The sequence below is a fragment of the Streptomyces sp. NPDC050610 genome (genome assembly GCF_040654875.1).
Classification (GTDB): domain Bacteria; phylum Actinomycetota; class Actinomycetes; order Streptomycetales; family Streptomycetaceae; genus Streptomyces.
In genome coordinates this window covers 173,014-219,995 of sequence record NZ_JBFAIV010000013.1, presented here as the reverse complement: position 1 = coordinate 219,995, position 46,982 = coordinate 173,014, and the positions used below count along the sequence as shown (strand labels likewise).

37 protein-coding genes and 1 tRNA gene (1 of these 38 running past the window's edge) are annotated in these 46,982 nt (G+C 72.5%); 14 read left to right on the top strand and 24 right to left on the bottom strand.

What is annotated here, in order from left to right:
* Positions 1–350: hypothetical protein (locus AB0I22_RS18635; RefSeq protein ID WP_363131870.1), on the bottom strand; the 350-nt coding region annotated here is incomplete at its 3' end.
* A gap of 102 nt (positions 351–452) precedes the next feature.
* Positions 453–525 (bottom strand) — tRNA-Arg (locus AB0I22_RS18630).
* A 301-nt stretch (positions 526–826) separates the two neighbouring features.
* Here AB0I22_RS18630 and AB0I22_RS18625 point away from each other — a divergent pair.
* The 7 genes from AB0I22_RS18625 (at position 827) to AB0I22_RS18595 (ending at position 10,507) form a co-directional block, all read left to right on the top strand.
* A complete protein-coding gene (locus AB0I22_RS18625; protein WP_363131884.1) occupies positions 827–2,482 on the top strand; it encodes a dynamin family protein in 1,656 nt (551 codons plus the stop codon).
* Positions 2,483–2,488: 6 nt separating this feature from the next.
* On the top strand, positions 2,489–4,846 hold the full coding sequence (locus AB0I22_RS18620) for a YfjP family GTPase (protein WP_363131869.1): 2,358 nt from the start codon (positions 2,489–2,491) through the stop codon (positions 4,844–4,846).
* A 286-nt stretch (positions 4,847–5,132) separates the two neighbouring features.
* Positions 5,133–5,672 carry a single-stranded DNA-binding protein gene (locus tag AB0I22_RS18615; RefSeq protein ID WP_363131868.1) on the top strand — a complete coding sequence of 180 codons (540 nt, stop codon included), beginning with the start codon at positions 5,133–5,135 and terminating at the stop codon, positions 5,670–5,672.
* A 265-nt stretch (positions 5,673–5,937) separates the two neighbouring features.
* On the top strand, positions 5,938–7,395 hold the full coding sequence (locus AB0I22_RS18610) for a Cys-Gln thioester bond-forming surface protein (protein ID WP_363131867.1): 1,458 nt from the start codon (positions 5,938–5,940) through the stop codon (positions 7,393–7,395).
* A gap of 156 nt (positions 7,396–7,551) precedes the next feature.
* A complete protein-coding gene (ettA, locus tag AB0I22_RS18605; protein WP_363131866.1) occupies positions 7,552–9,216 on the top strand; it encodes an energy-dependent translational throttle protein EttA in 1,665 nt (554 codons plus the stop codon).
* Between the two features lie 2 nt (positions 9,217–9,218).
* Positions 9,219–9,659 carry a thioesterase family protein gene (locus AB0I22_RS18600; RefSeq protein WP_363131865.1) on the top strand — a complete coding sequence of 147 codons (441 nt, stop codon included), beginning with the start codon at positions 9,219–9,221 and terminating at the stop codon, positions 9,657–9,659.
* Positions 9,656–10,507, top strand: coding sequence for a hypothetical protein (locus AB0I22_RS18595; RefSeq protein ID WP_363131864.1), 852 nt, complete (start codon positions 9,656–9,658; stop codon positions 10,505–10,507). The genes AB0I22_RS18600 and AB0I22_RS18595 overlap by 4 nt, the downstream gene beginning before the upstream one ends.
* A gap of 54 nt (positions 10,508–10,561) precedes the next feature.
* Here AB0I22_RS18595 and AB0I22_RS18590 read toward each other — a convergent pair whose 3' ends face one another.
* Positions 10,562–10,966, bottom strand: coding sequence for a globin (locus AB0I22_RS18590; RefSeq protein ID WP_363131863.1), 405 nt, complete (start codon positions 10,964–10,966; stop codon positions 10,562–10,564).
* 143 nt (positions 10,967–11,109) lie between these two features.
* Here AB0I22_RS18590 and AB0I22_RS18585 point away from each other — a divergent pair, with 143 nt between their 5' ends.
* Positions 11,110–12,069: a methyltransferase domain-containing protein gene (locus AB0I22_RS18585; protein WP_363131862.1), complete on the top strand. Its 960-nt coding sequence runs from the start codon at positions 11,110–11,112 to the stop codon at positions 12,067–12,069.
* 42 nt (positions 12,070–12,111) lie between these two features.
* On the opposite strand, the gene AB0I22_RS18580 is transcribed toward AB0I22_RS18585, so the two are convergent.
* From AB0I22_RS18580 to AB0I22_RS18510, 15 genes are all read right to left on the bottom strand, one after another.
* Complete coding sequence (locus AB0I22_RS18580; RefSeq protein WP_363131861.1) at positions 12,112–13,626, bottom strand: FHA domain-containing protein; 1,515 nt, start codon at positions 13,624–13,626, stop codon at positions 12,112–12,114.
* Positions 13,627–13,711: 85 nt separating this feature from the next.
* Positions 13,712–15,097, bottom strand: a complete 1,386-nt coding sequence (locus tag AB0I22_RS18575) for a VWA domain-containing protein (RefSeq protein WP_363131860.1) — start codon at positions 15,095–15,097, stop codon at positions 13,712–13,714.
* A gap of 122 nt (positions 15,098–15,219) precedes the next feature.
* The gene (locus AB0I22_RS18570) at positions 15,220–16,617 is read right to left on the bottom strand and encodes a PP2C family serine/threonine-protein phosphatase (RefSeq protein WP_363131859.1); all 1,398 of its coding nucleotides are present in this window, start codon (positions 16,615–16,617) and stop codon (positions 15,220–15,222) included.
* A 3-nt stretch (positions 16,618–16,620) separates the two neighbouring features.
* On the bottom strand, positions 16,621–19,266 hold the full coding sequence (locus AB0I22_RS18565) for a tetratricopeptide repeat protein (RefSeq protein WP_363131858.1): 2,646 nt from the start codon (positions 19,264–19,266) through the stop codon (positions 16,621–16,623).
* 55 nt (positions 19,267–19,321) lie between these two features.
* Entirely contained in the window at positions 19,322–20,617 is a 1,296-nt protein-coding gene (locus AB0I22_RS18560; RefSeq protein WP_363131857.1) for a hypothetical protein, read from the bottom strand.
* Between the two features lie 191 nt (positions 20,618–20,808).
* Positions 20,809–21,765, bottom strand: a complete 957-nt coding sequence (locus tag AB0I22_RS18555; protein ID WP_363131856.1) for a glutamate ABC transporter substrate-binding protein — start codon at positions 21,763–21,765, stop codon at positions 20,809–20,811.
* 140 nt (positions 21,766–21,905) lie between these two features.
* Entirely contained in the window at positions 21,906–23,384 is a 1,479-nt protein-coding gene (locus AB0I22_RS18550) for a hypothetical protein (protein ID WP_363131855.1), read from the bottom strand.
* 398 nt (positions 23,385–23,782) lie between these two features.
* Positions 23,783–24,805 (bottom strand): BadF/BadG/BcrA/BcrD ATPase family protein, encoded by a 1,023-nt coding sequence (locus AB0I22_RS18545; protein WP_363131854.1) that lies wholly within the window; start codon positions 24,803–24,805, stop codon positions 23,783–23,785.
* On the bottom strand, positions 24,796–26,049 hold the full coding sequence (locus tag AB0I22_RS18540) for a 6-phospho-beta-glucosidase (protein ID WP_363131853.1): 1,254 nt from the start codon (positions 26,047–26,049) through the stop codon (positions 24,796–24,798). Before AB0I22_RS18540 ends, AB0I22_RS18545 begins: the two co-directional genes overlap by 10 nt.
* 6 nt (positions 26,050–26,055) lie before the next feature.
* The gene (locus AB0I22_RS18535; RefSeq protein WP_363131852.1) at positions 26,056–26,964 is read right to left on the bottom strand and encodes a carbohydrate ABC transporter permease; all 909 of its coding nucleotides are present in this window, start codon (positions 26,962–26,964) and stop codon (positions 26,056–26,058) included.
* A gap of 4 nt (positions 26,965–26,968) precedes the next feature.
* A complete protein-coding gene (locus AB0I22_RS18530; RefSeq protein ID WP_363131883.1) occupies positions 26,969–27,913 on the bottom strand; it encodes a sugar ABC transporter permease in 945 nt (314 codons plus the stop codon).
* Positions 27,914–27,979: 66 nt separating this feature from the next.
* Complete coding sequence (locus AB0I22_RS18525; protein ID WP_363131851.1) at positions 27,980–29,329, bottom strand: ABC transporter substrate-binding protein; 1,350 nt, start codon at positions 29,327–29,329, stop codon at positions 27,980–27,982.
* Between the two features lie 132 nt (positions 29,330–29,461).
* Positions 29,462–30,658: an ROK family transcriptional regulator gene (locus AB0I22_RS18520; RefSeq protein ID WP_363131850.1), complete on the bottom strand. Its 1,197-nt coding sequence runs from the start codon at positions 30,656–30,658 to the stop codon at positions 29,462–29,464.
* 189 nt (positions 30,659–30,847) lie between these two features.
* Positions 30,848–31,369, bottom strand: a complete 522-nt coding sequence (locus AB0I22_RS18515) for a DinB family protein (protein ID WP_363131849.1) — start codon at positions 31,367–31,369, stop codon at positions 30,848–30,850.
* Positions 31,370–31,422: 53 nt separating this feature from the next.
* Complete coding sequence (locus AB0I22_RS18510) at positions 31,423–32,499, bottom strand: mechanosensitive ion channel family protein (RefSeq protein WP_363131848.1); 1,077 nt, start codon at positions 32,497–32,499, stop codon at positions 31,423–31,425.
* 266 nt (positions 32,500–32,765) lie between these two features.
* On the opposite strand from AB0I22_RS18510, the gene AB0I22_RS18505 reads away from it, so the two are divergent.
* The 5 genes from AB0I22_RS18505 (at position 32,766) to AB0I22_RS18485 (ending at position 38,057) form a co-directional block, all read left to right on the top strand.
* A complete protein-coding gene (locus AB0I22_RS18505; RefSeq protein ID WP_030889939.1) occupies positions 32,766–33,302 on the top strand; it encodes an HNH endonuclease in 537 nt (178 codons plus the stop codon).
* A 391-nt stretch (positions 33,303–33,693) separates the two neighbouring features.
* The gene (locus tag AB0I22_RS18500; protein WP_363131847.1) at positions 33,694–33,981 is read left to right on the top strand and encodes a hypothetical protein; all 288 of its coding nucleotides are present in this window, start codon (positions 33,694–33,696) and stop codon (positions 33,979–33,981) included.
* Entirely contained in the window at positions 33,982–36,252 is a 2,271-nt protein-coding gene (gene malQ / locus AB0I22_RS18495; protein ID WP_363131846.1) for a 4-alpha-glucanotransferase, read from the top strand.
* A 278-nt stretch (positions 36,253–36,530) separates the two neighbouring features.
* Entirely contained in the window at positions 36,531–36,779 is a 249-nt protein-coding gene (locus AB0I22_RS18490) for a hypothetical protein (RefSeq protein ID WP_363131845.1), read from the top strand.
* Positions 36,780–37,082: 303 nt separating this feature from the next.
* Positions 37,083–38,057: an acyl-ACP desaturase gene (locus tag AB0I22_RS18485; protein ID WP_363131844.1), complete on the top strand. Its 975-nt coding sequence runs from the start codon at positions 37,083–37,085 to the stop codon at positions 38,055–38,057.
* A 220-nt stretch (positions 38,058–38,277) separates the two neighbouring features.
* On the opposite strand, the gene pepN is transcribed toward AB0I22_RS18485, so the two are convergent.
* The 6 genes from pepN to AB0I22_RS18455 form a co-directional block, all read right to left on the bottom strand.
* Positions 38,278–40,842, bottom strand: coding sequence for an aminopeptidase N (gene pepN / locus AB0I22_RS18480; RefSeq protein WP_363131843.1), 2,565 nt, complete (start codon positions 40,840–40,842; stop codon positions 38,278–38,280).
* A gap of 205 nt (positions 40,843–41,047) precedes the next feature.
* Positions 41,048–41,218, bottom strand: coding sequence for a hypothetical protein (locus AB0I22_RS18475; RefSeq protein WP_363131842.1), 171 nt, complete (start codon positions 41,216–41,218; stop codon positions 41,048–41,050).
* Positions 41,219–41,331: 113 nt separating this feature from the next.
* Positions 41,332–42,360 (bottom strand): aspartate-semialdehyde dehydrogenase, encoded by a 1,029-nt coding sequence (locus AB0I22_RS18470; protein ID WP_363131841.1) that lies wholly within the window; start codon positions 42,358–42,360, stop codon positions 41,332–41,334.
* 140 nt (positions 42,361–42,500) lie between these two features.
* On the bottom strand, positions 42,501–42,776 hold the full coding sequence (locus tag AB0I22_RS18465) for a hypothetical protein (RefSeq protein ID WP_363131840.1): 276 nt from the start codon (positions 42,774–42,776) through the stop codon (positions 42,501–42,503).
* Positions 42,773–43,084, bottom strand: a complete 312-nt coding sequence (locus tag AB0I22_RS18460; RefSeq protein ID WP_363131839.1) for a hypothetical protein — start codon at positions 43,082–43,084, stop codon at positions 42,773–42,775. Before AB0I22_RS18460 ends, AB0I22_RS18465 begins: the two co-directional genes overlap by 4 nt.
* Positions 43,085–43,255: 171 nt before the next feature.
* Entirely contained in the window at positions 43,256–46,573 is a 3,318-nt protein-coding gene (locus AB0I22_RS18455) for a S8 family serine peptidase (protein ID WP_363131838.1), read from the bottom strand.
* Positions 46,574–46,851: 278 nt separating this feature from the next.
* Between AB0I22_RS18455 and AB0I22_RS18450 the strand changes: the two genes are divergently transcribed.
* On the top strand, positions 46,852–46,982 hold the 5' portion of the coding sequence (locus AB0I22_RS18450) for a VOC family protein (protein ID WP_363131837.1). It continues 331 nt past the right edge of the window; only the first 131 of its 462 coding nucleotides appear in the window; it begins with the start codon at positions 46,852–46,854; the stop codon falls past the right edge of the window.

Genomic DNA, 46,982 nt, shown 5'->3' with positions numbered 1-46,982 from the left:
TGGCTGCCAGCACAGCCCGCTGACTTTCCAACCCGCTCACGCCAGACCAACGAACCACCGAGCGGAAAGCCACGAGTTAAAGATCTGCACGCCCTAAGACGTTCCGGCGCGGCATCCGCGACCGCTACGACCGGCTCGACCGGGAACGCCGCGCACTCGACGCGGAACTGCACGAGTGCCAGCAGAGGGCCGCCGCCGGTACATCGGACCGGAATGCGGCGCTGATCACCCTGCTGCCCCAGCTCGGCACCCGGCTGAGCGCCCTCCCCGAAGAAGCCCAGCGACAGCTCTACGACGCCTACCGGCTGGAAGTCCGCTACACACGCCCCCGGCGCGAGATCCAGATCCAAGTGACCATCCCGGCCGCGACCGCCACCGATCTGGCGGAGCTGACGACACGTACGGTCGCCCCGCTGGCCGCCCGTACGGGCATTGACCAGCCATGTTTGGAGCGCCCCCGGCAGGACTCGAACCTGCGGCCAAGCGCTTAGAAGGCGCCTGCTCTATCCACTGAGCTACGGGGGCCGGTGTGACGGTCTCGTACAGCTGAAGCCCCGGGCTCGGTGGTGCCGTGACCTTGCCGGGGACAAGGATAGGGCTTCGTGCACCTCGTCCCGGTTGCTTCACCTCCGTGACACGTTGTGGAGGTTCGGTGAAGCGGTCCCGATAATCGCAGGCAGGTACGAATTCTGCATCGTTTTTCACGCCTCAGGCGGCGGGTGTTGTGTACTCGTTATGCCTGAGCCCCACTCGCCACGCCTCGCGCACCGATGGCCATACGCTTCAAAAACCCAACGAAATTGGGCATTCTGCACATGTGGCGACCTTGGACGTACGGCCCCGACTGCTCGACGCGCTGTCCGCACTGCGTGACCGTGTAGACGCCGCACGCTTCCCGCTCCCCCTTCCCGGCGCCGCCCGCGCGCGCCTCAGCCGTGTCGAGCTGTTGGCGCAGCTCGACGACTACCTGGTGCCCCGGCTGCGGGCCCCCGAAGCGCCGCTGCTCGCCGTCGTCGGGGGCTCCACGGGGGCCGGGAAGTCCACTCTCGTCAACTCGCTCGTCGGGCGGCGGGTCACGGCGGCGGGAGTGTTGCGGCCGACCACGCGTACGCCCGTACTGGTGTGCCACCCCGACGACCACCACTGGTTCGCGGGGCTGCGGGTCCTGCCGCAGCTGAGCCGGGTCTGGATGCCCGCACAGGACACGGCGGCCTCCTACGCGCGCGGGGAGGGGCGGAGGCGGGAGCCGGGGCCGGAAGAGGGCGGCGAGGGTGCGTACGAGGAGGACGGCGCGCCGCCTGCCCTGCGCATCGAGGCCGATGACGCCCTGCCCCGCGGCCTCGCCCTCCTCGACGCCCCCGACATCGACTCCCTCGTCACCCGCAACCGCGAGCTCGCCGCCGAGCTGATCTGCGCCGCCGACGTCTGGGTGCTCGTCACCACCGCCTCCCGGTACGCCGACGCCGTGCCCTGGCACCTGCTGCGCACCGCCAAGGAGTACGACGTGACGCTCGTCACCGTCCTGGATCGGGTGCCCCACCAGGTCGCGGCCGACGTGTCGCGGCAGTACGCCTCGATGCTGTCCGCCGCCGGGCTCGGCTCCGTCCCCCGCTTCACCATCCCCGAACTCCCCGAGTCCGCGGGCGGCGGCAGCGGGCTCCTGCCCGCCACCGCCGTCGCCGCGCTGCGCGCCTGGCTCACCCACCGCGCCCAGGACCCCGAGGCCCGTACGGCAGCCGCGGCCCGTACCGCCGCCGGAGTCGTCGCCTCGTTGCGGTCCCGGATGCCCGCCCTCGCCGGAGCCTCAGCCGCCCAGCACGCGGCCGCCGTGCGGCTGATGCAACGCGTCGAGGGGGCGTACGAGGCGGCCGGCGAACGCGTGCGGCGGGAGATCGCGGCCGGCGAGACGCTCGCGGGCGACGCGCTGACCCACTGGCACAGCCACCCCCGGGACAGCACCCCTGGAGAGCTCCTCGCCGCTCTCACCGAGTCCCTGGCCGCGCTCCTGTGCTGTTCCACCGCCGCCGCCGACGAGCACGTGGAGGAGGCCGGAGCGCTCCCCAAGGGGGCAGCCGCGGCCTCCTCCGCGCTCGCGCCCCGCGACCCGCGCGGCGCCGCGGACCGCGTCGGCGTCGCCGTCCGGCGCTGGCGGCGGTGCGTGGAGGAGGCCGCGGAGGAAGAGGTACGAGCCGCCGAGCGGCCGGTCGCCGCCGACCCTGAACAGGTCGCCGCCCTGCTCGCCGCCGCGCTCCTGGGGGGCCGTCGTGCCCGTACGGCCGGCGAGACGCTCGCCGAGACGCTGGGCGCGCAGGGCGCCCTGCGGCTGCGCGACCGCGGCGGCGAACTGCTCGCCGACTGCCTCGCACGCGTCCTCGACACGGAACGGGACCTGCGGCTCGCGCCCCTCGACGCGCTCGCCGTCGCGCCGGAGCACCAGTCCGAGCTGATCGCCGCCCTGTCCGTACTGCAGAAGGAGAGGTGACCCCCGGTGACCGCGAACCCGCCCCGGCCCGCCGCCGATGACGACAACGGCGGCGACGGCTTCGGCCTCGCCCCTGAAGGCGACGGTTTCAGCCTTGCCCCTGGCGGCGACGGTTTCGGCCTCGCCCCTGAATCCGGCACAGCCTCCCCAGTCCCCCTCGTGCCGCCGCTCGTGATGCGTCGGGCCTCTTGGGACGACGGGCTGATCGCGCGCCGCGCACAGGGACCCGGCGCGCAGGCCCCCAGCGCTACGGGCGATGGCGCGCGGCAGCGAGCCGGGCGCGGCGCGGGGGCGGATTCCGCACCGCCGGGCGTCCAGGGCTGGGAGCACAAGGAGTACACGGCGGACTACGGGGGCCACGAGGGCTACGGGGATTACGCGGTTTATGGGGACGGGGCAGACGCGCGCGGCATCGCGCCGCACGCCTCCGGCGCACCCCGGCCGACTGCCCCCGCGTTCCCCGTCGCCAGGACCGATTTCGGTGCCCTACGGCCCCGCCTCGACGCACTGCGCGAACTCGTCGGGCTGTCCCGGACGCGACTGGACCGGCGGACCCTGGCCGAGGCCGGCCGGGTCCTGGAGGAGGCCGCCGCGCGGCAGCGGCACTCCCTGGACCACACGGTGGTGGCCCTGGCCGGAGCCACCGGCAGCGGAAAGTCGACGCTCTTCAACTGCCTCGCCGGCGCCCGGCTCTCCGAGGCGGGGGTGCGCCGGCCCACCACCTGCGCGCCCCTGGCGTGCGCCTGGACCGACCACGCGGGCGGGCTCCTGGACCGGCTCCGCATCCCGGCCGAGGCGCGGTTGCGGCCGCCGCGGCCGTACGACCCGGAGATGCGCGGGCTCGTGCTCGTCGACCTGCCCGACCACGATTCGGCCGCCTCGGACCACCGCGAACAGGTGGACCGGCTGCTGGGGCTGGTGGACGCGGTGATCTGGGTGGTCGACCCGGAGAAGTACGCGGACGCGGTGCTGCACGAGCGCTATCTGCGGCCGCTGGCCGGCTACGCCGAGGTGACGTTCGTCGTCCTCAACCAGGTGGACCGGCTGCCCGGGGACGCCGCCGACCACGTGCTGGACGACCTGCGGCGGCTGCTGGACGAGGACGGGCTGGCGCTCGGCGAGCACGGCGACCCGGGCGCGGCCGTACTGGCGCTGTCCGCGCTCACGGGGGAAGGCGTCGGCGAGCTGCGCGAGCTGCTGGGGCAGTTCGCCGCCGTGCGCGGCGCCGCCGAGCGGCGGCTGGCCGCGGACGTGGACGGCGCGGCGGAGCGCCTGCGGTCCGCGTACGTCGCGCAGGGGCGTGCGGGGCTCACGGAGGCGGCGCGCGCGGAGTTCGAGGAGCGGCTGGCCGAGGCGGTGGGCGCGGCGGCGGCCGGGCAGGCCGCGGAACGGGCCTGGCTGCGCGCCGCCGGGCGGGCCTGCGGGACACCGTGGGCGCGGGCCCGCCGCCGGTACGGGCGTCGGCAGGCGGCGGCCCAGGCGGGCGCCGGGGGCTGTACGGCCGGTGGCGTCGGCGGAGTCGGCAGCGCCAGCGATGTCGGCGGTTCCGCCGAGGGCCACCGGACCGGCGGCATCGGCGGGCGCCGGCGGAATCGGTCGGGCGGCGAGCCGCGGGGCGGCCGAGTCGGCGCCGGAGGCGCGTCCCGGCCCACGGCGGGGCCGAGGACGCATGTGCCGCGCCCCGCCGGACAGCCGTCGCGCACGGCGTCGCGGCCCATGGTCGAGCAGGCCGTACGGACCTTGGTGCACGGGGCGGCCGAGGGGCTGCCCGCTCCCTGGGCACAGGCCGTGCGCGAGGCGGCCGGGCGCGGCGCCGAAGGGCTGGCGGAGGCGCTGGACGAGGTGGGAGCGGCAGGCCGTGCCAGAGGCGCTGCGGAGGCCAAGAGAGCTGAAAGCGCCAGAGGTGAGGGGAACGCCGAAGACGCTGGTGGGGTCAAGGGCGGTGCCGCCGTTCGTACGGGCCGGGGCCCGGCCGACGGCGGGGCGAGGCCGTCCGTGCGGCCGGGGTGGTGGGCTGTGGCCGCCGCTGGGCAATGGGTGCTGTTCGGCCTTCACGTGGTCGGTGCGCTCTGGCTGCTCGGGGCGGTCGTGGGCTGGATCGGCGGCGAATGGTGGGTGCCCGCAGCGGTTCTGACGGGTGGTGGACTCGGCGGGCCCGTACTGGCGGCCGGCTGCCGGGTCGCGGCGCGGGGCCCGGCACGGGGGTACGGGCTGGACGCCGAACGGCGCCTGCGGAACGCGGCCGCCGGGTGCGGACGGGCGCGGGTGCTGGAGCCGGTCGCCGCCGAGCTGCTGCGCTATCGGGAGGTGCGGGAGCAGTACGTCATCGCGGCGGGTCCGGGGACGGCTGTGGGCGGCGTGTGAGGGCTGTTCCCTCGTGTGGTCTGTGCGCCCGTTCCGCCTGCCCCACCCGTATCGCCCGTCCCGTCCGCCCTGTCCATCCCGCTCGTCTCGCCCATCCTGCCCGTCCCGTCCGTATCCCCGTGCACTAGGCACCTCTGCTGTTTTTGCGGCCCGTGACGCCTCTGTGGCCCCTGTGAGTGAGCGAGTTGTTCACAATCGGCCTCTTCGTCCACAGGCCTCAGCGGGATTTCGCGAGTGCGGGCAGCATGAATGCACGAGATACGAGGAGCCAACGGGGGCGGTCGGGATGAATGAAGCACTGGTGACGGTCGTGGGAAATGTGGCCACGGCGCCGGACTTCAAGCAGGCGGCGACGGGGGCGGCGGTGTCGCGGTTCCGGCTGGCCTCCACGGTGCGGCGCTTCGACCGGGGGCGCGGCGAGTGGGTCGACGGTTCCACGAGTTTCTACACGGTGTGGGCGTGGCGGTCGCTCGCGTCGAATGTGGTGGCATCGGTTTCGGTGGGGGAACCGGTCGTGGTCCAGGGGAAGTTGCGTATCCAGCAGGGGGATCGCGACGGCAAGCGATGGCTTTCGGCGGACATCGAGGCCGTGGCCATCGGACACGACCTCGCGCGCGGCACCTCGGCGTTCCGGCGCGTAGCACCCGCGAAACCATTGCGAGTTGAACGAAATGGTCCGCCGGGCGATACGGAACCAGCAGTTCCGAGCGCGGCCTCGGTTGCGGTCGCGGGCGGGGTCGCTGACGCCCGATCAGCGGAAATGACGGGAGCGATTCCGGGTGAGATGCCGGAAATGGCCATGCATGCGAATGGCCTCAATTGGTAGGTGGGGTCCATCGCGACGGGCGCTGAGGGTAGGTCAACATCCGTCTGAAATGGGGGATTTGCCCCGTGGATTTGTCGATAATCCCAGGTCGCAGGGGTCTTCGCTGATAACGATTCCGATTCGGATCGGTTATACGAAGGTATGAGTGGGGACCAAGGTGCGCTCTATCCCTAGGATTCCGTTTCGTACCAACGGGGGCTCCTGAGTTTTGAGTTCGCTGGCGAGGCGCAACCAATTGATCTGCGCTCGCCCGGAGGGGAAATCCATGATTTCTGTAAAAAGGCGGGTTCCCGCCCGTCTTGCTGCCGCGACCCTGGCGTCCGGCCTGGTCGCGGCGGGTGCGATGGCCGCGGCCGGTCCGGCCGTCGCGGACGAGGTGCCCCAGAACCAGGGTGGCGGTGCCACCGCCACACTCGGCGGGCTGACGACCTCCGGCAAGGCGGTCGTGCATGACAAGGGTGAGAGCTGGGGCATTGAGGCCGGCCTCTTCCGCATGAAGGTGAGCGAAGGCGGCGACTTTCAGTCGTACTGCATCGACATCCACAACCCGACACAGAGCGGAGCGCAGTACAAGGAGACCGACTGGGAGCAGTCCTCGCTCCACAACAACCAGGATGCGGGCAAGATCCTCTGGATTCTGGAGCACTCCTACCCGCACGTGAACGACCTCACCAAGCTCGCCAAGAGCTCCGGCGTGGACTCGCTCACCGAGGACCAGGCCGCCGCCGGCACCCAGGTGGCGATCTGGCGCTACTCGGACCACGTGAAGGTCGACGCGAAGGACAAGAGCGCCGAGAAGCTGGCGGACTACCTCACCAAGAACGCCGAGAAGGTCGAGGAGCCCAAGCCGTCCCTCACCCTCACGCCGAACGCGGTCTCCGGCAAGTCGGGCCAGAAGCTCGGCCCGATCACGGTGCACACCAACGCGAAGAACGTGACCGTGGCCGCGGCGGGTGACGCCGCCACCAAGGGCGTCAAGGTCGTCGACAAGACCGGCAAGCCCATCACCGGCGCCGTCAACGGCAGCCAGCTGTTCTTCGACGTGCCGGCCGGCACCGCCGACGGCTCCACGTCGCTGACCGCCACGGCCACCACCCAGGTGCCGATCGGGCGCGCCTTCACCGGCATCGGCAAGTACGCCAAGAGCCAGACCCAGATCCTGGCCGGTTCCACCGCGAGCAACGTCTCCGCCCCGGCCACCGCGAACTGGGCGAAGAAGGGCGCCATACCGGCGGTCACCGCCAAGAAGGACTGCGTCAAGGGCGGCGTGAACGTCACGGCGACCAACCAGGGCGACGAGGCGTTCACCTTCACCCTGGGCGGCAAGAAGTACACCGTGCAGCCCGGCAAGTCCGAGACCGCCTTCGTGAAGGTGGCCGAGGACCAGGCGTACAAGTTCACGATCAACGGCCCGAACGGCTTCTCCAAGACGTTCTCCGGCGTCCTGGACTGCCAGACCTCGGGCACCGGGTCGACCGGCGGCGGCAGCCACACCCCTGCCCCGTCCTCGCACCCGAGCCCGGCGTCGGCCGGCGGTTCCACCGGTTCCGGTTCCACCTCCTCCACCGGCGGCTCCAGCACCACGAGCGGCGGTGACCTCGCCGAGACCGGCAGCAGCAGTGCCACCCCGGTGATCGCGAGCGTCGCGGCCGGCCTGGTCGTGGTCGGCGGCGGAGCGGTGTTCCTGCTCCGCAAGAAGAAGGCGGGCGCGGCCGGCCAGTAAGCCGATCGTCACCCTCTGAACACGGCTGAACACCGCGGCCCCGGAGCGTCAAGGCGCTCCGGGGCCGCGGCGCCGTTACTGGTTTCCGCCCGAGGGCGGCCGTACGGCAAGATGGTGTGTATCTCTGCCCGCTCATCGATTGCCGGACGGTTTCTCTTGGCTGAGTACATCTACACGATGCGCAAGACGCGCAAGGCGCACGGCGACAAGGTCATCCTCGATGACGTGACGCTGAGCTTCCTGCCCGGTGCGAAGATCGGTGTGGTCGGCCCCAACGGCGCCGGTAAGTCCACCGTCCTCAAGATCATGGCGGGGTTGGAGCAGCCCTCCAACGGCGACGCGTTCCTCTCGCCCGGCTACACCGTGGGCATGCTCCTCCAGGAGCCGCCGCTGGACGAGTCCAAGACCGTGCTGGAGAACGTCCAGGACGGCGCGGCCGACACCATGGCCAAGCTCAGGCGGTTCAACGAGGTCGCCGAGCTGATGGCGACCGACTACTCCGACGATCTGCTCGACGAGATGGGCAAGCTCCAGGAGCAGCTCGACCACGCCAACGCCTGGGACCTCGACACCCAGCTCGAACAGGCCATGGACGCCCTCGGCTGCCCGCCCGGCGACTGGCCCGTCACCAACCTCTCCGGCGGTGAGAAGCGCCGCGTCGCGCTCTGCAAGCTGCTCCTTGAGGCGCCCGATCTGCTGCTCCTCGACGAGCCCACCAACCACCTGGACGCCGAGTCCGTGCAGTGGCTGGAGCAGCACCTCGCGAAGTACCCCGGCACCGTCGTCGCCGTCACCCACGACCGGTACTTTCTCGACCACGTCGCCGGCTGGATCCTGGAGCTCGACCGCGGCCGCGCGATCGGCTACGAGGGCAACTACTCCACGTACCTGGAGACCAAGCAGACCCGTCTGAAGGTCGAGGGCCAGAAGGACGCCAAGCGCGCCAAGCGGCTCAAGGAAGAGCTGGAGTGGGTCCGCTCCAACGCCAAGGGGCGGCAGGCCAAGTCCAAGGCGCGCCTGGCCCGCTACGAGGAGATGGCGGCCGAGGCCGACAAGATGCGGAAGCTGGACTTCGAGGAGATCCAGATTCCGCCGGGCCCGCGCCTGGGCTCCGTCGTCGTCGAGGTCAGCAACCTCTCGAAGGCGTTCGGCGACAAGGTCCTCATCGACGACCTGTCCTTCACGCTGCCGCGCAACGGCATCGTGGGCATCATCGGCCCGAACGGCGCCGGCAAGACCACGCTGTTCAAGATGCTCCAGGGCCTGGAGACCCCGGACTCCGGCACGATCAAGATCGGCGACACCGTCAAGGTCAGCTACGTCGACCAGAGCCGCGCCAACATCGACCCCAAGAAGACGCTGTGGGCCGTCGTCTCCGACGAGCTCGACTACATCAACGTCGGCCAGGTCGAGATGCCCTCCCGCGCGTACGTCAGCGCCTTCGGCTTCAAGGGTCCGGACCAGCAGAAGCCCGCGGGCGTCCTCTCCGGCGGCGAGCGCAACCGCCTCAACCTGGCGCTCACCCTCAAGGAGGGCGGCAACCTGCTGCTCCTCGACGAGCCGACGAACGACCTCGACGTCGAGACCCTCTCCTCGCTGGAGAACGCGCTGCTGGAGTTCCCCGGCGCCGCGGTGGTCATCTCCCACGACCGCTGGTTCCTCGACCGGGTCGCCACCCACATCCTCGCCTACGAGGGCGAGTCCAAGTGGTACTGGTTCGAGGGCAACTTCGAGTCGTACGAGAAGAACAAGATCGACCGGCTCGGCGCCGACGCGGCTCGCCCGCACCGCGCCACCTACAAGAAGCTGACCCGGGGCTGACCGTGGCGCGCCATCTCTACTCCTGCCCCATGCGCTGGTCCGACATGGACGCCTTCGGCCATGTGAACAACGCCGTCTTCGTCCGCTATCTGGAAGAGGCGCGGATCGACTTCATGTGGCGGCTCGCGCCGGGGGAGGGGAGCGCCTCGTTCACAGGCGGTTCCGTCGTGGCCCGGCACGAGATCAACTACCTGCGCCCGCTGGTGCACCGGCATGCCCCGGTGACCGTCGAGACGTGGGTGACGAAGATAACCGCGGCTTCCATGACCGTCGCGTACGAGGTCAAGGACGACGACGAGGTGTACGTACGGGCCTCGACCGTCGTCGTCCCCTACGACCTGGAAGCGGGCAGGCCGCGGCGGATCACCGCGGAGGAGAAGGCGTTCCTGGAGGCGTACCAGGACCAGCCGGGCGAGGCACCGGGGGAGGCCGTCGCGGCATGACGGCGCCCGAGCAGCGGCTGCGGTTCGCCGACGCCGGGGAGGCGGCCGACCTGGCCGCCTTCCTGGCCAGGCTGATCCACTACGACCGGGCGGCCGCTGTGCGCCTCCAGGCGGGCGGCGGACCGGACGGCGGGGCCCTCGCGGTCTTCGGCCGCCCGCCGTCCTTCGAGGTGCTCGCCATTCGCACGGCCCGGCTCGCGCCCGCCCCCGCGCCGGGGCCCGCGGGCGGGCCGCTGGACCGCACCGTCTCGGCGGGGCAGCTCGCGGACGCGCTGGACGCCGCCACGGCGGCGGACGGCGACGTACCCGAGGCCGCGGACGTCGACGTGCCCGAGGCCGTCACCGGCCCGCCGTGGGCCGGGGTGCTGCCGCCGCGCGGCGGCTGGCGGCGCGTCGAGGGGCTGCCGGGCACGGACGAGGTGCGGGCGGCCGTCGCCGCCGCCGTCGCCGAGTTCCGCGCGCGCGACGAGGCGCTCCCGCAGGAGCTGCGCACGCGCGCCGAGCGCGACCGCATCGGCCGCGAGATCTGGTCGCGGACCCTCGGCGGGACGGGGCTGCCGCTGCGCGCCGTGCACGCCGCGCAGTCGCTGGGCTTCCTGCGGCCCGCGGAGCCCGCGGGCGAGCCCGTACGGCCGGGGGAGCCCGAACGGCCCGCACCAGCGGGCCTGCCCACGCCCCGTACGTCCGTCAGCAGGGCCCGTAGCGGGGCGACAGCCGTCGTGGACGAGCCTCTGACGCTGTTCGCCGCGGGCGGCTGGCTGCGGCTGCGGACCCCTTACGGCTCGGTGGCGCTCCGCACGGGCGGCGCCGCGAGCGGGCTCGCGGGCCTCACCGTCACCCCCGCCTGAGACCCGGCGGGGACGGCAGGCCCGGGCAGGGACCGGAGGCCGCGTCGGCCCTTGTCAGCCCTCAGAGTTGATCATGGATGCGGCGGCGTACGTGAGGTAGTCCCACAGCTGCGTCTCATGCTCCTCGGCGAGGCCGAGCCGGTCGACGGCCGCGCGCATGTGGCCCAGCCACGCGTCATGCGCGGCGCGGTCCACGGTGAACGGCGCGTGCCGCATACGCAGCCGCGGATGGCCTCGGTTGTCGCTGTACGTGCGAGGGCCGCCCCAGTACTGCATGAGGAACAGCGCGAAGCGCTCCTCGGCCGGTCCGAGATCCTCCTCCGGGTACATCGGCCGGAGCAGCGGGTCCTCGGCGACCCCCTGGTAGAAGTAGTGCACCAGGCGCCGGAAGGTCTCCTCGCCGCCGACCTGCTCGTAGAAGGTCTGCTCCTGAAGCGTGCCGCGCGGAATCTTGTTCACCTCTTCATGGTCTCAGACGCCGCGGCCGAGGACCGGCGATCTAGGACTCCTGTGCGAAACGACGCGAGGCCGAGAGAAGCCGTGGGACGAGCGGTTCGCGTCCAGTGGTCGCGTGAGCGCGAGCCGCGTCGCACAGTGGACACATGGGCGGTACGGACCGGAGTACGGACCTGCGCGCCGGCCTCGTGCGCGAGCTGCTGGCGGGCGGCGCGCTGGCCGATCCCCGGTGGCGGGCCGCGTTCGAGGAGGTCCCGCGCCACCTGTTCGTGCCGTACTTCTACCTGGGCGTCGTCGGCGGGTACGAACGGCTGTGGGGCGAGGACCCCGATCCGTCGCGGCGGGAGCGCTGGCTCACCGAGGCCTATACGGACGCGCCGCTCGCCACCCGGCTTCGCGACGGCGAACTGGTCTCCTCCAGCAGCCAGCCCTCGCTGATGGCCCGGATGCTGGAGTACCTGGACGTACGCGACGGGCACACCGTCCTGGAGATCGGGGCGGGCACCGGCTACAACGCGGCCCTGCTCGCCCACCGGCTCGGGGACCGCAACGTCACGACCGTCGACCTCGACCCGGAGATCACCGAGACCGCCCGGAACCACCTGGCGGCGGCGGGCTGCCGCCCGGCCGTCGTCACCGGGGACGGCGCGCGCGGCTGCCCCGCGCGCGCCCCGTTCGACCGGATCATGGCCACCTGCGCCCTGACGTACGTACCGCCCGCGTGGCCGGCCCAGTGCCGCCCCGACGCCCTTGTGCTCGCCCCGCTCGCCACCGGGCTGATCGCGCTGCGCGTCCTCGACGCCGAGCACGCCGCCGGGTCCTTCCTGGCCACCCCGGCCTACTTCGTGCCGCTGCGCGGCGGCGGCGCGGCCCCGCCGGTCCGCGGGGACGGCCTGCCGCGCCGGCTGCCGCGGAACGACGATTTCCGGTTCCTGCTCGCCCTCACCGCGGGCCGGCTCGACCCCGTCGAGGCCCTGGGAGTGTGGCGGGACACCGGCGAACCGGGGCGCGAGCGCTTCGGCGTGACCGTGCGCGGCGCGCGGCAGTGGGCCTGGCTGGACGATCCGGACGGCCCGTACAACTGGCCGCTGACGCCGACCGGTTGAGGCGTGAGGGTCGCGGAACCCGGCCCCGCCGGGGCCGGGCTCTCAGCCCCGGCGCACCGTGATCGTCGTCCAGGCCCCCACGTGCACCCGGTCGCCCTCCCGGAGCTGCACCGGGACGTACGGCTTGATCGGGTCCTCGGCGCCGTTGAGGGTGGTGCCGTTCGTCGAGCCCTGGTCGACCACCGCCCAGCTGCCGTTCGACTGGTGCACGAGCATGGCGTGCTGGTGGGAGACGCCCGGGTCCTCGGGCGGCCGGGCCAGGTCGATGTCGGGGGACTCGCCGGTGCTGTGGCGGCGGCGGCCGATGGTGACCTGGTGGCCGCTGAGCGGGAGTCGCTGCTCGGGGGAGTACGCGGGCAAGTTGAGCCCGCCGGCCTCGGGGCCGCTGCGGTTCATCATCGCCATGAAGTACTCGCGGTCCGGCGCGATGACGGCGACCCAGCTGTCCGTCGCGCCGGGTGCGCCCTGCTGCTCGTACCCGCTCTGCTCGTACCCGCTCTGTTCGTGCGCGCTGTGGCCGTACGGATCGGAGCCGTACGAATCGGAGCCGTACGGGCCAGGGGCGGGCTGCGGGGCCCCAGGCTGCGCCGGTACCGGCTGACCGGACCCGTACGGGTCGGAGCCGTACGGATCGGGCCGGTACGGATCGGAGCCGGGCGGCGGCTGCGGCGGGGCGAGCGGGGCCGAGCCGCCCCGGTAGCCGCCGCTCTCCGGCGCGAAGTCCGGATCGAACGGCCGGCCGGCGGGCTGGCCGGTGGGCTGGCCAGCCGGCTGACCGGCCGGCCGGCCCGTCGGCTGTCCCGGGAACGGCTGCGGCTCGTACGGAGCCCCCGGCGGAGCCTCGTACGGCGGCCGGGGCGGGCCGGCGGCGGGGGCCTGCGCGTTCGCGTTCGGGAAGTCGTCGCCGGCGGAGGGTTGCGGGGCCTCCGGCGCCGACGCGATCGGCGGGGGCAGCACCCAGTCATCGCCACCGCCTCCGCCACCGCCTCCGCCTCCGCCGAACGCGGGGGCGGGCGGCGGACTCTGTCGCTCCGATTCGGGCTCGGGGTGCAGCGGTTCGGCCGAGCGGTTGATCTGGGAGGGGCGCGAGCCGTGGTACTCGTAACTCTGCGGCGGCTGCGTCTGGTACGGCGTCGGCGGCACCGGCGGCGGGGCCGACTGGAAGCCCGGCGTCGGCGGCGGCGCGTACGAGGCGGGCGTGTGCGAGGACGGCGTGTGCGTCAGGAAGTTGTAGCGGCACTCCTCGCAGAACGGCGCCTGCGGTTCGCGGGGCGTACCGCACCGCGGGCACAGCTCGCCCTGGCCGGCGGCGTCCGGTCCGCCCGCGGGCGGCTGACCGGGGTAGCCGTACCCGCCGCCGGGCGAGCCGTGGGAGCCGGGGGCGGACGGCGGTGTACCGGGAAGCGGCGGCTGGGAGCCCGGCGGGGGCGGGGTGCCGGGCAGGGGCGGTGGCGGCGGGGCGGCGCCTTCGGGCATCGGTGTTCCCGACATCCGGTGGCCGCACACCTCGCACCAGTCCTCGGCCGCCGACTGGTGACCGTTCGGGCAGGTCGGCATGTCGGTTGATTCCCCCTCTTGTGCCGTTTGTTGCCGTTCCGTACTGGCGGTTTCGCCGGGGAGCTCGCCGACGACCGCTACAGCGCTACTTCTTGACGCGAACCGTTTTGGTGGAGCGGGTTTCCAGCGTCATCTCCGCCTCCTCCGTGACCTTCGCCTTCAGTCGCACAGTACCCGTCGCCGCGTCGACGACGTCCACCACCTTCGCAAGCAATTTCGCCGTTCCCTCGTTCCCCGAAGCGCCCGCCAACTGTACGGCGCGGCCCAGTTTCGCCGTCGCTCCGTCGATGTCCCCGGACTTGCGCAGGTGCAGCCCCTGCTGGATGACCTGGGCCAGCTCGGCCTGGCCGGTGTAGTGCGCGACCTGCGGGTTGATCGAGGTCGAGGCGGCCAGGTCGTCCGTCCACACGGCGCGTACCAGCCCCTGCGAGAGCGGCCGCGGGCCGCCGCCGTCGGCGCCCTCGGGCAGTACCAGCGAGACGCGCGCCGCCAGCATCTCCTGGCCGACGCCGGCGTCCGGCACCCGCACGCAGACGTGGTAGTCGCGGGACTCGTCGCCCCACGAACCCGTCGGGTAGTCGCCCGAGCGCGGGCCCGACTCCGTACGCCGCCCCGTCAGCTCCTCGACGGTGGGCGCGACTTGCTTGACGAAGACGATCTCGGCGCCCTGCGGCGTCCACAGCCGGAGGTTGACGTCCCCGACCTCCTTGCCCATCGCCGCCTCCATCATCCGCGTGAAGTCCGCGGCGAGTTCGGCGGGATCGGCGACGATGTCGGCGGAGCCGAGCAGCGCCGAGGCTATCCCCGTGACCTCCTTGACCTCCCAGTCCGTGCCGACGCCACGCGCGTCGCAGGTGAACCGCCCCGCGCACGCGTCCAGGGAGTTGCGCAGGTCCTCCGGCGACTCGTGCTCGTTGCGGCCGTCGGTGAGCAGGATGCCGTGCCGGATCGCGACGTCGGCGGAGCCCAGCAGCCGGTCCGCGAGCCGCAGCCAGGTGCCGATCGCGGTGCCGCCGCCCGCGCTGAGCTTGCGCAGCGCGTCCTTGGCCTGCGCCCGGGTCGCCGCGCTCGCCACCGCGAGCCGGCCGCCGCCCGGGTAGACCTCCTTCGCCTGGTGCGTACCAGCGACGACGGCGAAGGCGACGCCGTCGCGCACTGTCCCCACCGCGGCGGCCGTCGCGTCGCGCGCGTTGCGCATCTTGGCGGGCGGGTAGTCCATCGAACCGGAGCAGTCGACCATGATCACGACGGCCGCGTCCGGGGACCGGTCCGCCGCCCCGTCGCCCGTTCCCGAGCCCGTTCCCGAGGCTGTCCCCGTCCGCGGAGAAGGCACCATCCCGCCGGTGGTGCCGCCGCCCGTGGCGGTGACCGTGACGATCGCGTTCACCTCGCGGCCGCCCTCGGGGAGGTACTCGTTCTGATAGACCTCGACCGAGAACTGCGGCACGTTCGATTTGGAGAAGGTGGCCATCTGATCCGCTCCTCGGCTCTCCACCTGCGTAGACACAGAAAGTAGGCGAGCGGACGGACGCGTCGCGTCGTCCCCCCGGACGCCGGCGCGTACTTCCCCCCGTCAGCCCTCGGATTCAGGGCTCAGGCGGATCCTGCCCCCTGCGGCGGCCCGGGGAACGGCAGGATCGCCACTGTTACGTTGTCGTGGCCCCCGCCGTCCAAGGCGTGGCCCACCAGGAACCGCGCGCTGTGCAGCGGCCGGGCGCGGGCGTCCAGCGGCACCGCGGCGGCCATCTGCTCGGCGGACTCGGCGTAGTTCCACAGCCCGTCGGTGCACACCACCACTACACCCGGCCGGTCCGGGGTGAAGGAAGCCGTGTGCGGCTCCAGTTCGTACGCGTCCGCCCCCAGCCAGCCCGTGATGGCGTGCGCCCGGTCGTCCGCGTACGCCTCGGCCTGCGACATCAGCCCGTTCGCCACCATCTGCTCGGCCCAGGAGTCGTCCTCGGTGAGCCGGGCCGCACGGGTGGCGCGGTCGTCGGGCACCCAGTACACGCGGCTGTCGCCGATCCAGCCGACGGTCAGCACCCCGGCCCCGACCACCGCGCTCACGATGGTGCAGGCCGGGGCGTTCTGGTGGCGGTGCTCGTCGTGCTCGCGCGGCTGGTTCACCGGCTCGGCGAGGGCCCCCACCGACTCGGCGGCGGCGAGCAGCGCGTCGTGCATGGCCTGCTGCGGGTGGGCGCCCAGCGGCAGCGCCTCGGTCAGCGCGGCGCGCGCGGCGACGGAGGCCGCCGCCGACGCCTCGTCGGGCCGGGTCGCCGAGGACACGCCGTCGCAGACGACCGCCACCACGGCCGGGGCGCCGTCCGCGAGGGTCGCCGCGGACAGCGCGAACGCGTCCTCGTTGCGGTGGTGCCGCAGCCCCCGGTCGCTGACCGCGGCGACATCCGCCAGTTCCTCTTCCATGTGGTCCCGTTCGCGCGGCTGGGAGTGCCCGCAGCGCTCGCAGTAACCGTCCTCGCCGATCACCCCGGCGCGGCACGCGCCGCACCGGCGCCCACGCGGAACGCCGACCATGACGCCTTCCCTCGGGTCGCTCATGCCGCCGCCGGCCGGTCCGGCCGCGGCGGCTTGTCCGTGCGGCCGGCCGGTGCCGGCGTCGCCGTTCGCCGCGGCGGGGCCGATCTCGGCGCCGCCCCCCGGGGCCGCGCTCGCGTCGGCCGCGGGCGCCGCCAGCGGATAGTCCTCCGAGGCCCGCGCGGAAGGGGCCCCCGCGGACGGAGCCTGCGCGTACACATCCTGCCCGTACGAGCCTTGCCCGTACGCATCCTGCCCGTACGAGCCCTGTCCGTACGGGCCCGGGCCCTGGCCGCCGTGGGCGGCGCCGTTCGACGGGGCGGCCGGGGGCGCTCCGGCCGCCGGAGCGCCGGCCGACAGGTCGGCACCGCACCCGCCGCAGAAATTGTCACCCGCCTCCAACGGTTCCGCGCACTGCGGGCACACCGCCAGCTGCGGGAGTTGCGGCATCTGCGACATCGATCACACCCATGTCCTTGGGCGGAAGCGGTTGGCCCGTTCCACCAGTTCGATCCTCTCCTCGCCGCGCTGGGCGAGGCGCGCGAGCACTCGGTACGAGCGTTCCAGCCCGAACCGTAGCCCGCGCTCGTCCACACCGCAGCCGAGCAGCGTCGGCGCGCCGCGTTCGGCGGGCGGCGCGCCCGGCCGGCCGGACAGCACCCAGTCCAGCGCGCTGCCCAGCACCTCGGTGGAGAGCTGCTCCCGGCGGACCGCGTCCAGCCCGAACTCCCGCAGCCGCTCGACCTGCCCCGCCGCGGCGCTCAGATCCTCCAGCAGCGGGTCCCGCGCCGCGCGCTGCCGCAGCCGGGCCCGTACGGCCGCGACGCGCGCCGCCGTGTAGTGGATCGACGACTCCGGTACGGACTCCAGCGCGCGCACCGCGCCCGTCCGGTCCCCGGCGCCGAGCCGGACGCGGGCCAGGCCGAACGCGGCGCTGACATAGCTCGGGTCGGCCGCCCACACCAGGTGGTAGTACTCGGCCGCGTTGTCGAGCTGCCCCAGCAACTCGGCGCAGACCCCGAGCGCGAGCTTCGGCGCGGGCTCGCCCGGGAACGCGTCGTAGACGGCGTCGAAGGAGAGCGCCGCCGTCCCGTTGTCGCCGACGGACATCGCGAGCAGCCCGCGGTACCAGATGATCCGCCAGTCGTCCGGGTGGGCCGCCTCCAGCTCGGCCAGCGCCTCGGCCGCCTCCCGCACCTCGCCGAGCTCCAGCCGCGCCCGTACGCGCCGCAGCCGCAGCTCCGGGGAGTCGCCGGGGGCGGCCTGGAGCGCCGCGTGCAGCTCGGCGGGGTGCGAGGCGAGCAGCCCGGCGAGGAACCCCGCGTTCGGATCGCCCGGCGCGACGTGCGGCACGGGGAGGGCGAGCGCCGTGGCGCGCGCGTCGATCCGCGCGACGGCCGGCGCACCCGAGGACGACGGCTCCGGCGCCGCCCCGGCCTCCGGGATCGTCACGGACGTCGCGTGCGAGGCGGCCGGGGCGCCCGGATGCGCGCCGGCCGGCGGCAGCTGGGCCGGCAGCAGCGGCGGCGCGGCCACCGCCACCGCCTTGCGCCCCGCCCGGGCGCCCGGCCGCGAACCCAGCACGGAGACGTCGCCGCCCTGCTCGGCGAACAACCGCGTGTCCACGACCCGCAGTTCCGGCCCGAACAGCGTGGACAGCGCGGGCCGCGGCTGCCCCGTCTGGAGGGCCACGACCTCGCGCAGCACCCCCGTCAGCTGGTCCGCCATCTCCTCGGCCGAGGCGAACCGCCGCGCCGGATCGGGGTCGGTGGCCCGTACGAGCAGCCGGTAGAAGGACTCGTACCGGGAGAAGACCTCGATGTGCTCGGGGTCGGGCAGCACGTCCAGGAAGACGCTGGTGTAGCCCTGGAAGTCGAAGGTGAGGACGGCCAGCGTGCGCGCGACCGTGTACAGGTCGGAGGCGACGGACGGGCCGGTCTCCGCGACCTCCGGGGCCTGGTAGCCGACCGTGCCGTAGATCGCGCTGTCCTGGTCGTCCATCCGCCGGACCGCGCCCATGTCGATGAGCTTGAGCTGGTCGTCCTGCTGGATGGCGTTGTCGACCTTGAAGTCGCAGTACAGGAGGTTGCGGCTGTGCAGGTGCCCCAGCGCCTCCAGCGCCTCGATGCCGTACGCGCACGCCTGCCCGACCGGCAGCGGGTCGCGCCGGCCGTCCGCCGCGCGCCGCTCGTTGGCGATCTCCTTGAGCGACTTGCCGCCCACGTACTCCATGACGATGTAGCCGTCGAGGGAGCCGGTGCGCTGGTCGAGGTGTTCCACGAAGTTGTAGATGCGGACGATGTTGGAGTGCTCGATCTCCGCGAGGAAGCGCCGCTCGGAGAGGGCAACGGCCAGCGCGTCCTCGTCACCGGTGTCGAGCAGGCCCTTGAGCACCACCCAGCGGTCGGACACCGCGCGGTCGATCGCCAGGTAGATCCAGCCGAGGCCGCCGTGCGCCAGGCACCCCGCCACCTCGTACTGGCCGTGCACGATGTCGCCCGGCCGCAGCTTCGGTACGAAGGAGTACGGATGCCCGCACTTGGTGCAGAACCCCTCCGTACGGCCCGGCCGCTCGCCCCGCGAACGCCCCACGGGCGCGCCGCAGTCGCTCTTGCTGCAGAACCGCTTGCGCTCCGGCACCTCCGGCCTCTCCAGCACCGCGGACCGCGGGTCGGGGCGCGGCACCGCCGGCATGGTCACCAGGCCCGCGCCCAGCTTGTTGCGGCCGGACGCGGAGGACGCCGACTGCGAGCTGCGCACCGACACCGAGCGGGCGGTGGCCGTCCCCGACAGGGAGCGCGAGAGCCGCCCGGAGACCGAGCGGCGGGAGGTCGAGGACCTGGACGTTCCGGAGGACCGGGAGTCCGATCCCGAGCCGGAGCCCGAGCCGGATCCGCTCCCGGAGCCGCCTGACCCGCCTGATCTGCCGGAGCCGCCCGATCCGCTGGACCTGCCGGATCTGCGGCCCGCCGCGACGCCGGTGGCCGGTGAGCCCACCATGCCGTCGGGCGAGACGACGGGCGCGAGCCCGCAGGTGTCGCAGTACATCTCGCCGCCGCCGACATCCTCGTACGAGCCCTCGCAGCCCGGCCGCTGACAGGCGCTCATATCCGCCCTCCGCCCCGCTCGCCCGCCGCCGCGCTCATCCGCGCGCCGAGTCCCCTCACGACGGCTCCCCCCTGTGGTCGGCGTGGCCCGGCTGCTGCGGCACCAGCACTTCCGCCGTGGCCCGCTGATAGCGGAGCACGGCCTGTTCCGCCGCCAGCAGATCACACGGCGCGCTCCACAGCATCCGGCGGGCCGCGTCATAGCGCTCCACGAGCAGCGGGTCCTCCGCCATCCCGTGCCGCGCGGCCTTCGCCTTGTACGCGTCGAGCCGGCCGCGCAGCTCGGCCCGTACGGCCAGCGGCGCGGTGACGGCCGTCAGCGACTCGCGGGCCCGCAGCAACTCGTCCTCGGCCCGCCGCTCCAGCGTGTCCAGCAGCGGCGAGAGCCGGTGCCACTGGGCGCGCCTGCGGTAGTCGGCCGCCGCCGCGAGCTGCTCGTGCAGCGCCGTGGACGGCCCCGTCACCGCGGGCACCACGGACGCGGCGATCTTCGCGAGGACCTCGCCGCGCGCCTGCCGCGCCTCGGTCAGGGTGCGGTCCGCGCGGGAGAGCACGTCGCGCAGGCGCATCAGCCGCTGCTCGGAGTCCTGCCGCACCGCCAGCACGGCCTCGATCTCGCGCCGGACGTCCTCCAGGGCGCGGGCCGCCCGGTCGTAGCGCTCGGTGTCGGGCCGGCCGCCGCCGGGCGCGGCGCTCGGGGACGCGCCGGACCAGAAGGAGAGCGGATCGGAGATCACCTCGGCGCGCAGCGCGGTCAGTTCGCGGGTGATCCGCTCCAGGTCGTCGCCGGCCGGGTGCTCGCCGGGGCGTACGCCCACGGAGTGGGCCAGCGAGCGGGTGCGCCCCAGCTCGGCGGAGAGCAGGTCTATCCGGGCGGGCAGCGCGGACCACACGGCGTCGGCGGTGACGACGACGTCGAGGGCCCGGGCGTACCAGCCGTTCATCCGGGCGACGAGCTCCTGGAGGCTCAACCGCTCGCTGAGCAGCGCCGAACCGGTCGGGGCGCCGGTGTCCGGCAGCGTGACGCACGCGCCCCGCAGCAGTTCGGTGAGGTCGGCCAGCTCGCTCTGGGTGGGCCAGCGGCGGCGGGCGCGCAGCTCGCGGGCCCCGGTCAGGGCCGCGGTGTACGCGTCGAAGTAGGTCCACAGGAGGTTGATGAGCGGCTCCGTGGCCTCCCACCGGCTCTTGGTGCCGCCGGTCAGCTCCGCGCCTTCGAGCAGTCTGCGGCCGGCGTGGTCCTGGAGCGCGAGCAGGGAGGTTTCGACGGCCTCGTGTTCGGCGCCGAGCCTGGCCAGCGCGCGGTCCGCCTCCTCACGGCTCAGGGCCGGCCCGGTAGGTCCCGAGACCGCCATCGATCACCTCTCCTGTCCGCGGCGGGTGCCGCGCGTCGCCGGTTCATTCCCGTTGGGCTGCTGAGTCAGGTGTTGTTCGCGTGTCCGTTTCTGCTGTGCCCGATCCTTGCCGTGTCCAGTCCTCGTGGCTGTGGGGTACCGGTGGAGCCGGTCCTCGCGGCCTCGCGACCGTGTGGCACTCGTGGTGGTGTCTAGTCCTTGTAGAGGGGCTTGGGCGGCGCCGGGTTCTTGATTCCGGTGAGGCTCTTCGCGAGCCACTTCCGGTACGCCAGCATCCACTGGCTGCCCTCGCCCCCGCGCCGGTAGTCGTCCAGCACCTTGTTGACCCGGCGGACCAGATCCTCGTCCCCGAGGTTCATCGCCACCCCGTACGGCTCCGTGGTGAACGGCTTGCCGACCAGTTTCACCGACGGGTCCTGCGCCGCCTGGCCCGCGGCCAGCGCGTTGTCGGTGACCACCGCGTCGACCTGGCCCAACTGGAGCCGCACCAGGCAGTCGAGCTGGTTCGGCACGGTGCGGACCTCCGCGCCGTGCGCCTCGTTCTTGAGCTCCGACTCGCCGGTGGACCCCTTGGCCGTGCACACCCGCTTCCCCTTCAGCGTGTCGTCGAAGGCGGTGATCGTCGATCCGTCGGGCACCAGCACCTGCTGGCCGGCCTCGAAGTAGGCGGTGGAGAAGGCGACCTGCTTGATGCGCTCGCAGTTGACCGTCATGGTGCGGGCGACGAGGTCCACCTTCTTGTCGCGCAGCACGTCGATGCGCTTGTTGGTGGGGATGGCGAGCCAGGTGACCTTCTCCGGGTCGCCGAGTATGTCCTTGGCGATGGCCCGTACGAGCTCGATGTCGAAGCCGCTGAGGCGGCCGGTCGCCGGGTCGCGGTACCCCCAGCGGTAGCTGTTCTGGTCCACGCCGGCGATCAGTCGGCCGCGGTCCTTGATCCGCTGCACGGCCGGACCGGCGCCGTCCGACGGGCTGAGGCTCGCCTCGGGGTGCTCGCACGGCGCCGGGGCGTCGGCGGCGGCTCCGACCGCATGGGCCCCGGTTGTACGCGCCTGGGCCCGCTGCCCGTTCGCCGCGTCCCCCGGGGCGCCGCTCAGGACGGAGGCCGTGAGCGCGGCGGCCACCGCCAGGGCGCCCGCGGCGAGCACGGCCGCCCGGCGGGCACGGCCGGAGCCCGTACCGGCTGTACGGGGCCGACCCGGAACGCACGACGGCTTCCTCCGCGTCGTCGGCGGGCCGCCGGGCCCCTCTTCGCCTGCCGCACCCGCTCGCATGCCCACGCCCCCTGTCACCGGTACTCCGAGAGCCTGCGGCCGATGCCGAGGACCGTGCCGGCCGCGCCGAGCACGGCCAGTACGACGGCGCCGGCCGCCATCCACTCCAGCGCCCCGCGCCCGTCGCCGGCCGCGCGGTCGAACTCGTCCTGCTCGTGCCGGACGGCGGCCGCCAACTCGTCGTCCACCCGGTCGAAGGACTCGCCCGTGCTGTCCTTCGCGCCGATCACCTTGGGCAGCGCGTGGTCGTAGTCCCCGCTGTCGTCCTTCGCGCGGGCGTCCGCGTGCCGCCGCTGCCACTCCCGTACACCGTCGAGGGCCCGGGCCACCGGGGCGCTGCCCTTCGGGTCGTCGGCCAGGTCCTTGGCGCGGTCGAGGAGGCTGTCCGCGGCCGCCGCGCCCTCGGCGCCGGAGCCGACGAGCCTGCGCATGCCCGCCTTGTAGCTGACCTCGTACGCGTCGTCGCCGCCCGGGGTGAGCACGGCCCCGCGGGCCACCAGGGTCAGGTTCTCGTCGCCGCGGGCCTGGAGCGTGCCGATCCGCGCCTCGTTGAGCACGTGGAGCGACTGCGCGCCGTGCGTGGAGGACTCGTTGAGCCCCGAGCGGGCCAGGGAGTGGCCGACCACCAGCCACAGCAGCACCACCGTGGACGCGGCGGTCGCGGCCAGCAGCCCCCGGTTGAACACCCGGTTCGTACGGCGGTAGTTGCGGCGCTGCGCCCAGCCGAGCGCGCCCAGGGCGAGCAGGCCGACGCCGGTCGCCGCCCACGGCCAGGACTTGGCGTCCCCGTAGTCGGAGTCCAGCCGGGCGGTCTCCGTCTCGTACAGCTTGGAGGCGGCGGGCAGCAGTTCGCCGCGCATCGTCTCGCTCGCGTACCGCAGATAGGCGCCGCCGAGCGGCAGGCCCTGCCGGTTGTTGGCCCGGGCGGACTCTATGTATCCCGTGTAGAAGGGGAGCTGACGGTTCAGCTTGGTGATCTGGTCGCGCGCGGCCCGCGAGCCGGAAGTGTTCGCCCCGGCCTTCACCAGCAGGTCGGAGGCGTGGCCGATGTCGCGCTCGTACCGGCGGCGGACCTCGCGCGGCTCCTGGCCGCCCGCGAGGAACCCGCCGGCCGCCGTGGCGTCGGCGTCCGCCAGCGAGCGGTAGATGTCCGCCGCGTTCGCGCTGAGCGGCTGGCTGCGGTCCTTCACGGAGCCCGCGGCGGTCGCCCGCTCGGTGACCTGCCAGGCCGTCACCGCGCCGAACGCGAGGACGAGCACGGCCAGTACGGCCCCGATGACGCGCAGCCGGCCCGGCTCGGTCGTCGCCGCCGTACGCACCCGGTCGAGCCCCTCGCTCCATGCCTTGCGCCGGGGCGCGTTCTCCGAAGAAGCCGGAGAGGCAGGGGAGGCCGGGGCGAGCGGGCCCGTGCGCGGGCCCGGCGGCCCGGCAGGCGCCGTGCGCTCAGCCGTCGGCGCGGACGGCCGCGCGCTCCCGGTCGGCGGGTTTGACACAAGACCTCCCCCTCGGTCACTGGCGGCCGGCGCCGCCCCGCCCGGCGGGACGGGCGACGAAGTACCCGGCCAGTCAGTATGGCCACAGCCACTGACAACCACACGGGTATTGGCTGGATCTTGTTCTGATCGCGATCCTCGGGAGCGGCGCGATGTCCGCGCTCTTCCCCTCTCTCCACGCCCGACGGGCTTGTTCGGTTCCCGTGCGATGCGCGGGACGGCAGCGGCCGTTCGGGGGACGGGACCGCCCTCGCGGGCGGCGCCGGGCCCCGCCTCCCCCACGGAGACGGGGCCCGGACGACCCGCGCGGCGACGGCCGCCGCGCCCATGCCCCCATAGCGCGCACCGCGCCCATGCCCCCATAGCGCGCACCGCGTCCGTGACCCGCGGTGCGTCCGCTACATGTAGTGCGCCCGCAGCCGGTCGTAGGCGTCGGCCGGGGCCGCCGCGTGGTCCAGGCCGAGGAGGGCCGCGCCCAGCACCGGCGGGGCGGTGACGACCACCGGCGCGGCCTTCGGCGCGCTCTCGGCCAGCAGCTCCACCACCCGGTCGTGCAGCAGCGGGTGGCGGGCCGCGAGCACCCCCCCGCCGAGGACGACGGGCGCGTTCACGTCGAGCAGGTCCAGCCGGGTCAGCGCGACCGTGGCCATCGTGACCACCTCGTCCGCCTGCCGGGCGATGATCGCGCGCGCGATCGGGTCGCCCGCCGCGGCCACCGCGAACAGCACGGGGTTGATCTCGTGCCGCCGGGCGTGCGTGACCGGCCCGAGGTGGATCGCCTCGATCAGCTCCAGCATCGTCGTCAGGCCGTAGTGCGCGGGCAGCGCCCGTGCCAGCTCGGTGTCCTCGCCGCGCCCGTCCTCGGCGCGCGCCGCCCACCACAGGGCCTCGTCGGCGAGGTGCCCGCCGCCGCCCCAGTCGCCGGATATCCGGCCGATGGCGGGGAAGCGGGCGCTGCGGCCGCCGGGCGCCAGCCCCGCGCAGTTGATGCCCGCGCCGCAGACGACGGCGACGCCGGTCGGCTCGGTCTCGTCCGGCAGGCCGGATCTCAGCAGGGCGAAGGTGTCGTTGGCGACGGTGACCGTACGGGCCCAGCCGTACGAGACGATCTCCGCCTCCAACCGCGCCTCCTCCACCGGCAGGTCCGCGTTGGCCAGGCAGGCGGAGACATGCTCCACGAGGAGCGGTCCGCCCTTTCCGGCGCGCGCCTGCCGCGCGGCGTGCGCGACGAGCGGCGCCAGGCCCGCGACCGCGCGCTCGGCGCCGATCGTCGGCGGCTGGAAGCCGCCGCCGCGGGCCGTGCCGAGCACGCCGCCGTCGGCCGCGATCAGCGCGACGTCGGTCTTGCTGTTGCCCGCGTCGATGGCGAGCGTTGCCCCGGGGTGGAGCGCCCGGGGTGACTGGGCGTCGGTCAGGCCCACGTGAGGTGCTCCCGGTTGTGCGCGATGAGGTCGTCCGTCAGCTTCCGCGCGTACTCGATCTGGCCGACGAGCGGGTGCGCCAGCAGCGCGTCGAACACGCGGCCCTCGCCGCCCTTGAGGGCGGCGTCCAGCGCCAGGTGCTCGTACGCCGTGACGTTCGCGATCAGCCCCGAGTACAGCGGTTCCAGCGCCCGTACCGGCAGCGGGTGCGTGCCGCGGGCGTCGACCGTGGCCGGGACCTCGATGACGGCGTCGTCGGGGAGGAACGGCAGGGTGCCGTTGTTCAGGGTGTTCACGACCTGCACGTCGCCGGTGTCGCGCAGCAGCGAGGAGGTCAGCGCGACGGCCGCCTCCGAGTAGAACGCGCCGCCGCGCTTGCCGAGCAGCGCCGGCTTCTCGTCCAGCGCCGGGTCGCCGTACATCTCCAGGAGCTGCTTCTCCATCTCGGCCACCTGGGCGGCGCGCGACGGCTGGGTCTTCAGCTCCCGTACGACCTCGTCGTGCTGGTAGAAGTACCGCAGGTAGTACGAGGGGACGACGCCGAGCCGGTCCACCAGGGAGCGCGGCATGTGCAGGTCCGCCGCGATGGCGTCGCCGTGCTCGGAGATCAGCTTCGGCAGCACGTCCTCGCCGCCGACGCGCACGCCCCGCTCCCACGTGAGGTGGTTGAGGCCCACGTGGTCGAGGGCGACCTCCTCCGGCGTGACGTCGAGCAGCTTGGCGAACTTCCGCTGGAAGCCGATGGCCACGTTGCACAGGCCGACGGCCTTGTGCCCGGCGGTCAGGAGCGCGCGGGTGACGATGCCGACCGGGTTGGTGAAGTCGATGATCCACGCGTCCGGGTTGCGGCGCCGGACCCGCTCGGCGATGTCGAGGACCACCGGGACCGTGCGCAGCGCCTTGGCGAGGCCGCCCGCGCCGGTGGTCTCCTGGCCGACGCAGCCGCACTCCAGCGGCCAGGTCTCGTCCTTGTTCCGGGCCGCCTGGCCGCCGACGCGCAGCTGGAGCAGGACGGCGTCCGCGCCGTCCACGCCGGCGTCGACGTCATCGGTCCAGGAGATGCGGCCGGGGTGGCCCTGCTTGGCGAAGATGCGCCGCGCCAGCCCGCCCACCAGCTCCAGCCGGTCGGCGGCCGGGTCGATGAGGACGAGCTCTTCCAACGGCAGCACGTCGCGCAGCCGCGCGAATCCGTCGATGAGTTCGGGGGTGTAGGTCGAGCCTCCGCCGACCACTGCGAGCTTCACGAAAAATCAGCCCTTTACTCCGGTGAGAGTGACGCCTTCGACGAAGGCCTTTTGTGCGAAGAAGAAAACAATGATGACAGGGGCCATGACGAGAATCGTCGCGGCCATGGTCATGTTCCAGTTGACGCTGTGCGCGCTCTTGAACGATTCGAGCCCGTAACTCAGCGTCCACGCGGCCGGGTTCTGGGCCGCGTAGATCTGCGGTCCGAAGTAGTCGTTCCAGCAGTAGAAGAACTGGAAGAGCGCGACGGCCGCGATGCCGGGCTTGGCCATCGGGACCACGATCTTCAGCAGCGTGCGCATTTCGCCGCAGCCGTCGACCTTCGCCGACTCGATGTATTCCTTGGGAATCGTCAGCAGGAACTGGCGCAGCAGGAAGATGGAGTACGCGTCGCCGAACGCCATCGGGATGATCAGCGGCCACAGCGAGCCGGACAGATGCAGCTGCTGGGCCCACACCAGGTACATCGGGATCACGATGACCTGCGGCGGCAGCATCATCGTGGAGATCACCAGCAGCATCGCGGTCCGGCGGCCCCGGAAACGGAACTTGGCGAGCGCGTACGCCACGGGTATCGACGAGCACACGGTGAACAGCGTGCCCAGCCCCGCGTACATCAGCGAATTTTTCCACCAGTCCAGGAAACCGGGGGTGTTGATGACGTCGGCGTAGTTGGACCAGTTCCATTCGTGCGGCCACAGGTCGCCGCTCATCGCCTGGCTGTCGCTCATCACGGAGGTCAGGAAGACGAAGACGAACGGCAGGACGAAGAAGAGCGCGGCGGCGATGGCGACCGCGTGCACCGCGATCCAGTGCAGGGCCCGCTTGCGGCGGACGGGGGCCGGCAGGCGCGCCGGGGCGCCCCGGGAAGGGGCCGGCGCGGGCTGCGGGGCGGTCAGGGTGGTCGAGGTCACGGGATCAGTCCTCCGCCGTCAGCAGGCCGGCGCGCTTGCGCATCAGCAGCGAGGTCACGGCCATGGCGATGACGAAGAGTACGAGCGAGAGCACGCACGCCGCGCCGGTGTTGAAGTTCTGGAAGCCGAGCTGGTAGACGAGCTGCGGCACGGTGAGCGTCGAGTGGTCGGGGTAGCCGGGCTGGATGACCGTGCCGGGGCCGATGGTGACGCCGGAGGCGAGCTTCCCGGCGACCAGCGCCTGCGTGTAGTACTGCATGGTCTGCACGACGCCGGTGACCACCGCGAACATCACGATCGGGGTGATCGACGGCCAGGTCACATAGCGGAACTTGGAGAACGCGCCCGCGCCGTCCAACTCTGCGGCCTCGTACTGCTCCTTGGGCACGTCCAGCAGCGCGGCCATGAAGATGACCATCAGGTCGCCGATGCCCCACAGGGAGAGCATCACCAGCGAGGGCTTGGCCCAGGCCGCGTCGTTGAACCAGTTCGGCGCGTCGATGCCGATCGCCGAGAGCGCCTCGTTGACCGGGCCCGTACCAGGGTTCAGCAGGAAGACGAAGGCGACGGTCGCGGCGACGGGCGGCGCGAGATAGGGAATGTAGAAGGCGGTCCGGAAGAACCCGACACCGGATTTGATCTTAGTGATGAGCAGGCCGATGCCGAGGCCGAAGACGACGCGCAGCGCGACCATCACGACGACCAGCCACAGCGTGTTCCACAGCGCCGGGCCGAACAGCGGCATCTGCGTCAGCACGTACTTCCAGTTGCGCAGGCCCACGAAGTCCGGGGCCTTGATCTGGTTGTAGTGCATGAACGAGAAATAGACGGTGGCGAGGAGCGGATAACCGAAGAAGACGGAGAAACCGACCAGCCAGGGGGAGAGGAACCCGATGGTGCGCAGTCGCTCGCGGGTGTGCTTGCGGCGCAGCTCGGGCGCCTTGTCCATCCGGACCCGCTTCTTGAGCGCGGGCGACTCGGTGACAGCTGGGGATATGGCCATGGCGGTACTCCGTCAGTTCTCTGACTGGACGTTGTCGGCGTCGATCTGTTTGTCGAGGTCGCGCAGGCCCTTGTCCAGGTCCGGGACCTTTCCGGCCTCCGCGTTGTAGGAGAAGTCCTGGAGTGTGGTGACGTACTGCCCGCCGTTGTTGGAGGGCGGTACGGTCTGGCTGTTCGGGTTCTGCGCGATGTCCAGGAACGTACGGAAGGCGGGGTCCGCGTCCAGCTTCGGCGACTTCAGCGCCGCGAAGGTGGACGGCACGTTGTGAATGGCGTTCGCGAAGGCGACGACCTGATCGGTGTCGGCCGTCAGGAACTTCACCAGTTCCCACGCCGCGTTCTGGTGCTTGCTGCTGTGCGAGATGCCCGCCACGGTGCCGGTCAGATATCCGCGCCCGTATTTGTCCGCCTGATCGTCCGGTACGGGCATGGGCGCGGTGCCCCAGGCGAACTTGGCCTTGTCCTCCTTAAGCTTCAGCCCGCGCCATTCGCCGTCCATGATCATGGCCAGCTTGCCGGTGTTGAAGGCGTTCTGTGAGGACATCTCGTCGCCGAAGCCGGTCCGGTACTTCTCCAGCGCGTCATAGCCGCCGAGAGCCTTGACCATGTCCAGCTGGGTGGTGAAGAACTGCTTCGAGACGGGGTCCTTCGACAGGGCGGCCTTGCCGTCCTTGTCGAAGTACTTGGGGGCCCATTGGGCGAAGGGGCGGTCCGGGCTGTTCTGGTAGAGCCGGAAGTCGGGCATATAGCCGAGTTGCTTGTACGAGCCGCCCTTGGCCCGCTCCGTCAGCTTCACCGCGTCCTCTTTGAGCTCGGACATGGTGTGCGGCGGCCGGGAGATGCCGGCCTTCTCGAAAGCGTCCTTGTTGTAGTAGAGGCCGAAGGAATCCGCGAGCAGCGGCAGCGCGCACTGCTTTCCCTCGTACCGCGTGTAGTCCAGCAAGGTGCTGGGGAAGACCTTCGCCTTCTCCATGCCCGACTTCTTCATGAACGGGTCCAGATCCACCCACATGCCCGACGAGCAGTACTGCCCCACATTGTTGGTGGTGAACGACGACACGACGTCCGGCGCGTCGTCGCCCCCCGCCCGCAGCGCCTGGTTGATGGACTCGTCGGTGACGTTGCCCGTCGACTGCACATGGATGTTGGGGTGCGACTTCTCGAAGCGCTTGATCGACGCGTTGATGGCGCTGACCTCGTTCTTGTCCGACCAGCCGTGCCAGAACCTCAGCGTGACGGGCTTGGTCGGGTCGTCCGTGTCACTTCCGGTACTCGGATTGGCGCAGCCCGCGAGGAGCAGGCCGGCGGTGGCGAGGACCGAGCCGAGGACGGCCGGCGCGCGGCGACTTCGCGTACGCGGCATGGCGGAACTTCCTTTGTGGCGGGGACTTGTGGCGGGTACTTATGGCGGGGCCTATGACGGGAATGGGGAGGGAGTGGCGGAACTGCTCGTGCGGCGGCGGACCGTCGCGGCCGTCACGGGGCCCGGTGGGGGTCAGGCCGTGTCGAAAACCGTGTTGCGCGCCTCGGCGAGCGCGGTCTGCAGCGCGCCGATGAGAATGGGGGAGCCGTCCACGGCGGTCATCCGCAACTGCGGTTCGGGCAGGGCGATTCCGGTCAGTTCGGCCGCCACCAGCTCGCGCAGCCGCTCGCCGCAGGTCTGCGGCAGTGCCCCGGCCAGGACCACCAGCTCCGGGTCGACGACGGCCACCACGGCGGCGATGCCCACCGCGATGCGCCGCGCCAGCTCCGTGAGGACCTCGTCGCCCGCGCCGGGGGTGGTGAGCGCGGCCTCCAGGGCGTCGGCGGCGGTGTCGGCCTCGATGCCGTGCTCCCGGGCGAGGGCGAGCACGGCGGGCGAGCCCACGAGGCTCTGGAACCCGCCGCCGGCGTCCGGCCGGGCCGCCGTGACGGGCCCGCCGCGCGCCAACGGGGCGCCCGGCAGCGGCATATAGCCGATCTCGCCGGCCCCGCCGGTCGCCCCGCGCAGCAGCGTGCCGCCGAGCACGATGGCGGCGCCGACGCCCTCGTCGGCCCAGATCAGCACGTAGTCGTCGAAGTCCTGGGCCGCGCCGTCGTGCTGCTCGGCGATGGCCGCGAGGTTCACGTCGTTCTCGATGACGATGGGCGTGCCGATCACCTTGGCCAGCTCGTCGCGGATGGTCCGCGAGTGCCAGCCCGGCAGGTGCGGCGCGTACCGCAGGGCGCCGGTCTGCGGGTCGAGCGCGCCGGGCGTCCCGATGACGGTCCGGTGCAGCGCGTCGAGCCCGAGCCCGGCGTCGGCCAGCGCGTGCCCCACGACCTCGGCCACCAGCTCGGCGGTCCGTTCCCGCCCGGTCGCCGGGGCGTCCCGCGCCTCCGCCCGGTGCTCGCCGACGACATGCCCCGTGATGTCGGCGACGACGGCCGTGATCCCGTCGGGGTCCACCGCGAGGGCCGCGACGTACGCCGCCGTCGGATTGACCTCGTACAGCTGCGCGTTCGGTCCGGGCCGCCCGGTGACGTTCCCGGTGGACCGGACCAGCTGAGCGGCTTCGAGCCGGCTGAGCAGCTGCGACGCCGTGGGCTTGGACAGCCCGGTCAGCTCGCCGAGCCGGGTGCGGGTCAACGGGCCGTGGGCGATGAGCAGATCGAGCGCGGCGCGGTCGTTCATGGCCCGCAGCACGCGCGGGGTCCCGGGGGTCCCGGCCATGGTGGTGCACCCGCCCTTCGACATCGCCTTCGACTGTCTGTTAGGAAACTTTCCTATCGGTGAACAGGACGTTAAAGCCGACGTCAGTGGGGCGTCAATGGTCCGAACACGCTGCTTGTCAAAGTGTTATCAACGCAGGACCGGCCCCCGGACGGTCGCCCGGGGGCCGGTGGCGGAGGCCGTACGCGTCTACACCCCCGTGACCCCGTCGATGCGCTCCCGGATCAGATCCGCGTGCCCGTTGTGGCGCGCGTACTCCTCGATCATGTGCACCAGAACCCACCGCAGTGAGATCGTCGATTCCCCGAGGATCTTGGCGAACTGCTCGGTGAGCTCCCCGGAGTCGTCCAACGAGCCCTCGGCGGCCGCCTCGCGCGACCGCTGGACCTCCGCCCGCCAGTCGGCCAGCGCCGCGTCGATGCCGCGCTCCGGGACGAGCGTGAACCCGTCGCCGATCGCCTCGTCGTACGACGCCTCCCGCCCGGCCAGCACCTCCTGGAACCACCGCCGCTCGACCACGGTCATGTGCTGCACCAGCCCGAGCAACGTCATGGCCGACGGCTCCACCGCCGCCAGCCGCGCCTGACGGTCGTCCAGCCCCGCGCACTTCATCGCCAGCGTCTCGCGCTGGAATTCCAGCCAGCTCTCCAGCATGGCGCGTTCACCGGCGTGCGCGGGCGGTATGGACCGCCCCATGTGTGTAGTCGACATACGCGCCACCTTCGCACGCCCGTACGGCCGTTCGACAGACTTGTGGAGGGCTCTCACTTCCCCAGCGCAGGCGGCGCCGGCGGCTGTTGCGGTATCGGGGCCGTCGCCATGGACTGGGGCGATGTCGGGTTGCCGAGGGCCGACGGGGCGGCCACCGCCGCCGACGGGTCGGGGGCGGGGTCGTCGGCGGCGGTCGCGGCCGGGGCGCCGGTGCGGATGCCCTCGGCGTCGAGGGCCTGCTTGATGCGCCAGCGCAGCTCGCGCTCGACGCCCGCCGCCTTGCCCGGCATCGTCTTGGCCTGGACGCGGACGACGACCGAGTCGAGGGTGACCGAGTCCAGCCCCATCACCTCGACCGCCTCCCACAGCGACTCGTCCCACGGCGCTTCCTTCGCCATGTCCTCGCCCGCCGCGGCGATGACCGTACGGGCCCGGTCGAGGTCCTCGTCGTAGCGGAGGGTGACATCGACCTCCGCGGTGGACCAGCCCTGGCTGAGGTTGCCGATGCGCTTGACCTCGCCGTTGCGCACGTACCAGATGGCGCCGTTCGGGCCGCGCAGCTTGGTGACGCGCAGTCCGACCTCGATGACCGTGCCGGTGGCGACGCCCGCGTCGATCTCGTCGCCGACGCCGTACTGGTCCTCAAGGATCATGAACACGCCGGAGAGGAAGTCCGTGACCAGGTTGCGGGCGCCGAAGCCGATGGCCACGCCCGCCACGCCCGCGCTGGCCAGCAGCGGGGCCAGGTTGATCTGGAGCACGGAGAGGACCGTCAGGGCCGCCGTCCCCATGATCACGAAGGACGCGACGCTGCGCAGCACCGAACCTATGGCCTCGGAGCGCTGCCGCCGCCGCTCGGCGTTGACGAGCAGGCCGCCCAGCGCCGTGCCGTCCACGGCCTGGGCCGTGCGGTTCATGCGCGCTATCAGCTTGGTGATGCCGCGCCGGATCAGCGACCGGAGCACCACCGCGATCACGATGATCAGGATGATGCGCAGGCCGTTGCCGAGCCAGGTGGACCAGTTCTCCTCCACCCAGCCGGCGGCGTTGTTCGCCGTCTGCGTCGCCTCGTCGAGGGAGGTGACGCGGTGCGGGGTGGTGTCGGCGGCCAGGACAGCGGACCAGGACACAGCAGGGACCCTTCGTGTCGGACATGCCCGCCGGAGCACGGCGCGGACAGCCAACCAGAGTAACGGGAGGGCAACGGTGCCCCGTTGCTGTGTTCGATTGATCACCGGTCTTGACCGGGGCGTGAGCGGGGGATGAAAGAGGTGTGCTGCAAAACACCTGTGGCCCGTTACCTGGTGATGGTGGCGCTCCGACCAGGGAGCGGGGGACACTTGGTGGAGATCGTCCCGGCGCGAGCCACGCGCCGCCGGCGTACAAGGAGGCACCCGTGCCGCATGTCCTGGTCCTCAACGCGTCGTACGAGCCGCTCGGCGTCGTACCGCTCCGCCGCGCGCTCGTACTCGTCCTCAATGAGAAGGCCATCTGCCTTGAGGACTCCGGCGCCTTTATGCACAGCGCGACCCATGTCATACCCGCCCCGAGCGTCGTGCGGCTGAAGCGGTTCGTACGGGTGCCCTTTCGCGGCCCCGTCCCGCTCACCCGCCGCGCCCTGTTCGCCCGGGACGGCGGCCGGTGCGCCTACTGCGGTGGCGTCGCAACCAGCGTCGACCACGTCATCCCGCGCAGCCGCGGCGGACCCCACGCCTGGGAGAACGTGGTCGCCGCCTGCCGCCGCTGCAACCACGTCAAGGCCGACCGGCACGTCGCCGAGCTCGGCTGGCGGCTGCGCCACCAGCCCGCGCCGCCATCCGGGCTGGCCTGGCGCATCATCGGGACCGGGCATAGGGACCCGCGCTGGCTGCCTTACTTGCAGGCATACGGCGCGGAGGACGCCATGGCCCGGATCGACGGCATTTCCGCCTGAGACCGGGCCATCGTCGTGCGGTGGCGTGTCGCGCAGCTTCGCGCGGCGCCGCCGGGAAGCGCGGGATACGGCCGTACGGGTGTCCGTACGGCCGTACGGACACCGGCCCTCCCGTACGAGCCGACGCCCCGGACGCGGCTGAACCGGGTGTCCGCCGCCTCCGTGCGCACCCCCTCCAGGAGCCCCGAACCGTCCCACGCGCCACCGCAAAAAAGCCGCCGAGATGTCCACTTGGTCCGCATTCTCTTCTTCCGGCAGGGCATACGGCCGTGAAATCGCCTGCCGGGAACGTAATGTGACCTGGAGCACGTTCCCCAATTCGAGACGTCTGCCCTCGCCGCGAGTGGGTAGGGCAAATGTGTCCCACTGCCATCACCTCCAGGAGGCCCGTGTGGCCGCGTCCGCTCAACTCCTGCTCTCCGCTGTTTCCAGCACCTCCGGCATTCCGGGGTTCTCCAAACCCGACCTGCCCCCGCAGGAGCCCGACCTCTTCGACGGCGTCTCGGGCCCCGACTCCGGTCTGGACGGCTCCGGCGCGTTCGTCGAGCCGCCGCTGACCTGCGAGCCGCCGCTCGCCGACGCCACCCCGCTCACCAGCGAGTCCCCGAACGCCGCCGAACCACCGCTCACCAGCGAGCCCACCACCGCCGGTCTCGGCGCGGAGTACGTGGAGGTCTGAGTGGCCAGAGCGCGGCTCGCCGAGCTGCACGGCGTCGCCACGTCCTACGAACCCTCACCGGGCCGCAGCGTCCGGGTGTCCGAGGACACCGTCGTCGAGGTGCTCGCCGCGCTCGGAGTCGACGCCTCCACGCCCCGGTCCGTACGGGCCGCCCTGGACGACCACGCGCTGGCGGAGCGCAGCCGGCTGCTGCCCGCCACGGTGGTGCTGCGCGCCCCCGTCGAGACCGCGCACGGCCCCACCGCCGCCGACGGCGCGCAAGGGGCCGCCGCCCGCCCCCGGCGCACGCCGCCGCTGCCGGTCCTGCCCGACGGCACCGCGCTGAGCGTCGAGACGGAGAGCGGCGAGCGCCTCCCCTGGGACGGCGCCGCGTTCTTCCACGGCGACGGAGGAGCAGGACAGGGCGCCGCCGACGCGGGCGGGCTGCCGCTCGGCAGCCACGTGCTGCGGGCGCACGCCCCCGACGGCCGGTCCGCCCGCGCCACGCTCATCGTCACGCCCGACCGGATGCCCGAGCCCGCCGGCCGCAGCCACGGCTTCCTCGTGCAGCTGTACTCCCTCCTCTCCGCGCGCTCCTGGGGCATGGGCGACCTCGGCGACCTCGCCGAGCTGGCGTCCTGGTCCGGACGGTCCTTCGGCTGCGGCTTCGTGCAGGTCAACCCGTTGCACGCGGCCGTGCCCGGCGCCCCCACCGACCCCTCGCCCTACCGCCCCTCCTCGCGCCGCTTCCCGGACCCGGTGTACCTGCGCGTCGAGCAGGTGCCGGAGTACGCCCACCTCGCCGGGCAGGCGCGCGAGGACGCCGCGGCGCTCCTCGCCCGCGCCGCGGTGCTGCGCTCCGCCGTGCTCGACGGCAGCGGGCTGATCGACCGCGACGCGGTGTGGGCGCTCAAGCGCGAGGCCCTGGAGCTCATACGGGCCGTGCCGCTCTCGCCCGGCCGCCGCGCCGCGTACTGCGACTTCCTCGCCGAGCAGGGCCGCGCCCTGGACGACCACGCCACGTGGTGCGCGCTGACCGAGGTGTACGGCTCCGACTGGCACGCCTGGCCGGCGGGGCTCAAGGACCCGCGCTCGACCCGTACCGCCCGCGCCCGCGGCGAACTGCTCGACCGCGTGGACTTCTACTGCCGGCTGGCCTGGCTCACCGATCAGCAGCTCGCCGCCGCCCAGCGCTCCGCGCGCGACGCCGGGATGCCGGTCGGGCTCGTCCACGACCTGGCGGTCGGCGTCCACCCGGGCGGCGCGGACGCCTGGGCGCAGCAGGACGCGTTCGCCTCCGGCATGTCGATCGGCGCGCCCCCGGACGCCTTCAGCCCCCGCGGCCAGGACTGGGGCCTCCCGCCGTGGCGCCCGGACGCCCTGGACGCCGCCGGCTACGCCCCCTACCGGGGGCTGCTGCGCGGCATGCTGCGGCACGCGGGCGCGCTGCGCATCGACCACGTGATGGGGCTCTTCCGACTCTGGTGGGTCCCCGCGGGCCGCCGGCCGACCGAGGGCGCGTACGTGCGCTACGACGCGGAGGCGATGCTGGGCGTCCTCGCCCTGGAGGCGCACCGCGCGGGCGCGGTCGTCATAGGCGAGGACCTGGGCACGGTGGAGCCGGGCGTGCGCCGGGCCCTGGCGGAGCGGGGCGCGCTGGGCACGTCGGTGCTGTGGTTCGAGCGCGATTATGCGTCGGAGGCCGAGGCCGAGGCCGAGGTCGAGTCCGGGGCCGAGTCGGAGTCCGGGGCCGAGTCCGATGGAGAGCCGGCGGCGGAGGCGGTTCCCGTGGCTCCCGGCCGGCCCCGGCCGCTGCTCCCCGAGGCGTGGCGCGCGGGCTGCCTCGCCACGGCCACCACGCACGACCTGCCGAGCACGGCGGCCCGCCTTACCGGCGAACACGTCGAACTCCGGCACCGGCTCGGACTGTTGGCGCGGCCCCTCGCGCAGGAGCGGGGCCAGGACGCGATCGAGGTCGCGGAGTGGATGGCGCTGCTCGGGCAGTTGGGGCTGCTGCCGGAGGGGCCGGGGAACGAGGAGGCGGCGATCAAGGCCGTGCACCGCTTCCTGCTGCGCACACCGGCCCGGATGGTCGGGGTGTGGCTGCCGGACGCCGTGGGCGACCGCCGCCCGCAGAACCTGCCGGGGACGTGGCGGCAGTACCCCAACTGGCGGCTGCCGATCGCGGACGCGCGCGGCCGGCCCGTCTCCTTCGAGGAACTGGCGGCGTCGCCGCGGCTGCACGCGCTCATGAGCGAACTCCGGGGGCCATCGCGGCACGCGCGCCGGTAGCGGGAGCCGGGCGCCGGTAGCGGGGACCGGGTACCGGCGCTCGTCGCGGGGGCCGGGCGCGTAGGCGGGCAGCGGCGCACCGACCGGGGGCGGAAGCGCGTACCGGCGTGCGTACCGGCCGCGGGGCGCCCCTCCCGCGCCCGAATCCGGTCATCTCGCGCCGGGGCACGGTGGCGGGACCGTGGGCCGGCGCGGCCATTCCCGGCCATACGCCATCTCGGCCATCCATAAGCCACCCCGGGCGCGCGGAGCGTTCGCACGTCCGATACGTTGACTCCGTGAGCAACAAGGTCAACAAGAACGCCCTGCGCGCCGGCACGATCACCGCCGGCGTGACACTGGTGCTGCTGATGTCGTCCCCCGCGTTCGCGCTCACCCGCGACGATGGCGACGACCCGGGTCCGGGCCTCAGCGTCATTCAGACGCTCGGCCTCTATGTCGCCGCGCCGATCGTCCTCTTCCTGGTCATCACCGGCCTGGTCATGGTGGGCTCCAAGAAGTCGGACTGGCACTACAGCAAGAAGTGACGCCGACGGCCGCACGGCCGTCCCGCGCCTTCGCCGTGGCCTGATGCGTGCCGCGCATCCCTCTTCAGGGGTGCGCGGTTTTTTTCTTTGCGCCTTTGCTCCCTTTGTGTCCTGCGCGTCGACGGAACCGGTCCGAGGCGCCCCGCAGTTGGCCGATTCCCCGGCCCTGCTCCGGAACGGCCCCCTCCGAATCAGCGGAGGGGGCCCTTGCTGTTTATGGCCGGCTTAACCTACGGTGGCGTAACCTACGGAACCGTAAGTATCGATCATACGATCGTTCCCAGACGTCCCCTGGAGCCCGCTGTGACCATCGCCCCCTCCCGCCACCACGGCCAGGCCGCGTGGAGTGACAGCCAGCTGCTGTACGCGCTGGAAGAAGTCGTCGAGACCGAGCTCAACCGCCACCTCGGCGTCGCGAAGGACTGGATGCCGCACGAGTACGTGCCGTGGAGCGACGCCCGTGATTTCGACGGCGTCATGGGCGGCGAGGCGTGGTCCCGCGAGCAGTCCAAGGTCACCGACGTCGGCCGCACCGCCCTCGTCGTCAACCTCCTCACCGAGGACAACCTCCCCAGCTACCACCACGAGATCGCCACCCTCTTCGGGCGCGACGGCGCGTGGGGCACCTGGGTGCACCGCTGGACGGCAGAGGAGGGCCGGCACGGCATCGTCATGCGCGACTACCTGCTCGCCTCGCGCGCCGTCGACCCGGTCGCGCTGGAGAACTTCCGCATGCAGCACATGTCCGAAGGCTTCGAGTCCGACAACCGCCACAGCATGCTGCACTCGGTCGCCTACGTCGCCTTCCAGGAACTGGCCACCCGCATCTCGCACCGCAACACCGGACACCACTCCGGCGACCCGGTCTGCGACCGCATGCTGTCCCGGATCGCCACCGACGAGAACCTGCACATGGTCTTCTACCGCAACCTGCTCGGAAAGGCGTTCGAGCTGGCCCCCGACCAGACCATGAGCGCTGTACGGGACGTGGTCGTCGACTTCCGCATGCCCGGCCACGGCATCCCCGGCTTCGAACGGGCCGCCGCCCAGATGGCGATCGGCGGCATCTACAACCTCCGCATCCACCACGACGACGTGCTCCAGCCCGTCCTGCGCTACCTCAAGGTCCTGGAGATCAGCGGCCTCGGCCCGGAGGGGCTGAAGGCGCAGGAGGAACTGGGCCTGTACATGGGCGGCCTCGACGACCAGGCCGTCAAGTTCGACGAACGCCGCGCCGCCCTGCTGGCCCGTCGCCAGGCGCGCGCCGAGCGCGCCTGAGAAAGCCGAGCGGGAGCCGGCCGGGTCAGCAGCCGGGGCCGGGCGGCGGGGCGGCTGCCAGGGCGAGCGCGGCGGCCCGCAGCTCGGCCGCCCACGCCTGAGCAACCATCCGGGCTCCCGCGGCCGTGCACAACGGAATCCTCGGCCACCCATGCGGAAGGGCCCCGCCGCGCGTTTCCGCGCCGCGGGGCCCTGTCCGTACGGCCGGCAGCCGGGTGCGTCAGCGCCCGGCGTCCGCCGCCTGGGCCTTCAGCGCGCGCTCGATGCCCGCACGCGACTCCGTGACCAGGCGGCGCAGCGCCGCGCTCGGCTCGGCCGAGGCGAGCCAGGCGTCCGTGGCGTCCAGGGTGGCCTGGGAGACCTGGAGGCCCGGGTAGAGGCCGACCGCGATCTGCTGCGCCATCTCGTGGCTGCGGCTGTCCCAGGCGTCCTTCACCGCGGCGAAGTACTTCTCGGTGTACGGGGCCAGCAGCTCGCGCTGGTCGGTCTGGAGGAAGCCGCCGATGACAGCCTCCTGCACGGAGTTGGGCAGCTTGTCCGACTCGACGACCGACGCCCACGCCTCGGCCTTCGCCTCGGCGGTGGGCCGGGCGGCGCGGGCCGTGGCGGCGTGCAGTTCGCCGGCCGAGGTGCGGTCGCGCTCCAGCTCGGCCGCGATGGCCTGCTCGTCGGCGCGGCCGGTGGCGGCGAGCCGCCACAGCAGGGCCCAGCGCAGCTCCGCGTCGACGGTCAGCCCCTCGACGGTCTCGGTGCCCGCCAGCACCCCGGCGATCAGGTCGAGCTGCTCGTCCGTACGGGCCGCCGCGGCGAACGCCCGCGCCCACGCGAGCTGGTGGTCGCTGCCGGGGGCCGCGGCCCGCAGCTGCTCCAGCGCGGCGTCGGTCCACTTGGCGAGGCCCTCCGCGCGCCAGTCGGGGGCGGCGAACAGGTCGAGCGCCAGCTTGACCTGGCGGTGCAGCGACTGCACCACGCCGATGTCCGTCTCCTTGGCGATGTTGGACAGCACCAGATCGAGGTAGTCGCGGGTGGCCAGCTCGCCGTCGCGCGTCATGTCCCAGGCCGAGGCCCAGGACAGGGCGCGCGGCAGGGACTCGGTGAAGTCGCCCAGGTGCCGGGTGACGGCCGCGAGCGACTCGGTGTCCAGGCGGACCTTCGCGTAGCTGAGGTCGTCGTCGTTGAGCAGCACGACGGCGGGGCGCTTCTTGCCGACGAGGGCTTCCACCGCGGTCAGTTCGCCGTCCACGTCCAGCTCGACCCGGTCCGTACGGACGAGCTTGCCGTCCTGGAGGTCGTAGCAGCCGATGGCGATGCGGTGCGGGCGGAGCGTCGAGACGCCCTTGGCGCCGGCCGGCAGCGCCGGGGCCTCCTGCTTGACGGCGAAGGAGGTGATGGTGCCGGCGATGTCGACGTCGATCACGGGGCGCAGGATGTTGATGCCCGCGGTCTCCAGCCACGCCTTCGACCAGGTCTTCAGGTCGCGCCCGGAGGTCTCCTCCAGCGCGCCGAGCAGGTCGGCGAGGCGGGTGTTGCCGAAGGCGTGCCGCTTGAAGTACGCCTGCACGCCGCGGAAGAACTCGTCCATGCCGACATAGGCGACGAGCTGCTTGAGCACGGACGCGCCCTTGGCGTACGTGATGCCGTCGAAGTTGACCAGGACGTCGTCCAGGTCGCGGATCTCCGCCATGATCGGGTGCGTGGAGGGCAGCTGGTCCTGCCGGTACGCCCAGGTCTTCTCGGAGTTGGCGAAGGTCGTCCACGAGTGCGGCCAGCGGCTGCCCGGCGCGTACGCCTGGCAGGCGACGGAGGTGTAGGTGGCGAACGACTCGTTCAGCCACAGGTCGTTCCACCACTCCATGGTCACCAGGTCGCCGAACCACATGTGGGCCAGCTCGTGGAGGATGGTCTCGGCCCGCCGCTCGTACGCCGCGTCGGTGGTGCGGGAGCGGAAGACGTACTGGTCGCGGATGGTCACCGCGCCCGCGTTCTCCATCGCGCCCGCGTTGAACTCCGGCACGAAGAGCTGGTCGTACTTGGCGAAGGGGTAGGCGTAGTCGAACTTCTCCTGGAACCAGTCGAAGCCCTGCCGCGTCACCTCGAAGATCGCGTCCGCGTCGAGGTGCTCGGCGAGCGAGGGGCGGCAGTAGATGCCCAGCGGCACGCTGCGGCCGTTCCCCTCCCAGCTGCTGTGCACCGAGTGGTACGGGCCGACGATCAGCGCCGTGATGTACGAGGAGATGCGCGGCGTCGGCTCGAAGCTCCAGACGTTGCCGGCGGGCTCGGGCGTGGGGGAGTTCGAGATCACGGTCCAGCCCTCGGGGGCCGTCACGGTGAACCGGAACGTCGCCTTCAGATCGGGCTGCTCGAACGACGCGAACACCCGGCGCGCGTCCGGCACCTCGAACTGCGTGTAGAGGTACGCCTGCTGGTCCACGGGGTCCACGAAGCGGTGCAGGCCCTCACCGGTGTTCGTGTACGCGCAGTCCGCGACGACCTTAAGCTCGTTGCGCCCCGCCAGCAGGCCCGGCAGCGCGATCCGCGAGTCCGCGAAGACCTCGGCGGCGTCCAGCGCGGTCCCGTTGAGCACGACCTCGCGCACGGCCGGCGCCACCAGGTCGATGAACGACTCCGCGCCCGCCTCGGCGGCGTCGAAGCGCACGACGGTCTGCGACCGGTAGGTGCCGCCCTCCTGCGCGCCGGAGAGATCGAGGTCGATCTCGTACGAGTCGACAGTGAGCAGGCGCGCCCGCCGCTGCGCCTCTTCGCGGGTCAGGTTCGTACCAGGCACCGGGGCATCTCCTTGTGTCGCGACTATTCCGGCCATCCTTCCACGAGTCCGGTTACGTGCGTACGGAGCACTTCCAATCGCCGTCCGCGCCGACGCGCGGCAGGCCGGAGCCGGACAGCGGGACGCTCGGCTCCACCGTGCCGATCTCGTCGACCGGCAGGCCGATGCCGCCCTCGTCCCAGGTGGCGCCGGTCTCGCGGTGGTATCAGACGGTGACGACGTCGTGACCGCGGCGGGCGAAGTCCAGGAGGCCCGCCGGGCCGTCGTAGACGAGCAGGCCGGGGCCGCGGCCCTCGACGGTCCCGGTGAGGCGGCGGGCGTGCGAGAGCGGCAGTACGCGCGGCGTCCACCGCCCGTCGTAGCCTTCCGCCTTCAAGGTCAGGGGGCAGTGGCCACGGTGCGCCCGCGCGTGCCCGGAGGCGCGCCTGTTCCGAGGCGAAAACGGTGGTGGGCCGCCTCCAGGGCGGCCCACCACCGTTCGGCATCGGCTCAGCCGCGCAGCTCCGCCGCGACCAGCTCCGCGATCTGGACGGCGTTCAGGGCCGCGCCCTTGCGGAGGTTGTCGTTGGAGAGGAACAGCGCCAGGCTGTTCGGGGCGGTCTCGTCGACGCGGATACGGCCCACGTAGCTGGCGTCGCGGCCGGCGGCCTCCAGCGGGGTGGGGATCTCGGACAGCTCGACGCCGGGGGCCTCGCCCAGCAGCTCGTACGCGCGCCCGACGGTGAGCGGGCGCTCGAAGCGGGCGTTGACCTGGATCGAGTGGCCGGTGAAGACGGGCACCCGGACGCAGGTGCCGGAGACCTTGAGGCCGGGGATCTCCAGGATCTTGCGGGACTCGTTGCGGAGCTTCTGCTCCTCGTCGGTCTCGAAGCTGCCGTCGTCGACGATGGCGCCGGCCAGCGGCAGCACGTTGAAGGCGATGGGACGCTTGTAGACGCCCGGCTCGGGGAACTCGACGGCCGAGCCGTCGTGGGTCAGCTCGGTGGCGCCGTCGGCGGCCTTGCGGACCTGCCCGTCCAACTCCTCGACCCCGGCGAGCCCGGACCCGGACACGGCCTGGTAGGTGGTGGCGACCAGCGCGGTCAGCCCCGCCTCGGCGTGCAGCGGGCGCAGCACGGGCATGGCGGCCATCGTGGTGCAGTTCGGGTTGGCGATGATGCCCTTGGGGCGGTCCGCCACGGCGTGCGGGTTGACCTCGGAGACGACGAGCGGCACCTCGGGGTCGAGCCGCCAGGCCGACGAGTTGTCGATCACGACGGGCCCCTGGGCCGCGACCTTCTCCGCGAGCGCGCGGGAAGTGGCGCCGCCGGCCGAGAACAGCACGATGTCCAGGCCGGAGTAGTCCGCGGTGGCGGCGTCCTCGACGGCGATCTCCGTCCCGCCCCACGGCAGCATGCGGCCGGCGGACCGCGCGGAGGCGAAGAGCCGCAGCTCCTCGACGGGGAAGTCGCGCTCGGCGAGCACCTTGCGCATGACCCCGCCGACCTGACCGGTGGCTCCGACGATTCCGATCCTCACGCTGACTCCTTCGCACGAACTGATGCGGTCTGGCTCTGACCTGGACGACGCTGGCCTGGACAAGCCGCCCCATCATGCGTCGGGGTGCGGTCGCTTTGTCCAATCTGTTGAAGAGGAGGGAGGGGTTCGGGTGACGCGGATCACGTATGACTGTCGGCCGGCCAGTGCTGAACGCGGACCACGAAGACCGTGGCGAGGCGACGATGCTCCTGGTACCAGAGGATGAGGCGGCCCTCTGCGTGGTCCAGCAGACGCGATACGCCGGATTCATGGATCGGCGGATCGCCGAAGTGTCTGACGGACGCGGCGTCGGCCAGCCTGCCGGCCAGGTACTCCACCTCGCTCTGGACACCAGGGTCCAGGCCACCGACCACCTGCTCCGCGTCCGGCAGGTATTCCCATGCCCACTCGGTCACCCGGAGACCTCGCTCGCGGCCTCGCCCAAGAGCGCGGCCAGCTCCGCGGAGCTCGCACGGGCTTCCTCACGGTCGGTGGCCCGGCCGACGGCCCGTTCCAGCTCGTCGAGTCTGGCCGCGCGGGACGGATATCGGCGCAGTGCCACGAACATGCCCCAGCGGTACAGGAAGGTATGCATGGGGACGGTGCAGTCGGTCTGCACGGCCTCCTGCCAGGCCGCGTGGAATTCCTGCTCGAAACGGACGGCCGCTGTGAGGTCCACTTTGGTGACGGCCACCCGCAGTGCCGCCTCGGTGAGCGGTGGCATGGGGAACAGGGGCTCGTCGGGTCGCTGAGGGTGTGCGGGCTGCGCGCTCACAAAGCTGTGTCCCTTCAGTAGTCCTGGTGCGCACCAGTCTGCCTTAGGGACGGCGACGGCATCCGTAAAAACTGGGGCGGGCGCCCCGAACGAGCGCCCGCCCCGGCCTCACTCGGTACGTCAGCCCACCACCTTCTCGATCTTCACCGCGCCGCTCCCGGCGACCGTGCCCGAGCCGTTCAGGAGCTGGACCTCGCCGAAGAGGGCGCGGCCGGCGGGCGGGGCGGTCGCCGCGATGACCTCGGCGCTCACCTCGGCCTTGGCGCCGGACGCCAGGTGGACCGGCTTGGACTCGTCCGTGCGCAGCTCGCCCAGCGACGGGGCGAAGTAGACGTCGCGGTAGTCGTACGCGGTGGAGCCGCCCGGCACCGAGTAGCCGGTGACCTCGACGGTGTACTCGCCCGCGGCCGGCTTCGACAGGGAGACGGACTCCTCCGAGTCGCCCTTCGTCGAGGACGCCACGACCTTGCCGTCCTTGTAGACGCTCAGGTCGAGGTCGGCCTTGGCGTCGGAGACACGGCCGATCGACGCGTCGAGGCGGGTGACCCCCGCGCCCAGGGTGACCTTGGTGGTCCGCGTCTCGCCCTGCTTGATCGTCGGCCGGTCGGACACCGACGAGCCGAGCTGTCCGCCGCGCAGCTTGCCGTCGATGGCGGCGAAGCCGTTGGACGCGGTCCAGGAGACGGGGGTCGGCGTGCCGGCCTTGGCCTCGGGGATCGTGCGCTCGGCCGGGTCGAAGGTGACGCCGAGGGCGGTGGCCGTCAGGGTGAAGGGGTTGTCGAGGAGCGGCGAGGTGCGCCGGGCCTCGACCTCGAACTCCCAGACGCCGGGCAGTGGGTCCGGGTAGGAACGCAGCTCCGGGCGGCAGGTGTTGGCCGGGTTGGGGTAGTTGGGGTAGCAGTTCGGCGTGGAGGTGGGGTCGGCCGGGACGCCGTACGGGCTGATGGCTATCCACCGGGTCTGGCTGCCGGACCGCAGGCCGCTCATCGCGACCTCCAGCGACTTGGCGCCCTTCGGCACGTCCACGAAGTACGACGTGGTGGCGTTGCGCTGGACGGAGCCGGACTCCTTGACCGCGTACGACGGCTTCGCGAGGGGCTCCGCGGCTACGACCGTCGTCAGGATCTGCTTGTCGACGGGCCAGGTGCGGTCGTCGTTCACGGTCAGGATCGCGCTGTGCACACCGGCGGTACGGGCCTTGGCGCGCACCTTGACGGTGACCGGCCGGTTCAGCGGCAGCTTGACCTCGTCGTCGCCGACGATGCGGAACGTGCCGTCGTTGTTCTTCCACTCCAGTTCGTGCCAGATGGGGCGGTCGGGTCCGGTGGTGCGGGTGATGCTGATGTCGTACGTCCGGTTCTCACCCGTCTTCAGGCCGCCCTCGCGGTCGTAGAGGCCGGTGCCGAACCCCGGCGTCTTGAGCGAACCGGCCAGCGAGGTCTTCACCGGCGCCTTCACGGTGTACTCCTGGACGCTCACGCCGTCCCGGATCGCCTCCCACGCCTCGTTCACGTCGATGAGGCCGGCTCCCTGCGCGTACGCCTGGACGCCCTTGATCTTCTTGGCGGTCGAGGTCAGCGCCGTGCGCAGCTCGGCCGGCGGCAGCACGTGGTGGCGCTCCTTGGCGGCGGAGATCAGCAGCGCCGCCGCGCCCGTCGCCTGCGGGGACGCCATCGAGGTGCCCTGGAGCATCGCGTAGCCGGGCGGCAGCTGGTAGCCGGCCTCGGCGACCGGCGCCCCCGGCTCCCAGGTCGGCACGGTGTTGACGGACGCGCCCGGCGCGGTGAGGGTCGGCGTGAAGCCGCCGTCCTCGCGCGGGCCGCGGGAGGAGAACGGCATCATCGCGTTCTTCGTCTCCACCACGGAGCCGTAGTCGGCGGCCCAGGTGGCCTTCGACACGGACGCGCCGACGCTGATCACCTTGTCCGCGACCGCCGGGTCGCCGATGGTGTTGACGCCGGGCCCGTCATTGCCCGCCGAGAGGACGAGCTGGACGCCGTAGGTGTCGATGAGCCGGGTGTACAGCTCGGCGCGGGCGTTGTTGCCGTCGTTGAGCGGCGGCAGCCCGCCGATCGACATGTTGACGATGTCGACGCCCCGGTTCACGACGAGGTCGATCATGCCCTCGGTGAGCGCGACGGTGGTGCAGCCGCCGCTCCAGGTGCAGGCGCGCGAGGAGACGAGCTTCGCGCCGGGGGCCGCGCCGTTCATCCGGCCGCCGAACAGCCCGTTCGCCGCGGTGATGCCCGCGACGTGCGTACCGTGCTCGGACTCGACCACGCCGATATTGACGAAGTCGGCCTTCTTCCCCGTCCAGTCCCCGCCGTACGGGTCCATCGGCACGTCCTTGCGGATCTCCACGACGAAGGGGATGCGCTCGGCGATCGGGGTGGCCGGGTCGTCCTTGCCGAAGTAGCCGACCTGGTGGTCCTCCTTGTACGGCCGCATCTCCTCGTCGTCGCCGAAGTCGCCGTCGTCGTCCAGGTCCACGCGGACGGTGCCCTTGGCCGGGTCGTAGAGCACGGCCCAGGAGTCGGTGGTGTCGCCGTCCCGGTTCAGGTCGCCCTTCATGTCGCCGCCGGCCGTCGCGCTCTCCCGGAAGAGGCTGACCTTGTACGAGCCCTCGGGCGCCCGGTACGTACGGCCGTTGAAGGAGAAGGCGGGGCCCTTGACGGCCGTCGTCATGGGCCGCCAGGTGCCGTCCTGGTCCACTATCGGGTCGGTGGCCGTCACCCAGTCGGTGATCTTGCGCTCGCCCGTGGTGGTCTTCGCGAGCGCCGGGTGGCCGAGGTCGACGCCCGAGTCGAGGATGCCGATGGTCACGCCCCGGCCGTCGGCCTTGGGGTGATCCCGCACGAAGTCCACGGCGCCCGTCTCGTGGGCGGGCTGGTACGGGTTCTTGGCCGGGGTGTGCTTGCCGGGCGCCGGGTACGCGGCCTTGCCGGTCCGCGCCGCCTGCACGCCCTTCGCGGCGTCGCCGCGCGGCGACGGGTCCGGGAGCTTGATCTCCTGCTTGAGGTCGATGCCGTGCACCGAGTCGAGCTTCTGCGCCTTGGCGATGACGGCGTCCGCCTGGGACGTCGGCACGGTGGCCCGTACGTAGCCGAGCTTGTCGTACGTACGCCCCACCGAGCCGCCCTTGACCGCGTCCAACTCCCCGGCGACCTGCGCGGTCCGGCCGGGGGCGGTGGCGATCATCAGCGTGACGTTCTTGTCGCCGTCCGCCTTGGCGTCGGCGAGCAGCTGGGCGTCGTGCGGGCCGAGCTTGGCCGCCGCGGCGGTCTTGGCGGGGCCGGGGTCGGGGCTCGCGCCCGGACCGTGGCCCGCGGCCAGCGCGGGGATCGGCGCGGCGAGCGCGGCCACCAGGCCCGCGGCGACCGCTATTCGGGCCGTGCGTCTCGCGCCGCCGGCGGACGGGGCTTGAGGATCAGAGGTCATCGCGTCCTTCTTCGGTCTTCGGTGCTGAAGGTCCGGAATCCGAAAATCGACACCGGATGACCGATCACCTTCACGCAAGTGATGGCTGTTTGGGGAGGGTTGTCGGTGCCCAAAGTAATGATGGCGTAAATCCGCCATGTGCCACAGGTGAGGAAACGGCAATAAAGCCGTCAAGCGGTCAGCGTCCGTGCGTGGTTGACCGCCCGCGAAGGCCGCTCCTACTGTCGTCGGCAGCGGGCGGCCGGGAGCGGCCCGGTCCCCGGCGGGAGGGGAACCCCATGGTCTCGGCCAAGCTGCGCACCGGGCACGTCGGCCTCAACGTCACCGACATCGACCGCTCGATCGCCTTCTACACCCGGGTGTTCGGCTTCGAGGTGCTCCGCGAGGGCGCGGCCGACGCGGGGGAGGG

Bases quoted from the DNA above. Each gene is read 5' to 3' on its own strand.
- AB0I22_RS18615 (WP_363131868.1), top strand. From the start codon at position 5,133: ATGAATGAAGCACTGGTGACGGTCGTGGGAAATGTGGCCACGGCGCCG.
- AB0I22_RS18610 (WP_363131867.1), top strand. From the start codon at position 5,938: ATGATTTCTGTAAAAAGGCGGGTTCCCGCCCGTCTTGCTGCCGCGACC.
- AB0I22_RS18595 (WP_363131864.1), top strand. From the start codon at position 9,656: ATGACGGCGCCCGAGCAGCGGCTGCGGTTCGCCGACGCCGGGGAGGCG.
- AB0I22_RS18585 (WP_363131862.1), top strand. From the start codon at position 11,110: ATGGGCGGTACGGACCGGAGTACGGACCTGCGCGCCGGCCTCGTGCGC.
- AB0I22_RS18580 (WP_363131861.1), bottom strand. From the start codon at position 13,626: ATGCCGACCTGCCCGAACGGTCACCAGTCGGCGGCCGAGGACTGGTGC.
- AB0I22_RS18575 (WP_363131860.1), bottom strand. From the start codon at position 15,097: ATGGCCACCTTCTCCAAATCGAACGTGCCGCAGTTCTCGGTCGAGGTC.
- AB0I22_RS18570 (WP_363131859.1), bottom strand. From the start codon at position 16,617: ATGTCGCAGATGCCGCAACTCCCGCAGCTGGCGGTGTGCCCGCAGTGC.
- AB0I22_RS18565 (WP_363131858.1), bottom strand. From the start codon at position 19,266: ATGAGCGCCTGTCAGCGGCCGGGCTGCGAGGGCTCGTACGAGGATGTC.
- AB0I22_RS18560 (WP_363131857.1), bottom strand. From the start codon at position 20,617: ATGGCGGTCTCGGGACCTACCGGGCCGGCCCTGAGCCGTGAGGAGGCG.
- AB0I22_RS18530 (WP_363131883.1), bottom strand. From the start codon at position 27,913: ATGGACAAGGCGCCCGAGCTGCGCCGCAAGCACACCCGCGAGCGACTG.
- AB0I22_RS18525 (WP_363131851.1), bottom strand. From the start codon at position 29,329: ATGCCGCGTACGCGAAGTCGCCGCGCGCCGGCCGTCCTCGGCTCGGTC.
- AB0I22_RS18520 (WP_363131850.1), bottom strand. From the start codon at position 30,658: ATGGCCGGGACCCCCGGGACCCCGCGCGTGCTGCGGGCCATGAACGAC.
- AB0I22_RS18515 (WP_363131849.1), bottom strand. From the start codon at position 31,369: ATGTCGACTACACACATGGGGCGGTCCATACCGCCCGCGCACGCCGGT.
- AB0I22_RS18460 (WP_363131839.1), bottom strand. From the start codon at position 43,084: ATGCCACCGCTCACCGAGGCGGCACTGCGGGTGGCCGTCACCAAAGTG.
- AB0I22_RS18455 (WP_363131838.1), bottom strand. From the start codon at position 46,573: ATGACCTCTGATCCTCAAGCCCCGTCCGCCGGCGGCGCGAGACGCACG.